The 55,231-nt window shown below is 67.4% G+C and carries 51 protein-coding genes and 1 tRNA gene (1 of these 52 cut by a window edge); 26 read left to right on the plus strand and 26 right to left on the minus strand.

Features of this window, described 5'->3' with window-relative positions; genetic code table 11:
* The first annotated feature begins 67 nt into the window (after positions 1-67).
* The 4 genes from AC1RSI_RS14495 (at position 68) to AC1RSI_RS14510 (ending at position 6,296) form a co-directional block, all read left to right on the plus strand.
* Positions 68-3,286, plus strand: coding sequence for a TonB-dependent receptor (locus tag AC1RSI_RS14495; RefSeq protein WP_291753721.1), 3,219 nt, complete (start codon positions 68-70; stop codon positions 3,284-3,286).
* A 217-nt stretch (positions 3,287-3,503) separates the two neighbouring features.
* The gene (locus tag AC1RSI_RS14500; RefSeq protein ID WP_008262642.1) at positions 3,504-4,028 is read left to right on the plus strand and encodes a PraA/PraB family alkane oxidation protein activator; all 525 of its coding nucleotides are present in this window, start codon (positions 3,504-3,506) and stop codon (positions 4,026-4,028) included.
* Positions 4,029-4,171: 143 nt separating this feature from the next.
* Positions 4,172-6,127, plus strand: a complete 1,956-nt coding sequence (locus AC1RSI_RS14505) for a TonB-dependent receptor (protein WP_492322699.1) — start codon at positions 4,172-4,174, stop codon at positions 6,125-6,127.
* Positions 6,128-6,155: 28 nt separating this feature from the next.
* Entirely contained in the window at positions 6,156-6,296 is a 141-nt protein-coding gene (locus AC1RSI_RS14510; RefSeq protein ID WP_492322698.1) for a hypothetical protein, read from the plus strand.
* An 89-nt stretch (positions 6,297-6,385) separates the two neighbouring features.
* Here the strand turns inward: AC1RSI_RS14510 and AC1RSI_RS14515 are convergent, their stop codons facing one another.
* The 3 genes from AC1RSI_RS14515 to AC1RSI_RS14525 all read right to left on the minus strand — a co-directional run bounded on the left by AC1RSI_RS14515 (position 6,386) and on the right by AC1RSI_RS14525 (position 8,886).
* The gene (locus AC1RSI_RS14515; RefSeq protein WP_035307488.1) at positions 6,386-6,616 is read right to left on the minus strand and encodes a hypothetical protein; all 231 of its coding nucleotides are present in this window, start codon (positions 6,614-6,616) and stop codon (positions 6,386-6,388) included.
* 97 nt (positions 6,617-6,713) lie between these two features.
* The gene (locus AC1RSI_RS14520) at positions 6,714-7,271 is read right to left on the minus strand and encodes an ActR/PrrA/RegA family redox response regulator transcription factor (RefSeq protein WP_035307519.1); all 558 of its coding nucleotides are present in this window, start codon (positions 7,269-7,271) and stop codon (positions 6,714-6,716) included.
* A gap of 109 nt (positions 7,272-7,380) precedes the next feature.
* Positions 7,381-8,886 (minus strand): ActS/PrrB/RegB family redox-sensitive histidine kinase, encoded by a 1,506-nt coding sequence (locus AC1RSI_RS14525; protein ID WP_447941410.1) that lies wholly within the window; start codon positions 8,884-8,886, stop codon positions 7,381-7,383.
* Positions 8,887-8,930: 44 nt separating this feature from the next.
* On the opposite strand from AC1RSI_RS14525, the gene AC1RSI_RS14530 reads away from it, so the two are divergent.
* Positions 8,931-9,548, plus strand: a complete 618-nt coding sequence (locus AC1RSI_RS14530) for an SCO family protein (RefSeq protein ID WP_035311141.1) — start codon at positions 8,931-8,933, stop codon at positions 9,546-9,548.
* Here the strand turns inward: AC1RSI_RS14530 and AC1RSI_RS14535 are convergent.
* Together AC1RSI_RS14535 and AC1RSI_RS14540 are read right to left on the minus strand one after the other, a co-directional pair.
* Positions 9,545-11,218, minus strand: coding sequence for a peptide chain release factor 3 (locus AC1RSI_RS14535; protein WP_008263012.1), 1,674 nt, complete (start codon positions 11,216-11,218; stop codon positions 9,545-9,547). The two genes, AC1RSI_RS14530 and AC1RSI_RS14535, sit on opposite strands and share 4 nt — an antisense overlap.
* A 31-nt stretch (positions 11,219-11,249) precedes the next feature.
* A complete protein-coding gene (locus AC1RSI_RS14540; RefSeq protein ID WP_154725797.1) occupies positions 11,250-12,824 on the minus strand; it encodes a tetratricopeptide repeat protein in 1,575 nt (524 codons plus the stop codon).
* Positions 12,825-13,087: 263 nt separating this feature from the next.
* On the opposite strand from AC1RSI_RS14540, the gene AC1RSI_RS14545 reads away from it, so the two are divergent.
* Positions 13,088-13,249, plus strand: a complete 162-nt coding sequence (locus AC1RSI_RS14545) for a hypothetical protein (protein ID WP_008261793.1) — start codon at positions 13,088-13,090, stop codon at positions 13,247-13,249.
* A gap of 93 nt (positions 13,250-13,342) precedes the next feature.
* Here the strand turns inward: AC1RSI_RS14545 and AC1RSI_RS14550 are convergent, their stop codons facing one another.
* A complete protein-coding gene (locus AC1RSI_RS14550) occupies positions 13,343-13,717 on the minus strand; it encodes a hypothetical protein (RefSeq protein ID WP_008262635.1) in 375 nt (124 codons plus the stop codon).
* Between the two features lie 122 nt (positions 13,718-13,839).
* Entirely contained in the window at positions 13,840-14,490 is a 651-nt protein-coding gene (locus AC1RSI_RS14555; RefSeq protein WP_154725798.1) for a DUF1345 domain-containing protein, read from the minus strand.
* A gap of 151 nt (positions 14,491-14,641) precedes the next feature.
* Between AC1RSI_RS14555 and AC1RSI_RS14560 the strand changes: the two genes are divergently transcribed.
* Positions 14,642-16,780, plus strand: coding sequence for a malate synthase G (locus AC1RSI_RS14560; protein WP_035309996.1), 2,139 nt, complete (start codon positions 14,642-14,644; stop codon positions 16,778-16,780).
* Between the two features lie 43 nt (positions 16,781-16,823).
* On the opposite strand, the gene AC1RSI_RS14565 is transcribed toward AC1RSI_RS14560, so the two are convergent.
* From AC1RSI_RS14565 to AC1RSI_RS14575, 3 genes are all read right to left on the minus strand, one after another.
* Positions 16,824-17,900: a mechanosensitive ion channel family protein gene (locus tag AC1RSI_RS14565; RefSeq protein WP_154725800.1), complete on the minus strand. Its 1,077-nt coding sequence runs from the start codon at positions 17,898-17,900 to the stop codon at positions 16,824-16,826.
* 82 nt (positions 17,901-17,982) lie between these two features.
* A tRNA-Ala gene (locus tag AC1RSI_RS14570) sits at positions 17,983-18,058 on the minus strand.
* A 219-nt stretch (positions 18,059-18,277) separates the two neighbouring features.
* Complete coding sequence (locus tag AC1RSI_RS14575) at positions 18,278-18,736, minus strand: TIGR02300 family protein (protein WP_008261678.1); 459 nt, start codon at positions 18,734-18,736, stop codon at positions 18,278-18,280.
* 124 nt (positions 18,737-18,860) lie between these two features.
* Between AC1RSI_RS14575 and aroA the strand changes: the two genes are divergently transcribed.
* The 7 genes from aroA (at position 18,861) to mscL (ending at position 24,329) form a co-directional block, all read left to right on the plus strand.
* Positions 18,861-20,171 (plus strand): 3-phosphoshikimate 1-carboxyvinyltransferase, encoded by a 1,311-nt coding sequence (gene aroA / locus AC1RSI_RS14580; protein WP_154725801.1) that lies wholly within the window; start codon positions 18,861-18,863, stop codon positions 20,169-20,171.
* A 4-nt stretch (positions 20,172-20,175) separates the two neighbouring features.
* A complete protein-coding gene (locus tag AC1RSI_RS14585) occupies positions 20,176-20,502 on the plus strand; it encodes a type II toxin-antitoxin system RelE/ParE family toxin (RefSeq protein ID WP_154725802.1) in 327 nt (108 codons plus the stop codon).
* Complete coding sequence (locus AC1RSI_RS14590) at positions 20,492-20,800, plus strand: addiction module antidote protein (protein WP_035307008.1); 309 nt, start codon at positions 20,492-20,494, stop codon at positions 20,798-20,800. The genes AC1RSI_RS14585 and AC1RSI_RS14590 overlap by 11 nt, the downstream gene beginning before the upstream one ends.
* Entirely contained in the window at positions 20,800-21,444 is a 645-nt protein-coding gene (gene cmk, locus AC1RSI_RS14595; RefSeq protein WP_035307007.1) for a (d)CMP kinase, read from the plus strand. Before AC1RSI_RS14590 ends, cmk begins: the two co-directional genes overlap by 1 nt.
* Positions 21,445-21,638: 194 nt before the next feature.
* On the plus strand, positions 21,639-23,342 hold the full coding sequence (gene rpsA, locus AC1RSI_RS14600) for a 30S ribosomal protein S1 (protein WP_008262491.1): 1,704 nt from the start codon (positions 21,639-21,641) through the stop codon (positions 23,340-23,342).
* Positions 23,343-23,587: 245 nt separating this feature from the next.
* A complete protein-coding gene (locus AC1RSI_RS14605; RefSeq protein ID WP_035307045.1) occupies positions 23,588-23,878 on the plus strand; it encodes an integration host factor subunit beta in 291 nt (96 codons plus the stop codon).
* Positions 23,879-23,912: 34 nt separating this feature from the next.
* Positions 23,913-24,329, plus strand: a complete 417-nt coding sequence (mscL, locus tag AC1RSI_RS14610; RefSeq protein ID WP_008263083.1) for a large-conductance mechanosensitive channel protein MscL — start codon at positions 23,913-23,915, stop codon at positions 24,327-24,329.
* Between the two features lie 29 nt (positions 24,330-24,358).
* Here the strand turns inward: mscL and AC1RSI_RS14615 are convergent, their stop codons facing one another.
* A complete protein-coding gene (locus AC1RSI_RS14615) occupies positions 24,359-25,507 on the minus strand; it encodes a GNAT family protein (protein ID WP_154725803.1) in 1,149 nt (382 codons plus the stop codon).
* Positions 25,508-25,768: 261 nt separating this feature from the next.
* Between AC1RSI_RS14615 and AC1RSI_RS14620 the strand changes: the two genes are divergently transcribed.
* Positions 25,769-27,700, plus strand: a complete 1,932-nt coding sequence (locus AC1RSI_RS14620; protein ID WP_154725804.1) for a peptide MFS transporter — start codon at positions 25,769-25,771, stop codon at positions 27,698-27,700.
* 73 nt (positions 27,701-27,773) lie between these two features.
* Here AC1RSI_RS14620 and AC1RSI_RS14625 read toward each other — a convergent pair whose 3' ends face one another.
* Positions 27,774-29,846: a TonB-dependent receptor plug domain-containing protein gene (locus AC1RSI_RS14625; protein ID WP_154725805.1), complete on the minus strand. Its 2,073-nt coding sequence runs from the start codon at positions 29,844-29,846 to the stop codon at positions 27,774-27,776.
* Positions 29,847-30,009: 163 nt separating this feature from the next.
* On the opposite strand from AC1RSI_RS14625, the gene AC1RSI_RS14630 reads away from it, so the two are divergent.
* The gene (locus AC1RSI_RS14630) at positions 30,010-30,936 is read left to right on the plus strand and encodes a TraB/GumN family protein (RefSeq protein WP_154725806.1); all 927 of its coding nucleotides are present in this window, start codon (positions 30,010-30,012) and stop codon (positions 30,934-30,936) included.
* 4 nt (positions 30,937-30,940) lie between these two features.
* Here AC1RSI_RS14630 and AC1RSI_RS14635 read toward each other — a convergent pair whose 3' ends face one another.
* From AC1RSI_RS14635 to ppk2, 3 genes are all read right to left on the minus strand, one after another.
* On the minus strand, positions 30,941-31,246 hold the full coding sequence (locus AC1RSI_RS14635; protein WP_008260749.1) for a hypothetical protein: 306 nt from the start codon (positions 31,244-31,246) through the stop codon (positions 30,941-30,943).
* 60 nt (positions 31,247-31,306) lie between these two features.
* Entirely contained in the window at positions 31,307-32,737 is a 1,431-nt protein-coding gene (gene tldD / locus AC1RSI_RS14640) for a metalloprotease TldD (RefSeq protein WP_008258704.1), read from the minus strand.
* A gap of 350 nt (positions 32,738-33,087) precedes the next feature.
* Complete coding sequence (gene ppk2, locus AC1RSI_RS14645) at positions 33,088-33,837, minus strand: polyphosphate kinase 2 (protein ID WP_008260949.1); 750 nt, start codon at positions 33,835-33,837, stop codon at positions 33,088-33,090.
* A gap of 125 nt (positions 33,838-33,962) precedes the next feature.
* Here ppk2 and AC1RSI_RS14650 point away from each other — a divergent pair, with 125 nt between their 5' ends.
* From AC1RSI_RS14650 to AC1RSI_RS14665, 4 genes are all read left to right on the plus strand, one after another.
* Entirely contained in the window at positions 33,963-35,093 is a 1,131-nt protein-coding gene (locus AC1RSI_RS14650) for a serine hydrolase domain-containing protein (protein WP_154725807.1), read from the plus strand.
* 65 nt (positions 35,094-35,158) lie between these two features.
* Positions 35,159-35,743 (plus strand): chemotaxis protein CheD, encoded by a 585-nt coding sequence (locus tag AC1RSI_RS14655; protein WP_197019726.1) that lies wholly within the window; start codon positions 35,159-35,161, stop codon positions 35,741-35,743.
* A gap of 82 nt (positions 35,744-35,825) precedes the next feature.
* Positions 35,826-36,587 (plus strand): extensin-like domain-containing protein, encoded by a 762-nt coding sequence (locus AC1RSI_RS14660; RefSeq protein ID WP_008264227.1) that lies wholly within the window; start codon positions 35,826-35,828, stop codon positions 36,585-36,587.
* Positions 36,588-36,784: 197 nt separating this feature from the next.
* Positions 36,785-36,988 carry a cold-shock protein gene (locus tag AC1RSI_RS14665; RefSeq protein ID WP_008264090.1) on the plus strand — a complete coding sequence of 68 codons (204 nt, stop codon included), beginning with the start codon at positions 36,785-36,787 and terminating at the stop codon, positions 36,986-36,988.
* A 183-nt stretch (positions 36,989-37,171) separates the two neighbouring features.
* Here the strand turns inward: AC1RSI_RS14665 and AC1RSI_RS14670 are convergent, their stop codons facing one another.
* Together AC1RSI_RS14670 and AC1RSI_RS14675 are read right to left on the minus strand one after the other, a co-directional pair.
* Entirely contained in the window at positions 37,172-38,083 is a 912-nt protein-coding gene (locus AC1RSI_RS14670) for a DMT family transporter (RefSeq protein ID WP_008261394.1), read from the minus strand.
* A gap of 40 nt (positions 38,084-38,123) precedes the next feature.
* Positions 38,124-40,295 carry a histidine kinase dimerization/phosphoacceptor domain -containing protein gene (locus AC1RSI_RS14675; protein WP_154725808.1) on the minus strand — a complete coding sequence of 724 codons (2,172 nt, stop codon included), beginning with the start codon at positions 40,293-40,295 and terminating at the stop codon, positions 38,124-38,126.
* Between the two features lie 245 nt (positions 40,296-40,540).
* Here AC1RSI_RS14675 and AC1RSI_RS14680 point away from each other — a divergent pair, with 245 nt between their 5' ends.
* Positions 40,541-41,317: a transglutaminase-like domain-containing protein gene (locus tag AC1RSI_RS14680; protein WP_447941411.1), complete on the plus strand. Its 777-nt coding sequence runs from the start codon at positions 40,541-40,543 to the stop codon at positions 41,315-41,317.
* A 30-nt stretch (positions 41,318-41,347) separates the two neighbouring features.
* Here the strand turns inward: AC1RSI_RS14680 and AC1RSI_RS14685 are convergent, their stop codons facing one another.
* Together AC1RSI_RS14685 and rpmB are read right to left on the minus strand one after the other, a co-directional pair.
* Positions 41,348-43,069 (minus strand): M1 family metallopeptidase, encoded by a 1,722-nt coding sequence (locus tag AC1RSI_RS14685; protein ID WP_154725810.1) that lies wholly within the window; start codon positions 43,067-43,069, stop codon positions 41,348-41,350.
* A 111-nt stretch (positions 43,070-43,180) separates the two neighbouring features.
* A complete protein-coding gene (rpmB, locus tag AC1RSI_RS14690; RefSeq protein ID WP_035306987.1) occupies positions 43,181-43,480 on the minus strand; it encodes a 50S ribosomal protein L28 in 300 nt (99 codons plus the stop codon).
* Between the two features lie 216 nt (positions 43,481-43,696).
* On the opposite strand from rpmB, the gene AC1RSI_RS14695 reads away from it, so the two are divergent.
* Complete coding sequence (locus AC1RSI_RS14695; RefSeq protein WP_230307586.1) at positions 43,697-44,221, plus strand: DUF3617 domain-containing protein; 525 nt, start codon at positions 43,697-43,699, stop codon at positions 44,219-44,221.
* A 3-nt stretch (positions 44,222-44,224) separates the two neighbouring features.
* Here AC1RSI_RS14695 and AC1RSI_RS14700 read toward each other — a convergent pair whose 3' ends face one another.
* The 3 genes from AC1RSI_RS14700 to fdxA form a co-directional block, all read right to left on the minus strand.
* Positions 44,225-44,614, minus strand: coding sequence for a hypothetical protein (locus AC1RSI_RS14700; protein ID WP_040350188.1), 390 nt, complete (start codon positions 44,612-44,614; stop codon positions 44,225-44,227).
* 130 nt (positions 44,615-44,744) lie between these two features.
* Positions 44,745-45,275, minus strand: a complete 531-nt coding sequence (locus tag AC1RSI_RS14705; RefSeq protein WP_008260268.1) for a CarD family transcriptional regulator — start codon at positions 45,273-45,275, stop codon at positions 44,745-44,747.
* Between the two features lie 325 nt (positions 45,276-45,600).
* Complete coding sequence (gene fdxA, locus AC1RSI_RS14710; protein WP_017505910.1) at positions 45,601-45,942, minus strand: ferredoxin FdxA; 342 nt, start codon at positions 45,940-45,942, stop codon at positions 45,601-45,603.
* Positions 45,943-46,130: 188 nt separating this feature from the next.
* Here fdxA and AC1RSI_RS14715 point away from each other — a divergent pair, with 188 nt between their 5' ends.
* Complete coding sequence (locus AC1RSI_RS14715; RefSeq protein ID WP_008259782.1) at positions 46,131-46,757, plus strand: YceI family protein; 627 nt, start codon at positions 46,131-46,133, stop codon at positions 46,755-46,757.
* Between the two features lie 27 nt (positions 46,758-46,784).
* Here AC1RSI_RS14715 and AC1RSI_RS14720 read toward each other — a convergent pair whose 3' ends face one another.
* The gene (locus AC1RSI_RS14720) at positions 46,785-47,072 is read right to left on the minus strand and encodes an RNA-binding S4 domain-containing protein (protein ID WP_008260578.1); all 288 of its coding nucleotides are present in this window, start codon (positions 47,070-47,072) and stop codon (positions 46,785-46,787) included.
* A gap of 210 nt (positions 47,073-47,282) precedes the next feature.
* Between AC1RSI_RS14720 and AC1RSI_RS14725 the strand changes: the two genes are divergently transcribed.
* Together AC1RSI_RS14725 and AC1RSI_RS14730 are read left to right on the plus strand one after the other, a co-directional pair.
* On the plus strand, positions 47,283-47,585 hold the full coding sequence (locus AC1RSI_RS14725; protein ID WP_154725811.1) for a PadR family transcriptional regulator: 303 nt from the start codon (positions 47,283-47,285) through the stop codon (positions 47,583-47,585).
* Positions 47,582-48,193: a hypothetical protein gene (locus AC1RSI_RS14730; protein ID WP_040349778.1), complete on the plus strand. Its 612-nt coding sequence runs from the start codon at positions 47,582-47,584 to the stop codon at positions 48,191-48,193. The genes AC1RSI_RS14725 and AC1RSI_RS14730 overlap by 4 nt, the downstream gene beginning before the upstream one ends.
* 42 nt (positions 48,194-48,235) lie before the next feature.
* Here the strand turns inward: AC1RSI_RS14730 and AC1RSI_RS14735 are convergent, their stop codons facing one another.
* Genes AC1RSI_RS14735 through AC1RSI_RS14745 form a run of 3 tightly spaced genes read right to left on the minus strand, consistent with a single transcriptional unit; the run spans position 48,236 to position 52,741 of the window.
* Positions 48,236-50,752: a helicase-related protein gene (locus AC1RSI_RS14735; protein ID WP_008260677.1), complete on the minus strand. Its 2,517-nt coding sequence runs from the start codon at positions 50,750-50,752 to the stop codon at positions 48,236-48,238.
* A gap of 46 nt (positions 50,753-50,798) precedes the next feature.
* Positions 50,799-51,410, minus strand: coding sequence for a response regulator FixJ (fixJ, locus tag AC1RSI_RS14740; RefSeq protein WP_040349777.1), 612 nt, complete (start codon positions 51,408-51,410; stop codon positions 50,799-50,801).
* Positions 51,407-52,741, minus strand: coding sequence for a two-component system sensor histidine kinase NtrB (locus tag AC1RSI_RS14745; protein WP_008259907.1), 1,335 nt, complete (start codon positions 52,739-52,741; stop codon positions 51,407-51,409). The genes fixJ and AC1RSI_RS14745 overlap by 4 nt, the downstream gene beginning before the upstream one ends.
* Positions 52,742-53,321: 580 nt before the next feature.
* Here AC1RSI_RS14745 and AC1RSI_RS14750 point away from each other — a divergent pair.
* Positions 53,322-55,231, plus strand: partial view of a methyl-accepting chemotaxis protein gene (locus AC1RSI_RS14750; protein WP_154725817.1) — the 5' portion only. 31 nt of this gene lie beyond the right edge of the window; only the first 1,910 of its 1,941 coding nucleotides appear in the window; the start codon lies at positions 53,322-53,324; the stop codon falls past the right edge of the window.

Raw genomic sequence — 55,231 nt, forward strand, 5'->3', positions numbered from 1 at the left:
CGTCCATCCCGAACCTCAAAAGGGGGTCCCTATTGCACGCCGATAGGGGGTCCCTTTTAGACGCCGATTGACAGCCGACGAGCCGGTGCGGCGCCGTCAGACGACCGCGCCCGCCGCCCTGTCGGCGCCGCAACAGGCGCGCCCCGACGTCGCGGCGCTGGAGGACATCGTCGTCACCGCGCGGCGGATGGAAGAGCGGATCATCGACGTGCCGGTGGCGGTCTCGGCCTTCTCGGCCGAACAGCTGGACGAGCGCAAGATCGAGGGCGGGGCCGAACTGCTGCGCGTGGTGCCCAACGTCAACTTCTCCAAGGACAATTTCACCGGCTATAATTTCTCCATCCGCGGCATCGGGGCCAAGGTGCTGGCCACCACCGCCGATCCGGGCGTGGCCGTGTCGTTCAACAACACCGCCCTGCTCAGAAACCGCCTGTTCGAGCAGGAGTATTTCGACGTCCAGCGGCTCGAGGTGCTGCGCGGGCCGCAGGGCACCCTGTACGGCCGCAACGCCACCGCCGGGGTCGTGAATCTGCCCCCCAACCTGCCCGAACTGGAGCAGTTCTCGATGGACGCCCAGTGGGAGGTCGGCAACCACGACAGCCGTCGCGCCAGGGGCATGATCAACATTCCGGTGGGCGACACCCTGGCGGTCCGCGGCGCCTTCGCCGTGACCCAGCGAGACGGCTTCGACTACAACACCGTCACCGACCAAAACGTCAACGGCCGCGACCTGTGGTCGACGCGCGTGGGCGTGCTGTGGGAACCGACCGAGAACTTCCGCGCCAACTTCCTGTGGGAGCGGTTCCGCGAGGATGATGACCGCGCCCGCACCGGCAAGATGCTGTGCACGCGTGGGGAAACGCCGGAGAGCCTGGCCTGGACGGCTCCGGACGGCACGGCCCAAACCACGCCGATCTTCTCCTACTGGAGCAGCACGACTCTGACTGCCGGCTGCACGCCGTCATCGCTTTATGATGACAAGGCTTTTGGCGTGCCGGACGGTCGCGGCTTCCCGCTGACCGCCGCCATCATCAACTTCACCGGCGTGTTCGTGAACCCGGTCTGGACCGGCGGCGGCCGCCCGCCGAGGGGATATACCAGCTCTGCATCCAACGGTTGGGACGGGACCTATCTGTTGCCGCTGTATGTCGACCCGTTCGGCGTCGAGGGCAATCGTCAGTCACCTGACCTGCGCACCATCTCGACGGGATACGATCCGAAGTTCCAGGCCGAGAACGACATCTTCCAGCTCAATCTGGAATGGGACCTGACGCCGGGCCTGACCCTGCATTCCCAGACGCTGTACATGGAGGATTCCTACTCTGGCTTCCAGGACTTTTTCCGCACCTACGCCACGGGCCAGATGTACCGGTATGAGACCCCGGGCCTGGTTCATGGCCTGCCCCGGACGGTCGCCCCGACCTGGGCGCCGTGGATCGGCGAATCCTCGGCCGAGGTGGGGACGGTCTACTCCATGGCCTGGACCGGTCAGGGTATCTGCGGGCCGCTGCCCGACTGCGGGATCCCCTCCGGCGGCGTCTTCCTGGATCCGCAACTGGGCGCCACCGACCGTTTCATGGCCCTGGACCTGAGCCAGGCCGAAAGCACCCAATGGTCGCAGGAATTCCGCTTGCAGTCCGACTGGGATGGGCCGTTCAACTTCAACCTCGGCGCCAACTGGTTGAGGTACAAGACGGAAGAGAACTACTGGGTCTTCTCGAACGTCTTTTCCATGATGGCGGTCCAGCAGAACGGCGGCAGCCCCGTCACATCGGGCAATTTCGACCGGTACTGCAATCTTACGCCCCAGGGCCAGGCGGGCGTCGACGCAGGGACGCTGGATCCTCATACCTGCGCCTATATCGACAACACGCCCCTGAACGACATCATCAACGGTCAGGGCGGAGACGGCCACAACTACATCCGCAGCACCAGCATCAGCCAGACCGAGTCCTGGGCCGTGTTCGGCGAGGGCTACTGGAGCGTGCGTGACGACCTGCGGCTGACCCTGGGCCTGCGCTTCACCGACGACACCAAGACCATCACCCCCGTGCCGACGCAGTTGCTGGCGTCGACGCCCCACGTCTACAAACCCGATGCCACCGGCCTAGTTGGGCGTGGCTATCCCCGCTATCCGGATGAGGAGATGCACTGGGGCGAATGGACCGGTCGGGCGGCCATCGACTGGAAGCCGGACCTGTCGTTCACCAACGATACCCTGATCTATGCCTCCTTCTCGCGGGGCTACAAGGGCGGCGGCGGCAATCCGCGCGACAGGGACTACAATCCCAATCTGGTCAATGTGCCCAGCCTGCCGTCCCGATACGATCCCGAGTTCGTCAATGCCTATGAGATCGGCACGAAGAACAGCCTCGCGGGCGGCAGGCTGGTGTTCAACGCCACCGGCTTCTTCTACGACTACCGGGACTATCAGGTCGCCCAGCTGATCGAGCGGGCGATCCACAACGAGAATTTCGACGCCCACATCTGGGGCGCGGAGTTCGAGACCGCCTGGGCGCCGACCCGGAACTTTCGCCTCGACGCCACCGTGGGACTGCTGAGAACGCGCATCGGCGACGGCGAGGAATCCGTCGATGTCATGAACCGCACCCAGGGCAATCCCGACTGGGTGGTCATCAAACCCTGGCCGGGCAGCCCTTCGACCTGCATCGTCCCGGCGGACGTCGTCGGTCGCCTCATCAACCGGAATGATGAGGTCGGTACGACGTTCCCGAACCTGCTGGGGAGTCTTTCTCTCCGGACGCTCTGCCCGGACCGCCAGTTGATCAATAGCTGGGTGCCCGGGTCGGGATCGCAGTTCAACTACGCCGACGGCTGGACCGATGCATGGCAGGCTCTGGAGCCGCTGTCCTACAATCCGTTCGACGCCCCTAACGGCGGGCGGGGCTTCTCGGCCGACCTGTCGGGCAATGAACTGCCCAACGCCCCACGCTGGACCTTCAACATCGGCGCCCAGTACCGGATCGAGCTGCCGGCCGGCTGGGACCTGATGCTGCGAGGCGACTACTACCGCCAGGCGGACAGCTGGATGAGGGTCTATAATCTGCGGCCGTACGACCGGCTGGAGGGTTGGGGAAACGCCAACCTGTCGATGACCCTGACCAACCGGACCTCCGACCTGGTGGTCCAGGCCTATGTGAAGAACGTCCTTGACGACACCCCCATCACCGACGGCTTCACCGGGCCCGACGACCTGGGCAACGCCACCAACGTCTTCACCCTCGACCCGCGGATCATAGGAGTATCGGTCAAGAAATCGTTCTGAGGAAAAGTTTCACTGTGAATTGATTTTGGCGCCGGACTTCTCAGCAGTCCGGCGCCTCGTCGTGTCCAATTTTATGTATTGAATGTAGTCTATTCGATTTCATCAAGATGAAGCCTGATTGTCGCAATCTAAATCTAAGGTTGATTTGTCGCCAAACGGCGATGGAGCTCCAAATGGAAAGTGCGTTTTCTATCAACCCTAGAAAAGGACTTCGACCATGACTCATCTGTACAAGGCGGCTGCGGCCGCCGTCGCCTCGCTGGCCCTGATGGCCGGCGCCTCGGCCGCTTCGGCCCAGACCCTGGGTTTCAACCAGGCCGGTCAGGCCGTCACCGCCAGCGGCCAACTGATCCAGAACGTCTCTTATCCGGGCGTCATCCAAACGACCTGCAACGTCAGCATCTACGGTACGGTGGCCGCAGACGGCAAAAGCATCGTCTTTGACGACTACGATGGCGTTCAGGCCCCCGGCGACGGCGGCAATCTCGCCTGCGGCGATTCGCTGGAATTCCCGATCAAGGTGACGGCCTCGGCCGCCAACCAGATCAACCTGGATCAGTTCAAAGTTGGTACCCGTGGCGGTCCGTGCAACGCCACGAACTATAAGATGGCCTATGCCGGCAACACCGCCACCTTCGACGGTGCGTATTTCGGCAGCCCCGCCATCTGCCGCGCCTCCGGCAGCCTGACCCTGACCCGTGACTCCAACGGCGCCGCGGTCAACATCGTCACCCTGCCCTAAAAGGCTGACGTCCGACTTGAAGCAAGGCGCGCGTCCCTCGTCGCGCCTTGCTTCTCCCTCTCCAACTGATGAGGCTTGGCCCTGACGGCGTCCGATTCGGACAACGCACGGGAAACCCGGGCGGCGCAGAAGAGGACCTCGACGTGGCTGGTCTGGCGTTCGTTCTCCTGACCTTTTCGACCGCCGGGCTTGCGCCGCAGTCGGCGGCCCCGGACGCGATCCCGCCCGTCGTGCTGGACGATGTCGAGGTTCTGGCCCAGCGAGGACGCGCCCTGGTCGCCCCCGAGCGGGAGCTGGACGGGGCCCAGATCGACGCCCTGGGCGCCTATGACATCGGCGAGGCGATCCGGCGTCTCAGCGAAGACTACGCCTTGGGCGAGGCGCCGATGATCGTCGTCAACGGCCGGCGCATGGCCGACCCCGGCGTCTTCTCCGGCTTTCCGCCCGACGCCCTGGTGCGGATCGAGGTGCTGCCGCCCGAGGCGGCGGGCCTGTACGGCGCGGGCGATCCCGCGCGTCGGGTGGTCAACATCGTGCTGCAGCGCCGTTTCGCCAGCCGCGACGGCCGGGCCGAACTGAGCCGCCCCACCGCCGGCGGGACGTCGCGCGCCGCGCTGGACCTGCGGCGGTCCTCCATCATCGAAACCCGCACGAGCCAGTTTGGCCTGAAGGCGGACCGGACGACGGCCCTGCGCGCGGGCGAGCGCGACCTGACGCGGGATCCGGCGCCGGGGGGCGATGCGGCCACCCTGCGGCCGGCCTCCGAAAACTACGCCGCCGACCTGGTCCAGACCGGGGCGTTCGGCGACTGGTCCGCCAGTCTGAGAGCCAACGCGCGGGCTCAGGAGAGCCGGACCGTCTCGGTGCGCGACGGGGAGCCGGCCGAGAGCCGGCGAAGCCATCAGGGCCTCAGCCTGACGGGCGGGCTGAACGGCGCACTGGCGGGCTGGTCGACCCAGGTCATGCTGAGCAGCCTGTGGTCGCGGGGCGAGCAGTCCGGCCTTTCGCCGTCCCAGTCCGAACAGCAGTCGATCTCGGCCAACCTGGAGTTGGGCCGTCCCCTGCTCGACCTGCCTGCCGGCCCGGTGAGCGTCAACCTGTCGGGGCAGGCGTCGCGCGCCCGCTCGGTCGTCGAACGTCCGCAGGGGGACCAAACCTCGACCGGGCGAACGCTCGGCCTGAACGGCGGGGTGTCGATGCCCCTGGCGCGGCGATCGGCCGACGGGGACGACGGCCTGTGGGGCGATCTGCTGATGACCCTGGGCGCCGACCTGAGCGAGAGCGATTCCGGCCGGGGCGAGGGGCTGAACGCCGCCCTGTCGTGGACGCCGCTGTCTGCCTTGAGGTTCAACGCCAGCCTTTCCAGCGCCCGGCGCACCGTCCCCGACCTCCAGCGCTTCGAGCCCGAGTATTATGGCGAACCCGTCGTGGTGTTCGATTTCGTCAGAGGGGAGTCGGTCGAGGTGCTGCCGATCCTGGGCGGCGATCCCGGCCTTCGCCCGCCCCGCTCCGACCACCTGATGCTGTCGGCGGCGGCGGGCCCCTTCACCGCCCTGGCGCTGCAGGGCGGCGTGAATTTCGAACGGGCGGAGGCGGTGGACGACATCGGCGCCCTGCCGGCGCCGACGCCCCAGCTGGAGGCGGCCTTTCCGGAGCGGTTCCAGCGGGACGCCTCGGGCCGGCTGGTCAGCATCGACCAGCGGCCCCTCAACATCCGCTCGGCGCTGAGCGAAAGCCTGAGCAGCAGTCTGACGGCCAACGTGCCGCTGGGGGGCGAGGGCGCAAGGCGGGGCGTGCTGCGCGTGACGCTGAACCACAGCTGGCGATTGACGAACCGGACGACGATCCATGAGGCCTTGCCGGAGCTGGATCGGCTGGCCGGCGACGGGGGGGGGCGTGTCGCGTCAGTCTCTGGGCCTGTCGATCGATGCGCGGCGAGAGCGATGGGGCGTCAACATCGGCGCCCGCTGGCGGGACGGATATCGCTTCAGGCGGGATTTCGGACGCGACGGCCCGGACGATCTGCGCATTGCGCCGTTCAGCGCCGTCAATCTCAAGCTGACACGCAAGTTCGAGCGCGCCATCGCCGGTCGGGATGAGGAGACGCGGCGCGGCGTCGGTCTTCAAGTGGAGCTGGAAATCGCCAACCTGTTCGACGCCCGCCCCAAGGCGCGCCTGGGCGACGGACGCCCTGCGCCAGGCTATGGACGGGATGATCAGGATCCGCTGGGACGCACGGTTCAACTGAGCCTGAAGCGCCGATTTTGAGGCGGGTGGTCGATGTCGCCCGATATCAGGCTGAATGTCGGGGTTCGATCCCCCCAACCCGCTTCAGGCGCCCGCCCGCGTCTTGAGGATCAGCGCCGAGGCGCCGAACGCAGCCTGGCCGAACGGCCAGCGCCGCCGCGTTCCGCACTGAAACGGCACAGGTAGCGGCGGAACAGTTCGCCCTGTTGGTAGGCGGTCTCTTTCGTGGTCGTGTCGCCGGTCACGGCCGCTTCGCCGTCATCGCCCAGCAAGCGCCAGTTCCACAGGCCGGGGCGGACCTCGGCCAGATGCAGGGCGAAATCGGTGTGTTGCGCGGCCATGCCTGATCCGTCCCAAAGCGAGAAGCTGGTCCGGCGTGACGCAATTTGGCGGCCACCCGTGGATCAGCTCAGGTCGGGGGCGGGGCGGCCGCCCGGTTCAGCGCGGGGCGCGCTTGGCCAGGATGCGTTGCAGGGTGCGGCGGTGCATGCCCAGGCGACGCGCGGTCTCCGAGACATTGTGGTCGCACAGTTCATAGACGCGCTGGATATGTTCCCAGCGCACCCGGTCGGCGCTCATCGGATTGTCCGGCGGCTCGGGCGCCTCGTCGGCCGTGGCCAGCAGGGCCTTGACTACGTCGTCGGCGTCGGCGGGCTTGGACAGATAGTCGACGGCCCCGGCCTTGACCGCCGCCACGGCCGTGGCGATGGCGCCGTAGCCGGTCAGCATGACGATGCGGGCGTCCGCGCGCCGGTCGCGCACCGCCTCGACGACCTTCAGGCCGTTGCCGTCCTCCAGCCGCATGTCCAGCACGGCGAAGGCCGGGGCCTTGTCGCGCAGCAACCGGGTGGCCTCGGCGACGGACTCGGCGGTCGTCACCTCGAAGCCGCGCGCCTCCAGCGCCCGCCCCATTCGGGTGCGCAGGGCCTGGTCGTCGTCCAGCAGCAGCAGGGACTTGTCGGGCAGGGCGGCGATACGGGCGTCTATCTCGGGCATGGGTCTCTCCTGCCGGTTCAAGTCGGGGCGGGGCGGGTCGGGGTCAAGGCCAAGGTTCAACCCTGCGACTCTTCGACCCAATACGCAGGTTGGGCGGGACTGGACCCTTTCAGGCCGCCACCTCCAGGGCCGGGCGCGCCCACCGCACCGCCACGCGGGCGCCGCGCGCAGGGCTGCGGGCGTCGGAGGGGACTTCGGGCCGCGGCAGACCCTGGCCGACGCTGACCACGCCCCCGGTCCGCTCCAGCAGGGTGCGGGCGATGAAGAAGCCCAGACCCATGCCGCCCTGGCTGGGGGCGATGGGCGTCTCGGCCCCGGTGTTGCGCCGCCGGGACGTGGCGGCGGCGATCTGGGCGGCCAGGGCCAGGCGCGCCTTGCCCTGGGGGCGGCTGGTCACATAGGGCTCGCCCAGCCGGGGCAGGATGTCGCTGGCGAAGCCGGGGCCGTCGTCCAGGATGGCGATCTCGATCCAGCCGGCGTCGACCAGGGCCTGGACCCGCACGGTGGAGGCGGCGAAATCGGCGGCGTTCTCGACCAGGGTCGACAGGCCGTGGACCACCTCGGGCATCCGGCGCACGCGCGGGGCGGGCTGGCCGGGCGGGGTCTTGACCAGAACCTCGAAGTTCAGATCAAACCCCCGATGCGGCTCAACCACCTCCTCCAGCAGGGCCTTCAGCGCCACATCGGCATACAGGGCGTCGTCGCCCTCGGGCTGTTGCGACAACTGGGTCAGTATGCCCCGGCACCGCTCGGCCTGTTGCAGGATCAGGGCGGCGTCCTCGGCCGCGTCGCTGTCGGGGGCCGAGGCGCGCTGAAGCTCCTTGGCCACCACCTGGATGGTCGCCAGCGGCGTGCCCAGCTCGTGCGCCGCCGCCGCCGCCAGCCCGCCCAGGGCCGCCAGCCTCTGCTCACGCTGCAGCACGTCCTGGGTCGTGGCCAGGGCCAGTTCCAGCTTCTCGGCGTCGGCCGCCACCCGCCAGGCGTAGCCGGCGGTGAACACCACTCCCGTCACCAGGGCCATGGCCATGCCGAGCCGATAGAGCAGGGGCAGGTGGAAATTCTCGTGGGCGCGCCAGGGCAGGGGCTCGGACCAGAAGAACAGCACCCCGACCGCGATCAGGGCCAGCAGGCCCAGCAACAGGGCCTGGCGCGCGGGCAGGGCCGCCGCGGCGATCGTCACCGGCGCCACCAGCAGCAGGCAGAAGGGGTTCTCCAGCCCGCCGGTCAGGCCCAGCAGCAGGCCCAGCTGGAAGATGTCGAACCCCAGATGGACGGCCGTGGTTCGCCCGTCCGGCAGGCTGGCCTCCAGTCGTCTCACCCGCGCCATGGCCCCGACATTGACCGCCGCGCTGACGGCGATGACGATCAGGCAGGGCCACAAGGGCAGTGGGAAGTGCAGGCCCTGCGACGCCGTCAATATGGCCACGCTCTGGCCCAGGATCGTCAGCCAGCGCAGGACGATCAGGGTCCGCAGCGAAAAGCCGCGCCCCCGCCGCGGCGCCTCGCGCCAACCCGCTTCGGACAGGCCGGCGTCGGCCAAGGAAGCGCCGGACAGACTCCCCTCTGAAGGGGCCGGGGGCGCATGCGGCGCGATGCGGTCTTCTGTCGAGGTCACGGGCCTTCTATAGACCGGGTCTGAGGTTTTCGTCAGAGGTCGTCATGCCGCGTCGTTCCATCCTGCTGTTCGCAGGCGCCTGTATCGCCATCGCCGCCGCCCTGGCCATCGTCACCGTGGTGGTGGTGTCAGGCCGTGGCCCGGCGGCTGGCGAGGTCTCCTCCACTGGCCAGCCCCTGGTCGGCGGCGACTTCCAGCTGGTGAACCAGGACGGGGCGCCCGTCGATCAGACGATGCTGAACGGCAAATGGAGCCTGGTCTTCTTCGGCTTCACCTACTGCCCCGAATTTTGCCCCACCACCCTGGCCGAACTGGGCGCGGTGCAGCAGCGGCTGGGCGACAAGGCCGACAACCTCCAGATCGTCTTCGTCAGCATCGACCCCGAACGCGACACGCCCCGGCAGCTGAAGGACTATCTGTCCTCCGACGGCTTCCCCAAGGGGACCATCGGCCTGACAGGCACGCCGGAACAGGTCGCCCAGGCGGCCAAGGCCTATCGCGCCTATTACGAGAAGGTCGGCGAGGGCGAGGGTTACACGATGAACCACTCGCTGACCGTCTATCTGATGGGCCCTGACGGCAAGTTCCGCACCGCCGTCGCCTATGGCCTGGGTCCGGACAAGGCGACCAAGATCATCGAAGACGCGATGGCGCGGGGTTAACCCCGCTCCTTGGTCTTGGTGAAGGCCACCTTGGGAAAGCGTTCGCCGACATAGCCGGTCTCCCAGCTGGACTTGGCCAGGAAGACCGGGGCCTGGTCGATGTCGCGGGCCATCTGGGGGCGGTATTTGCCGCTGAAGTCCTCGATGTCCGCGTCGGTTCCCCCCGAAGCTGGAGTGACCCAGCGCGCCTCGGCGTAGGGGGACGGCTCGAAGATGACGTCCAGGCCGTATTCCTCGCCCAGGCGGTCGGCCATGACCTCGAACTGCAGCTGGCCCACGGCGCCGACGATGAAGTCGGACCCGATCTCGGGCCGGAACAACTGGGTCACGCCTTCTTCGGCGAGGCCTTCCAGCGCCTTCTTCAGGTGTTTGGCCTTCAGCGGATCCTTGACCCGCACCCGTTGCAGGATTTCCGGCGCGAAGTTCGGCAGGCCGGCGAACCGCACCACCCCGCTCTCCGACAGGCTGTCGCCGACGCGCAGCACGCCATGGTTCGGGATGCCGATCACGTCGCCGGCGAAGGCGTCGTCGGCCAGTTCGCGGTCGCTGGCGAAGAACATGATCGGCGCATTGACCGACAGGGACTTGCCGGTGTTCTGCACCTTCAGCTTCATGCCGCGCTTGAAGGCGCCCGAGGCCATGCGGAACATGGCGATCCGGTCGCGGTGGTTGGGGTCCATATTGGCCTGGACCTTGAAGACGAAGCCGGTGACCTCGTCGGCGCCGGGCTCGACGACGGTATCGACGGGGGCGGGGGCGTTGCGGGTCTCGGGCGGGGATTCCTTCCTGGCCTTCATCACCTTGGGCGCCGGGGCCCAGTCGCCGATGGCCTTCAGCAGTTCGTCGATGCCGAAATGGCGCAGGGCCGACCCCCACAGCACCGGCGTCATATGGCCCTCCAGGAAGGCCTGACGGTCAAAGGCCGGATAGCCGCCCTCGACCAGTTCGACGGCCTCGGCCAGGGCGTCCTGCTCGCCCGCCTCGAAATACTGGGCCGCCTGGTCCAGGGGCAGGGCTGCGGGGTGTTCGGGATCCTCGGCCGAACCGGCGATCTTGCGGGTATAGGGCTGGAAGCGGCCGGTCCCGACCTCGACCATGCCGCGCAGACGATTGCCGCTCTCGGCCGGCCACCAGATGGGGGCCGGGTCGAGTTGCAGCCGCGATGCGATGTCGTCCAGCAGCGTCATCGGGTCCTGGGCCTCGCGGTCCAGCTTGTTGATGAAGGTGATGATCGGGATGTCGCGCAGGCGGCAGACCTCGAACAGTTTCAGCGTCTGCGGCTCGATCCCCTTGGCGGCGTCCAGCACCATGATGGCGCAGTCGGCGGCGGTCAGTGTGCGATAGGTGTCTTCGGAGAAGTCCTCGTGGCCCGGCGTGTCGAGCAGGTTGAACATCTTGCCGTCGTGCTCGAACGTCATGACCGAGGCGCTGACTGAGATGCCGCGCTCCTTCTCGATCTTCATCCAGTCGGACCGGGTCCGCCGGTTCTCGCCCCGCGCCCGCACGGCCCCGGCCGCGCGAATGGCGCCGCCGGCCAGCAGGATGTGCTCGGTCAGGGTCGTCTTGCCCGCATCCGGGTGGGCGATGATGGCGAAGGTCCGGCGCCTCGCCGCTTCGGCGGCGAGAGTCCTTGAAGACTTGGCCGCTTCCTCGGGCAGTGTCAGTGTCATGGCGCGCGACTAGCGCGCCCGGGCGTGAAAGTCACTCGCTGGCGGGCGCCGGAGGCGATTCAGGGCTGTCTTCCGATGGAGACTCGGGCTGGGAGACTGTCGCGCCGTCAAGCGGCTCCTCCAGCGTGGGCGATGGCTCCCCGCCCTCGAGCGCGGCGATCATCCGCGCCGCCATGTCCGACGCACCGCCGCCGTGCGGATTATTCGCCAGGGGTTTAAGCAGCCTGACCGCGTCTTCCTTTTCGTCGGTTTCGATCAAGGCGGCGGCGTAGCTCAGGCGGACCTCGGCCAGTTGCGGCGCCCGTTCAAAGGCGAGGCCCAGCGTCAGCATGTCGTTCTCATTGGGATAGCCGGGCGCGCCGCTACGCATTTCGCTGATCAGCATCAGCGTCCGATAGTCGTTGTCGGCGGCGGCGTAGGCGCGGCTCAGATAGGTTCTTGCCTCGCGCTTCAGCGCCATGCTCTCGGCGGCGTCCTCGACGTCGCGTGCGCGACGCAGGCGTTCCTGGGCCAGGAACTGCAAGGCCTCGACGTTGTCGGGTTCGAGCTCGATCAGCCGTTGCAGGGCGCGTTCTCCAGCCGGGCGGTCGCCGAAATGCATGCCGGCGTGACCGGCGGCCAGCAAGGCCAGCGGGTCGTCGCCGTGGCGGGCGGCGATGCTCGCCACCTCCTGCCCCAGGGCGGCCCGATCCTCGTCCTCCACGCCGATTTTCAGTCTCTGGTTGATCAGCAGCAGGTCGTTCGCCGAACGGGGCAGGCGGGTTACGGTTATGTCCGCAGGCGGGAAGTCGCCCGTGATGACCCGCACGACCAGCGATCTTTGGTTCAGATATCGACGCAGGGCGGTGCGCAACTCACCCATGGTCATGCCGGTTGCGGTCTCCATGGCCTCCACAGGATCGCCGCCGTTGCCGACTGAGGTCAGATAGGCGCTCAACTGCTGAAGACGCGCGGGATCGCTGAAGAACCAATGGGTCAGCAACCAGGCGACCGGATAATAGGTTTCGCGATAGCTGCTGCGCGTAATCTCCGCCGGCCGCGACCGCAACAGCATCTCCAGTGGGATCCAACTGCCGTTGAACAGCCAATAGGCCCGGTTTTCGCTATAGCCGCCCACCTGAATCTTGCCGCCGTCGATGTCGGCGGTCATGTAGTATTCGGCGAAACCTTCGACGAACCAGCCGGGATAGGCGGCCGACATGCTGCCCAACATGAAATGGTGGACGTATTCATGGAGCAGGATTTCGTCGTTCTCGCCGCGGATGGCCACCGCGAATATGTCTTCGGATGTCGGGAAATAGGTGCCCACGACATTCTGTGGGGTGGAGGGGTGCACTCGCAGCAGACCGGACCTGGAGTTCACCAGATAGATGGGCAGTTTGCGGGCCGGCGCCTCGTTCATCGGAAAGCCTGACCGATAGCGCATGACCCGGTCGAAGGTTTCCAGCTTCTGGACGTACTCCCTGAGCGAACGCTCGCTGCCCTCGCTATAGACGATGAAGCGTTCGCTTTCCGCCTTCTGCCAATCCGCACGCGCCGTTGTCGCCGTCAGAGTGAGCGCCGCTAAGGCGACCGCCAGTACGGCGCCCAGTCCGGATATCCTCATGGCCTGCTCCTCGTCCCCGCCGAACGGGACTGATTAGTCCCGTCTCCCCCGACCTTCGATTTGTCGCAAAGGTTGTGCGGAATCGTAAAGAGCCGTGTGCATGTCGCGCGAAGAATCCTGCTCTCTGCGCGCGATTTGCGCCACATCAAATAACCCCTCGCCATAAGGGGCTATTGGAGTCATTGTCGGGTCTGAGGAGACGATCAGGCCGTCAGAGCCCGGCGCTTCTCTCCCGGATCGATCCGGGACCATAGGGAAAGGAAATGACGATGGCTGTTATCCATCCTGAGGACCGCGCCGTCGGTCTCGACCGTTCGAAATTCGAGCGCCCGCACAGGCTGCACCCCGCTTTCGGACTGGTGATCGGCTTCGGCTTCATCTTCGCCGCAGCGGCCGTCGTCCACGCCTTGTTCACGGCGTTCTGAAGGCGCGACGACATTTGGCGCGGCCGTTTGACCGGTCGCTTCACGGAATAAACAGGCGTCTGGGGACCCGCCTCAGACGATGAGCAGAGACGGTCAGGCGGCCAGACGGTTCCACACGGCGCGATCCGCCGCGATCGCGTCCAGTCGGCGGCCCTTCTCCTGCAACTGCCTCATCACCACGTCGGGCAGGGTGCAGAAGCGCGGCTCGACCAGGTCGGGATTGCAGGCGGCTGTCGGCGCGGCGAACAGGGCGGCGTTGACCTCGGGGCTGCGCTCGGCGATCAGCCAGGCCAGACGGCGCGCCCGACCGGGATCGTTGCGGTGCAGCAGCGGATCCTCGGCGAACAGTTCGCAGCCCAGTTCCAGCACATAGTCGAAGCCCAGCTTCTCGAACCGGCGCGCGTCGGCGGGCGTGACCGGACAGGCCTCGTCCAGGTCGAACACGACGTCGTTCAGAAGAAACAGCATGGGCGAGACGCTTCTTGCGATCCGGACGGGAGGTCGTCCGTACACACAGCCTTACGCCCCAGTCGCTTGCGGTCCCGTTCACGGACGCGGTTAAGCCTTTCTGACCGGGCGATCCGGGAATTCTACGAAACGCCCACCAATCCGACCGCCAGATTCACCGCCAGGGCCAGGATCACCGTGTTGAAAACAAAGGCGGTCAGGCTGTGCACGGTCGACAGTCGACGGATGCCCCGATCGGCGATCTGGACGTCGGCCGTCTGGGACGCCACCCCGATGATCAGGGCGAAATGCAGAAAGTCCCAATAGTCGGGCTCGGTTTCGCCGGGGAAGATCAGGCCGCCCCGGTCCTTGCCGTGGTCGCCGTGCTGATAGAAGGCGTGGGCGTAGTGCAGGGTGAAGATCAGGTGGATGAAGGTCCACGACAGGGTCACGGTCCCCAGGGCCAGCAGACCAAGGATCGGCGAGCCGCCAGCCTGCACCGCCTCGCCGACGACCACCACGATACTGGCCACCGCCGCCAGCAGGCTGAGAGGCAGCACGGCGCCGCCGGTCTGGTCCAGGGCCGCCGCGCGCCTGCGAATGGCGTTGGCGTCCTGGACCAGGGCCATACGGGTCAGGGTGGCGGCGATAAAGACTGCGACCCCCGCGATCCAGCCATAGGCCATCCGGGTCAAAGCGCTTTCACCGGCCGGGATCAGCAGGGCGACCAGGATCACCACACCCAGGCTGGAAAACAGAACGCCGTACAGGCGCAGCGTGCGAAACAGACTCATGGTCGGATCATGACGCCCCATGCGCGTGCCGCAAGCGCTAGACGAAAAGCGAAGCGCCTGACGCAACGTGACCCTTGCGAAGCCCCGCACGGTCGGCTTAGCGTGATCACGCATTGTTACAGGCCCGGCGTCGCGCCGGAGAAAGGCCGCCATGACGTCCTATGAAGATCGCGCCGGATTGAAGGTCGCGGCCGAGCTCGCGGCCCTGATCGAACAGGACGTATTGCCGGGTCTGGGACTGGACCCGGCGGACTTCTGGTCCGGCGCGGCGGATGTCTTCGCCCGGTTCGCACCGGAGAACCGCGCCCTGCTGGCCCGGCGCGACGATCTTCAGGCCCGGATCGACGCCTGGCACGCCGCCCGCAGGGGCCAGCCCTATGACGTCGCCGCGTCCCAGACCTTCCTGCGCGAGATCGGTTATCTGGTCGAGGATCCGGCGCCCTTTTCCATCGGCACGAGCGGCGTGGACGCCGAGATCGCCCGCATGGCCGGGCCGCAGCTGGTCGTGCCGGTGCTGAACGCCCGCTTCCTGCTGAACGCCGCCAACGCCCGGTGGGGCAGCCTGTACGACGCCCTCTACGGCACGGATGCTCTGGGCGATCTGCCGACCGGTGGCGGCTATGACGCGGCGCGCGGCGCGCGTGTCGTCGTCCGCGCCAAGGCGTTTCTGGATGAGGCGGCGCCCCTGGCCGAGGGCTCGCACGCCGATGTCGCCGGCTGGTCGGTGGTCGACGGCGCCCTGGTTCCCGCCCTGCAGGATCCGGCCCAGTTCGTCGGTTTTTCCGGAAATCCGGCCGCCCCTGCCTCCATCCTGCTGGCGCACCACGGCCTGCACATCGAACTGGTGATCGACCCCTCGCACCCGGTCGGGCGCACCGATCCGGCGGGTCTGGCCGACGTGGTGCTGGAATCGGCCCTGACCACCATTGTCGATCTGGAAGACTCGGTTGCGGCTGTGGACGCCGCCGACAAGGTCGAGGCCTATCGCAACTGGCTTGGCCTGATGCGCGGCGACCTGGCCGCCACCTTCAGGAAGGGCGGCGAGACCCTGACCCGCGCGTTGGAGCCCGACCGGCGCTGGACCGCGCCCCACGGCGGCGACGTGACCCTGAAGGGCCGCAGCCTGCTGTTCGTGCGCAACGTCGGCCATCTGATGACCACGCCCGCCATCCGTCTGACCGACGGCTCGGACGCGCCTGAAGGGATCATGGACGCCGTCGTCACCAGCCTGATCGCCCTCTACGATATCAAGGGGCTCGGGGCTTTCGGCAACAGCGCGACGGGATCGGTCTATATCGTCAAGCCGAAGATGCACGGGCCGGATGAGGCGGGCTTCACCGACCGGCTGTTCGACGCGGTCGAGGATTTGCTGGCCCTGCCGCGTCACACGATCAAGGTCGGGGTGATGGACGAGGAACGCCGCACCTCGGCCAATCTCGCCGCCTGCATCCATGCGGTGAAGGACCGGATCGTCTTCATCAACACCGGCTTCCTGGACCGCACGGGCGACGAGATCCACACCGCCATGCAGGCCGGGCCGGTGGTGCGAAAGGCCGATATCAAGTCCAGCGCCTGGATCACCGCCTATGAGGCCCGCAACGTCGCCATCGGTCTGAAATGCGGCCTGTCCGGCAAGGCCCAGATCGGCAAGGGCATGTGGGCCGCGCCCGATCGGATGGCGGACATGCTGGAGCAGAAGATCGCCCACCCCCGGACCGGCGCCAACACCGCCTGGACCCCGTCGCCGACCGCCGCGACCCTGCACGCCCTGCATTATCACGCCGTGGACGTCTTCGCCGTCCAGGCCGAGGTGGCGACCCGCCCGACGCCGGGTCTGGACGATCTGCTGACCCCGCCGTTGGCGAACGGCGCCAACTGGTCGGAAGATGAGGTGGCGGCCGAACTGGACAACAACGCCCAGGGCATCCTCGGCTATGTGGTGCGCTGGATCGATCAGGGCGTCGGCTGTTCCAAGGTGCCCGACATCCACGACATCGGTCTGATGGAGGATCGCGCCACCCTGCGGATCAGTTCGCAGCATATCGCCAACTGGCTGCTGCACGGCGTCTGCACCCCCGATCAGGTGGATGCGGCCTTCCTGCGGATGGCGGCCAAGGTCGACGCCCAGAACGCCGGGGACCCGCTCTATCGCCCCATGGCCCCCGATCCCGCCGCCAGCCTGGCCTACCAGGCCGCCCGCGCCCTGGTGTTCGAGGGCGCGGCCCAGCCGAACGGCTATACCGAGCCGTTGCTTCATGCCTACCGGCTGAGGGCCAAGGCCCAGCATTAAAATCCGTCACCCTCGGACGAGCCGAGGGTGACGGGGCTGTGGTTCAACCCCCCGTCCGTCCCGGCGGCAGGCCGGGCGCCGGTTCCAGGGGGCCGTCCTCGTCTTCGGCCATCATCAGGTCCTCGGCGGCGTCGTTGCTGGCGCCCGAAGCGGAGACAGAGGGCTGGGCCTGGGGCGTGACGGTCGCCGCCGTCGCCGGGCGGGCGCCCCGGCCATAGCCGAGCCGGCCCAGGGCGTCGTCGCCCTCCAGGCCGAAGGCGCTGCGGATCCGCAGGTCGGTCTGGGGGAAGGGCACCTCGATCCCGGCGCCGTCCAGGGCGTCGGCGATCAGCCAGGTGTAGGCGGCGTGCATGGCCGCCGGCCGTTTGACCGCCTCGCGTGTCGGCCAGACCAGCAGTTCGAAATCCAGCCCCTTGTCGCCGAACCCCACCAGCCAGACCTGGCTCTTGCGCGCCTCGGTCTCGGGCAGGGTGAAGGGGCTGGCCCGGGCGCAGGCCAGAACCGCCTCGCGCACCCTGCCCCGGTCCGACCCATAGGCGACGGCGAAGGGTACATGGATGCGGCGGGTGTCGCCCTTCAGCGTCCAGTTGGTCACCGGCTGTTCGATGAAGCGCGAGTTCGGCACCAGGACATTGACGTTGTCATTGGTCCGCACCCGCGTCGCGCGCGGCCCGATCTCCATGATGGCGCCACGGATGCCGATGTCCTCGATCTCGATATAGTCGCCGACCGACACCATTCGGTCGAAGATCAGGAACAGGCCGGACACGAACTCCTTGACCACCCCCTGCAGGCCCAGGCCGACGCCGATGCCCACCGCGCCGGCGAAGACCGCAAGCGACGACAGGTTCAGCCCCGCCGCCGACAGGGCCGACATGACGCCGACGATGATGACGGCGTAACCCGACAGCCGCTCCAGCAGGTAGAGGGCCTGGCGGCTGCGTTCCGACCGCTCGCGCACCCGCCGCAGGGCGCGCGTCACCAGCCGCGCGACGATCAGGGCGACCAGCAGGATCACCAGGGCGCTGACCAGGCCGCCGACAGTGATGCTCGCGCCCGCCACCCGAACGATCTGGGTGTCGTCGAGGGATTCGAGGCCGGCCTGGATGGGGGATGTCATAAGGGCGCAAGCGCGCGGCCAACGGCTCAGGTTCCAGAAAGCAACGAAGCCCGGCTGTTTTCACAGCCGGGCTTCTGGAAACTGGTGGAGCTTAGCGGAGTCGAACCGCTGACCTCTTGCATGCCATGCAAGCGCTCTACCAACTGAGCTAAAGCCCCGGACCTTGCGGTCTGGTCCGCCCGGTTCATCTTGCGATGGCCCCCGGCGAGGCGGCGGAACCTATGTCAGAGCTTTTTTGCGATCAAGCCCGTTTCGACATTTATTTTCGCATCGGTTCCGGAGGCGAAAAAACACAGCGATTTCAAACCAAAAGAGGGCTGAAATCGACCGTCCGCCGCAGTTCCTAGCGGGAAATGCGGCGGACGCAACAAGAAAGATCAGTCGTCGTCGCGCGACGGCTTGGCGATCTCGTCCTCGATGGAGTCATCGTCGTCGTCTTCGATGAACGGCACGGAGTCGTCATCGTCGTCGGCCAGGTCGTCGTCGCCGTCGGTGGCGCCCATGCCGGCTTCTTCCGAAGCGTCAGCGGGGGCGTCGTCGTCATCGTCGTCGGGCGTCAGGATCGGCTCATGGCCTTCCTCGTCGATCTCCGGAGCCCGGATCTCTTCTTCCTCGTCCTCGTCGGACTCGGCCTTCTTGTCCTTGACCTGATCTTCGGTCTCTTCGTCGTCGGCGGGATAGCCGGGACGCACGCGACGGCTGCGCAGCTTCAGCGCCTCTTCGGGATCGAAGTCGGTCGCGCATTTGGGGCAGTGTGCGGGGCGGCGGTTCAGGTCGTAGAACTTAGCCTGGCAGTTCGGGCAAACCTGTTTGGCGCCCAGTTCGGGATTGGCCACGTTTGGAACCTTCAACGGGTTGAATTCGGGGCGGTCCCTTGCCACCCCTAGGAGCCGCTGTCAAAAGCCATCTTTCGCGCCGCCCGCGCGGCCCTTTCGCGAACGCAGCCTGAAGCGGGTGATTATGCCGTCCCAACTGACTTCCAGACGCTCTGACGCCCTTGCCGGAACGGTTCGCGCGCCCGGCGACAAGTCGATGTCACACCGCTCGATGATTCTGGGCGGCATGGCCTCCGGCGTCACCGAGGTCGAGGGTTTGCTGGAAGGCGACGACGTCCTGGCCACCGCCCGCGCGGTCGAAGCCTTCGGCGCCAAGGTCCAGCGGACCGGTGACGGCAAATGGCGTATCGAGGGGGCGGGCGGCTTCAGAACGCCTTTGACGGTGATCGATTGCGGCAACGCCGGCACCGGCGTGCGGCTGCTGATGGGGGCGGCCGCCGGCTTTCCGCTGACGGCCACCTTCGACGGCGACGCCTCGCTGCGGAAGCGGCCGATGAAGCGCGTCACCGGCCCGCTGGCCGACATGGGCGCCCGGTTCGACTGGCAGGCGGCCGAGGACCGGCTCCCGGTCGCCCTGACCGGCGGGACGCTGACGGCGATCGACTATGTGCAGACGGTGGCCTCGGCCCAGGTGAAGTCGGCCATACTTCTGGCCGGCCTGAACGCCCAGGGCGTCACCTCGGTGACGGAGCCGGAGAAGAGCCGCGACCACACCGAACGCATGCTGCGCGCCTTCGGCGCCGAAGTCGGTGTGGAAGAAATGGGCGAGGGCTGGACGGTCACGCTGAAGGGCGGTCAGCCGCTGACCGGAACCTTCGTCGCCGTGCCGGGCGATCCGTCCTCGGCCGCCTTCCCCCTGGCGGCGGGTCTGATCGTGCCGGGCTCGGTGGTGACGGTCGAGGGGGTGATGCTGAACCCCCTGCGCACCGGCCTGTTCGACACCTGGCTCGAAATGGGCGCCGACCTGACCATATCGAACCGGCGTCAGGCCGGCGGCGAGGACGTCGGCGACATCACCGCCCGTCATTCGGCCCTGAAGGGCGTGGTCGTGCCGGAAGCCCGCGCCGCCTCGATGATCGACGAGTATCCGATTTTGGCCGCGACGGCGGCCTTCGCCGACGGCGTCACCGTCATGCGCGGCGTGGGCGAGATGCGGGTCAAGGAAAGCGACCGGATCTCGCTGATGGTCGAGGGCCTGCGCGCCTGCGGCGTCCAGGTCGAGGAGGAGCCCGAGGGCTTCATCGTCACGGGCGCCGCCACGGTGACGGGCGGCGGGACCGTCCACACCGCCCACGATCACCGCATCGCCATGAGCCACCTGGTCCTGGGCCTGGCCGCCGATCAGCCGGTCTCGGTCGACGAACCCGGCATGATCGCCACCAGCTTCCCTGGCTTCGTCGAAATGATGAACGGCCTGGGCGGGCGGATCGCTTGACGAAATGTCGCCTATAGACGACAGTGAGCGGGTTGCGTTAGAACTGACGCCGCAGTTCGTGAGCTGGCGTTCAAGACTGCGAGATGCTCGGGCGCTGGCCAGGATCGCCGACCGGCTGACCCGGCTTCAGTTTGGACACTGGGGCGACGTCAAGCCCGTAGGCGAGGGCGTCAGCGAACTGCGGATCGACGTCGGCCCTGGCTATCGGGTGTATGTGTTTCAGCGGAACCGCACCTGGGTCGTCGTGCTCGGAGGCGGCGACAAGTCGTCTCAAAAGCGGGACATCGAGGCGGCGTTGCTTCTGGCGAGAGAGTTGAGACATGCCGATTGAAACTGTTCCCTTCGACGCGGCCGACTTCCTCGATACGCCTGAGGCGGTCGAGGAGTTTCTGGTGGCTTCGTTCGAGTCCGCCGCCGAGCTCGGCGATCCGCGCATCATCACCAACGCCCTGGGCGTCGTCGCCCGGGCCAAGGGCATGACCCAGATGGCGCGGGACGCGGACCTGTCGCGCACGGCCCTCTATCGGGCGCTCAGCGAGGAGGGGCGGCCCGAGCTTTCGACCATTTTCAAGGTTATGCAGGCCCTGGGCCTTCGCCTCGCCCCCGTTCGCGTGGACTCCGCCGCCTGATGTCGCTGATCATCGCTGTCGACGGCCCGGCCGCCTCGGGCAAGGGCACCATCGCCGCGCGGCTGGCGCAAACCTATGGCCTGCCGCACCTGGACACCGGCCTGCTGTACCGCGCCGTGGGCGTCAAACTGCTTGAGGCCGGCGGTTCGCTGGACGACGAGGCGGCCGCGACCCAGGTCGCTCGATCCTTGGACGCCGCCGACGTGTCTGAAGATCCCCGCTTGACCACCGGCGAGGCGGGCGAGGCGGCCAGCCGTGTCGCCGGCCATCCCGGCGTGCGCGCCGCCCTGCTGGACCTGCAGCAGGCCTTTGCGGCCCAGGCGGGGGGCGCCGTGCTGGACGGCCGCGACATCGGCACGGTGATCGCCCCGGACGCCCCGGCCAAACTGTTCGTCACCGCCACGCCCCGGGTCCGCGCCGACCGCCGCTGGAAACAGTTGACGGCGCGGGGTTTCGACATCGGCTTCGACGACATGCTGGCCGACATTCAGCGCCGGGACGAGCGCGACGCCGGTCGCGGCGCGGCGCCGATGGTCCAGGCCGAAGACGCGGTCTTGCTGGATACCACCGACATGGGTATAGAGGCGGCCTTCGATGCGGCCCGCCGTATCGTCGAGGCGGCGCGCGTGAAACACGGTCTCTGACCGGTTTCGCAAATCCAACGCGTCCATCCTCGGCTTCCGCGGGCGTTTTGATCGTTCTGAACGGCCTCGCATCCTGACGACCTGCCTATCTTTTCCTCTCGCCTCGGCGCAGCGCTTTGCTGTGTGAGGGGCGTCCACCTCGCGCGGGGCCGTTCGGTCGCGCGCCACAGCCCTACCGGAAACACCAGAGCTTCATGTCTGATACTCTCAATCCCACGCGCGACGACTTCTCGGCGCTGCTCGACGAACAGCTTCAGGGTCGCGACTTCGGCGAAGGCCAGGTCGTTCACGGCCGCGTCGTCGGCATCGAAAAAGACATCGTCATCATCGACGTCGGCCTGAAGACCGAAGGCCGCATCTCGATGCGCGAATTCGGCCAGGGCGAAGACGCCAAGCTGCCGAAGGTCGGCGACAACGTCGAGGTTTACCTGGAGCGCGTCGAGAACGCCCTGGGCGAAGCCGTCATCAGCCGTGACAAGGCCCGCCGCGAGGAAGCCTGGACCCGTCTGGAAGTCGTGTTCGCCGAAGGCCAGCCGGTCAACGGCGCTATCGTCGGTCGCGTCAAGGGCGGCTTCACCGTCGACCTGGGCGGCGCCTCGGCCTTCCTGCCCGGCTCGCAGGTGGACATCCGTCCGGTGCGCGACGTCGGCCCGCTGATGGGCAAGGAACAACCGTTCCAGATCCTGAAGATGGACCGTCCGCGCGGCAACATCGTCGTCTCGCGTCGCGCCATCCTGGAAGAAGCCCGCGCCGAACAGCGCACCGAGCTGGTCGGCCAGCTGCAAGAGGGCGAAGTCCGCGAAGGCGTGGTCAAGAACATCACCGACTACGGCGCGTTCGTGGACCTGGGCGGCATCGACGGCCTGCTGCACGTCACCGACATGTCGTGGAAGCGCGTCTCGCACCCGTCGCAGGTTCTCGCCGTCGGCGACACCGTCAAGGTCCAGATCGTCAAGATCAACCCGGACACCCAACGTATCTCGCTGGGCATGAAGCAACTGCAGTCGGACCCCTGGGACGGCGTGGAAGCCAAGTATCCGGTCGGCGCCAAGTACACGGGCCGCATCACCAACATCACCGACTACGGCGCCTTCGTGGAGCTGGAAGCCGGGGTCGAGGGCCTGGTGCACGTCTCGGAAATGTCCTGGACCAAGAAGAACGTCCATCCGGGCAAGATCGTCTCCACCTCTCAGGAAGTGGACGTGGTCGTCCTGGACGTCGACGCCTCCAAGCGCCGCATCTCGCTGGGCCTGAAACAGGCTCAGGACAATCCGTGGGACGCCTTCGTCGCCAACAACCCGATCGGCTCGACCGTCGAGGGCGAAGTCAAGAACGCCACCGAGTTCGGCCTGTTCATCGGCCTGGACAACGACATCGACGGCATGGTCCACCTGTCCGACCTCGACTGGTCGGTCTCGGGTGAAGAAGCCATCCAGCGCTACCGCAAGGGCGAGATGGTCAAGGCCAAGGTCCTGGACGTCGACGTCGAGAAGGAACGCGTCTCGCTGGGCATCAAGCAGCTGGGCGGCGATCCGATCGGCGAGGGCGACACCTATCGCCGCGGCCAGCAGATCACCGTCACCGTCTCGTCGATCGAGTCGGGCGGCATCGAGGTCAAGTTCGGTGAAGACGACGCGCCGGTCACGGCCTTCGTCCGCAAGTCGGACCTGTCGCGCGACCGTAACGAGCAACGTCCGGAACGCTTCGCCGTCGGCGACCGCGTCGACGCCATGATCACCGCCGTGGACAAGGCCTCGCGCCGCGTCTCGGTGTCGATCAAGGCGCTGGAAATGAAGGACGAACAGGAAGCCATCGAACAGTTCGGCTCGTCCGACTCGGGCGCTTCTCTGGGCGACATCCTGGGCGCCGCGCTGAAGAACGCCGGCACCAAGGAGTAGGCGCTCAAGCTGCGGAGCGCCGCGCGCTCCGCGGTAGCGTAAAAAAGATGAGGGCGGCGGGAGCGATCCCGCCGCCCTTTTCTCTTTTTGGCGCACCGGCATGAGCGGAACCGGACATAAATCATGCGAATGCCGCCCCTCCTTGGCGGATAAGGGCTTTTTCACGCGGCGAGCGAGGGTTAGTGTGCGGCTTCTGGATCGTCGGCGAGCGCTGGCCTGTCGATCGCGAGCTGGCAGGGGCCCTGATGATCAAGTCTGAACTGATCGAAAAGCTGGCGGCCGAGAACACCCACCTGACCCATGCGGAGGTGGAGCGGCTGGTGAATGTCATCCTCGGCAAGATGACCGGGGCCTTGTCCGAGGGCGGCCGGGTCGAGTTGCGCGGCTTCGGCGCCTTTTCGGTGCGGTCCCGTCCGGCGCGCTTGGGTCGCAATCCGCGCACCGGCGAGACGGTCGAGGTGCCGGCCAAGGCCGTGCCCTTCTTCAAGAGCGGCAAGGAACTGCGCGAGCGTCTGAACGCGTCCGGCGACGCCTGAATTTCCACGTCCTGACTGCCAAGAGAGTTTGCGAATGAGCCTGCTGTCCGAGTTCCGCGAGTTCGCGGTCAAGGGGAACGTCGTCGATCTGGCGGTCGGGGTGATCATCGGCGCGGCTTTCAACGGCATCGTCAAGAGCCTGGTCGATCAGGTCGTCATGCCCCCCATCGGCCTGTTGACCGGCGGCATCGACTTTTCCGAACTGGAATGGGTGCTGCGGCGCGAGAATCCGGCGACCGAGGCGGTCGAGAAGGTGGCGATTCAGTACGGCGCCTTCGCCAACACCGTGATCCAATTCCTGATCGTCGCCTTCGTGGTCTTCCTGGTGGTCAAGGGCGTCAACAGCATGCGGCGCCAGGAGGCGGCCAAGCCCGATCCGGCGCCCTCGGCCCCCACGCCGATCGAATCCCTGCTGGTCGAGATTCGCGACGCGCTGAAGGCGCGTCCCTGAAGCCGGAATTTCCCGCCGGCCGGTCGGGGTCAGGCCTTCCAGAACCGACCCTGGACCGCTGAGGCGCGGACCGGCGCGCGCCGGGCGCGGGGTTGAGGCACGGGGCGGGCGCAGACGGCGTAGTCGCCGTCGAACGGCGTCGGCGCCCAGGTTTCAGCCAGGACCGGGTCATCGACGCGCGCGTGACAATGCCCCCAGCCGCCTTCGCGCCGCGCCTTGGGCGTCAGGGCGCCCAGATGGTCCAGGATGTCCGGATTGGTCACCGGCAACCGCACCTTGGCCGCGCCCAGCGCCCGCGCATTGTCGATCAGGACGCCCGCCAGGACTTCGATCGCTTCGGGGGCCGTCTTCAGCGCCGTCAGATCGATGATGTCCAGGCACGGCGGTTCGATCGGGCTGGTCTTGGTCATCATCGCCGTCGCCGTCCCCACCAGTCGTCCGTCGCGCATCCGCCCCAGCAGTATGGGGGGCAAGGTCTGGTCCGGGTCGGCCAGGCGCCACGCCATGATCTCGGGCCCCCGGTCCGCCAGCAGCCGCCCCTCGGCCGTCAGCGCACGCCAGAAGTCGGCATAGGGCGAGTTTTCCCTGACATCGCGCAGCACGACGACGTCGTCCGGCAATTGCAGGCGTGGAGGCTGGAACAGGCGTGCGTTCATCAGGGGCTCGCCCAGACGTCGGGCCTGCTCCGCCGAAATCCCGCCCAGCAGACGCCGCAGCAGTCGACCCTTCAGACAGGTCAGCGGATCCACCATCCAGGACAGTTTCAGGGCGTGGGTCTCCGTCGGCCCCGGCTTGAGGCCGAACAGCCGATAAAGCGGCGCCGCGCGGGGATTGGCGTTCAGCGTATAGCAGGCGAACAGGTCGGGCTGAGCCAGGATCGCCTTGATCAGACAGCGGCTGGCGCCGGTGCGTTCCGGCGGCACGATGATGGAAAAACCCGTCGCCGCGTACAGGCTGTCATCGTCCTTGCAGAATCTCTGGATCAGATTGCCCAGCATGGCGACCGGTTCGTCCTGCCGATCGGCGACGACCCAGCCGAAGGGCGCGTCGATGTCGCGCCGCGCCGGATTGTCCTCCAGCCAGCGCCACCCCGCCTGCGATCGCTCCGGCCACCCGACCTGACGATGCAGCCTGTTCAGGGCCTCGTAGTCGGATCTGCGGATGGGTCGCACGGACATCGGCGCTCCTTCCCATAATGAAACCGGGACTGCTGCTCGAGGGCGCACAGTGCAGAGGCCGGGCCAAAGTGGCCTTTGTCCGACAGTGAAGGGAGGGGGCGCGACAGCCTTAACACTTGTTCGCATTTGCCTGCTGTGCTGGGTATGCGCCTTTCGCGCGCCCAGTTGCGGCGCGGCGGTTGGGAGTGAGCCGTTGACAGCGACGGACTTGGGGACAGCGCGACTTACGCGACGCCTGCATGCACATTGGGGGAGGTCGGTATGAACATCGTCGTCGCCCTTGGACTGATCATCACCTTCGCCACCGGCGTGCCGGTGCTGATGCAGATCCTCAAACACCATCCGCGGGGGCTAATCATCCTGTTCTTCGCCGAGATGTGGGAGCGTTTCTCCTACTACGGCATGCGCGGCATCCTGATCTTCTTCCTGACGCAGCACTTCCTGTTCGACGACTCGATGGCGGGCTCGACCTACGGCTCCTACACGTCTCTGGTGTATCTGCTGCCCCTGCTGGGCGGCATCATGGCCGACCGCTTCATCGGCACGCGCAAGGCCGTAGCTTTCGGCGCTCTGCTGCTGGTCGCTGGTCACGGCATGATGGCCTTCGAGGGACGCCCGGCGACAGAAACCCTGACCTATGCCGGCCAGACCTACCAGATCGACGCCGAAGGCCGTGGTGCGGCCCGTGACGTCGCGATCGTCATCGACGGTCAGAAGTACAAGTTCGAACCTGCCGAAAACGGCATCGCCATTCAGAACCTGCCCGCGACCTCGACTCTGCCGGCCGTCATTCCGACCGCCGAGTACAAGATCGAGGCTACCCGCGACATGGCGGGCGTAAACGTCTTCTACTTGGCGATTTCCCTGATCATCATGGGCGTCGGTTTCCTGAAGCCGAACATTTCGACGATCGTGGGACAACTTTATCCGCAGGGCGACCCACGCCGGGATTCCGGCTTTACCCTCTACTATTACGGCATCAACCTGGGGGCCTTCTGGGCCGCCGTGCTCTGCGGGCTTCTCGGGCAGACTGTCGGCTGGTGGGCGGGCTTCGGCTTGGCCGGCATCGGCATGGCGCTGGGTTGGGTTGTCTTCATGCTCGGCAAGCCGCTGCTGCAAGGCAAGGGCGAGCCGCCGGCCGACGCTGATCTGAAGAAGCCGTTGCTGGGACCGATCAACCGCGAATGGTCGATCTATCTGCTCAGCACCCTGAGTGTCGGCGTCGTCTGGTTCATGGTCCAGCGAAACGCTCTGGTCGGCTGGGTCCTGGGCGCTGCGACGGTCGCCTCGCTGCTGTTCATCCTCTACGTCATCGTCAAGGTCTGCGAAAGCAAGGCTCAGCGCGAGCGGATGATGCTGGCGATGGTGCTGATCTTCGGATCGGTGGTCTTCTTCACTCTCTTCGAGCAGGCCGGCACGTCGCTGAATCTGTTCGCTGATCGTAACGTGGACCTGAGCATCACGCCGCAGGCCTTCCAGTTCTTCGGGGTCACAGTCGGAACGCCCGCCCAATTGGCCGCCGCCGGCATCACGCCGAGCGGTTTCTGGATCGACGCGACGATCACCGCCGCCCAGACTCAGTCTTTCAATGCGGGCTTCATCCTGATCTTCGCCCCCATCATGGCCGCGCTGTGGGCCTTCCTGGCCAAGCGCAAGCTGGACCCCAATCCGACGATGAAGTTCGGCCTGGGCCTGCTTCAGGTCGGTCTGGGCTTCATGATCGTGGTGTGGGGCGCTGGCATGGCCGACTCGGCCTTCCAGATGCCTCTGCTGCTGCTGGGCCTGCTCTATCTGTTCCACACGACGGGCGAACTTTTCCTGTCGCCGGTCGGCCTGTCGGAGATCACCAAACTGTCGATGGCCAAGGTGGTCAGCTTCATGATGGCGGTCTGGTTCCTGGCCAGTTCAATCGCTCAGTATGTCGGCGGTTGGATCGCTGGCCTGGCGGGTACGGAGACCGTCGGCGGACAGGTGCTGGACCCCGGTCTGGCCCTGCGCACCTCGCTGGAGGTGTTCAGCATGCTGGGGCTGTGGGGCATGGGCATCGGCGTCGCCTTCATCGTTGTCAGCTTCTTCATCAAGGGCTGGTCGCATGGAGCTAACGACGGCGACGGTCATCCCGGCCCCACGTTGAGCGATAGAGGCCAGGAAGACGGCAATATCGCTGCGCCGCGAACCTCCACCACCGGCTGATCCTCAAGGCCCGACATGAGAAAGGCGGCGTCCTCACGGACGCCGCCTTTTTTGTTTGGAAATGGCCTTCGCCTCAGAAGGTCTTGCGGACCCGGATCGAGACGAAGGTGCGGGGATCGACCGTGCTGTCCTCGATGAAGGCCACGGCGCGGGTCTCGCGGTCGGCGAAAACCGTCCGGCTGTTCGTGAAGTCGTCCCACAGGTTCAGCTGGGCGCGGATCGCCAGGGTCGGGCTCGGCTTGTACTCGGCGAACATCTCGAAATAGTCCGTGCCGCGCCATTTGGAGACCTGGTCGGGCGAATAGTTGGGCTGGCCCAGATAGGGCAGCCAGTTCACGCCCCACTGCAGTTTCCAGCGCGTGATGTCCTGCTCGATGCCGATATTGGCCTGGGTGGCTCGAACCCCCGAGATGGGCCGTTCTTCGCCCGTCGTCGGGTCGGTGACGGCGGTCTTGTTCCAGTCGTTCTTGAAGGTGAAGCGGGCGCCCGGCGCGCCCAGCTTGTCCAGCGGCAGGGTCACGTTCAGCGACAGCCGGTCCAGCGTGCCCTCGCCGATATTGCCCACCGCCGACAGGCCGCCGGCCAGGGGGATCCGGTCGATGGCGTCGATGATCTCGTCGTGGCGATAGCCGATGGAGACGACGCCCTCGCCCCAGAAGCGGCGTTCGTAGGTCAGTTCCGAGATCCAGCGCTGCTCCGGCTCCAGATCGACGTTGCCGCCATAGACGTTCTCCTCTTCCAGGTCGGCCGAGGCGGCGAAGTCGGAGAAGTCCAGCTGGCCCAGCTCGCGCTCGAAGCGGAGGCGCAGCTGGTTGTTCGGCATCGGCGTCCAGGTGGCCATGAAGCGGGGCTTGGCGAAGAAGAAGCTCTTCTCCTGGTCGGCGTCGCCGGACTGGCTGATGGTCGAGGCTTCCAGGCGCAGGCCGGCCTCCAGCGTCAGGTCCGGGTGCAGCCGCCAGGTTCCCTTAGAGAAGGCCTCGCCGCGCGTCTCCTCGACCTTGACCGAGGCGCTGGGCAGGGGAATGGGCGCGCCGCCCTCGGTATAGGCCTGATCGGCCTGGCGCATGTTGTAGGCGATCTCACCGCCGGTCTCGATCGTCAGCTTCGGCGAGCGCTCGTGGCGGACCAGGGCGCGCAGGATGGTCTCTGACCTTTCGCCGGAATAGGCGAAGATCTGTTCGGGGGCGTCCACGCCGTTGTTCAGCACGTTGTAGGTCGAGACCCCGTCCCAGCTGCCGAACTCGTGCATCAGCCGGGTTTCCAGCTTGAAACGGTCGTTCAGGGGACGCTCCCAGGTCACGCCGAACTCGCCGCTGTCGCTGTCCTCGCTGTCCAGGCTTTCGCGGAAGGCGGTGGCGGATCGGCTGGTGTTGTAGCCCTGCCAGTCGTTGATCCCGTAGCGGGCGGTCAGATCGACCTTGCCGCCCGCGAGCGGGCCGGCGTAGGTCCCGCGGATCGAGTTCCCGCCGCCGTAGCCGTCGGTGTCGGTGAGCTCGTCGCGCAGCACATTGCCCGAGGCGTCGCGGCGGATCAGGCGGCCGGGGCCATTGGAATCGCTCATGCTGACGCCGTCGGACAGGGTGACGCCCCAGCTGCGGTCGCCGCTGCGGGCCGTGAACTGGTAGCTGCCGCCGTACAGGTCCTGGCCCGATCCCTCGAACTGGGTGGTGTTCCAGGTCAGGATCGACTGGCGGCTGGTCTCCTTCTTCAGGATGACGTTCACCACCACCGAGAACCCCTGCATGTCGATGCCGGGCGCGCCGCCCCGGATCAGCTCGATCCGCTCGACCTGCCGGGCCGGGGTGCGGCTGAGCACGTTGGAGCCGGTGTCGTTCTTGGAGGCCGGTCGGGCGTTGCCGATCAGGACATTGCCCACCGCCCCCTCAAAGCCGCGCGCGCCCGTGCCGTCGTCGAGGTCGAAGCCGGGCACGCGGTTGACCATGTCGAGCGCGGTGTTGGGCTGTTGAGCGAGAAAGAAGGCGGGCGTGAAGACCAGCACCCCCCGCTGGGCGGCGTCGGCCAGGGGCGCCTGGCTTACCGGTCCGGTCGGCACGGGCGCCTGGGCCACCTGCGGTTCGTCGCCGGCTTGGGCGCTCACGGCGGAAAGCAGCAGGGCGGTGCTTGCCAGCAGCAGTGTCTTTGTCATCGGTCTTTCCCTCGGTCCATTGGCGAGAGGTGTGCCGATCTGTCGCGTTCATCTCCAGTTACAAGGCCGAAAGGTGGATTAAATCGACGACAGCATTACAGAGTGTTCACGTGTCTATACTTTCGATTGTGAGACTATACGGTCGTGCGTACGGGAGATGGACATGAAAGCACTGATTTTGGCTTTGGGGCTGATCGCTGCGCCGACGCCGACGCTGGCCCAGACGGCCGAGGAGCCCGCCACGGTCGATGAGATCGTCGTGGTTGCGCGCCGGATCGAGGGCCCGATGTGGGAGGTCCAACGCGGCGACAGCACGCTGATCCTGGTGGGGTCTATCGACGGCCTGCCGCGAGACATGGAATGGCGCACAGACGCTCTGGTCTCTGCGGTGGAAGGGGCGGATCGCGTGCTGTTCCCGATACAGGGCCAGGCGTCGTTGGCGGATGTCGGACGGCTGCTTTGGCGGATGCGAACTCTGACGCGCCTGCCCAACGACCGCACGAGCGCGGATTATCTCTCGCCCGAGCTTGAGGCGCGGGTGGAACGGATTACAACCGAGGGGCCAAGCCGCAAAAGTATGCTGATGCTGTCGGCCGACCTGATGGAACACGGTGGCTATGCCCGACGCGCGCGGCCCGTGTCGGAGGTAGTGCGCGGGGCGGCGCGCAAATCCCGTAAGCCGGCCGAACCTGTCGGCGTCTTTCGCGGCGACGAGATGGTCGAGAAGATCCTGACCACGCCGCCCGAAGCCTATCTGGACTGTATCGAAAGAGCGGCGACAGCCGCCGAAGCCGGGGAGGTCGAGGGCGAACGACGGGCGGAGGCCTGGCGACGCAGGCAGGTGCCGGCGGTGCTGGCCTCGCCACTGGAGCAGGCGACGAACGCCTGCTCCTACTGGGCGGTAATGGGCGAGGGCGAGAGATTGCGGGGCATCTGGAATGAGGCCGTCGACGAGGCTCTGTCGCAGCCCGGGGTAACGGTGGCCATCGCACCGCTTCGGCTGCTGGCGGAGCCGAACGGCGTCCTGGCCCGGTTGGAAGCCCAGGGCCTGGAGCCGATCGGACCCGAGTGGCGGCCCGCGGCCCCCTGACGCCTTAGCTGGCCGGGGGCTGGCGGTCCGGGACCGCGTCGCGGGCTGCGTCGCCGATGTTCTCGGCCGCGCCGCCGACGCTGTCTGCGGCGCCGGCGATGGCGTTCGACTCGACGGCGTCGTTGCGGTTCATGTTGATCAGGAACCAGCCGATCAGCCCGACCAGGGCCAGGCCGATGATCAGGGCGACGACGCCGCCCAGGCCGCCGCCGCGACGGCTCTCGACGACGACGGGGGCTGCGGCGGGATCGTTCTCGGTGATCCGTTCGACCCGGCCGTCAGGGTGTTCGACAGTGCGTTCGGTGGGCATGGTGTGTCCTCTCCAGTGTGGCGAGGAAACACGCGCTCGGCGATTAGGGTTCCGGCCTGTTCAGACCGCCGTGCCGCCGACGGTCAGGCCGCCCATCTTCAGCGAAGGCTGGCCGATGCCGACGGGCACGCCCTGACCGGCCTTGCCGCAGACGCCGACGCCGGGGTCGAAGGCGAAGTCGTCGCCGATCATCTGGATTTTCGTCAGGGCCGTGGCGCCGTCGCCGATCAGGGTGGCGCCGCGCACCGGCGCGGTGATGACCCCGTCCTCGATCAGATAAGCCTCGTTGCACTGGAAGACGAACTTGCCGTTGGTGATGTCCACCTGGCCGCCCGAGAAGTTGGCGGCGTAGAGGCCGCGCTTGGTATTGGCGATCATGTCGGCCTTGGAGTCCTTGCCGCCCTCCATGAAGGTATTGGTCATGCGCGGCATGGGCATGTGGGCGAAGGACTGGCGCCGGCCGTTGCCGGTGGCGGCCACGCCCAGCTGACGCGCCGACAGTCGGTCGTGCATCAGGCCGACCATGATCCCGTCCTCGATCAGGACGGTGCGCGAGGTGGGGGTGCCCTCGTCATCGACCGACAGGGAGCCGCGGCGGCCGGCGATGGAGCCGTCGTCCACCACAGTGACGCCGGGGGCGGCGACCCGCTGGCCCATCATGCCGTTGAAGACGGACGAGCCCTTCCTGTGGAAGTCGCCCTCGAAGCCGTGGCCGATGGCCTCGTGCAGCAGGACGCCGGGCCAGCCGGCCCCCAGGACCACGTCCATCTCGCCCGCCGGGCAGTCGATGGCGTCGAGGTTGACCAGGGCCTGGCGCAGGGCCTCGTCCACCTGGGCCTGCCAGCGTTCGGGCGCGACCCAGGCCTCGAAGCCGGCTCGGCCGCCGGCGCCGGCGCCGGCGCTCTCGCGCTTGCCGTTCTGCTCGACGGTGACGGAGACGTTCAGCCGGACCAGGGGACGGACGTCGCGCACCACCCGTTCGTCGGCGCGCAGGATCTCGATGGCCCGGCGCTCGCCGACCAGGGAGGCCGAGACCTGGACCACCCGGGGATCGCGGGCGCGGGCCCAGGCGTCGATCTCGGCCAGCAGGGCGATCTTGTCGGAGAAGGCGGGCGAGGCCAGGGGATCAACCGCGTCATAGAGCTGCTGATTGGTGGCGCGCGGCCCTTCGGCGACCCGGGCGGCGTGGCCCTGCTTGGCCAGAGCCGCGCTGTCGGCGGCGCGGCGCAGGGCGGCGGCGGAAATTTCGTTGGCGTGGGCGTAGCCGGCGGTCTCGCCCGCCACCACCCGCAGGCCGAAGCCCTCGGTGGCGTCATAGGCGGCGGACTTCAGCCGGCCGTCGTCGAACACCAGGCTCTCGCTCTCGGACCGTTCCAGGAACAGCTCGCCGTCGTCGGCGCCGGCCAGGGCCGTCTTCAGGATCGACAGGGCTTCGTCGGTCTCGACGCCGGCGGCGTCGAGGATGGGGGGCGGGGCGGCGTGAACGGTCATGGGCTGTAGGTAGGGGCTGGAGGGCGGTTCGTCACCTGCCGGGGCGGATTCAGACGCCGGGACGAAAAAAGAGAGTCTGAATCGTCTGAATAGTCTGAAATCGGCGACGGCGGCGTTCAGGAAAAAACACAGTCTAATTTGTCTGAATCGTCTGAAATCTCCGGCGACGGCGGCAAGGGCGACAGACTACCACGCGCGGGAGGGGCGTCAGGTCGATGAGTCCTCCGGTTCGGCAAGGCGTTGAAATCCTTGCTGAAGGACCAGCGTCATTATGAGGGCAAAGATCCCTTTCGTCATTCCGGGTCTCCGCTGCGCTGCGCCCGGAATGACGAAAGAGAAGGGGGAGCGGCTCAGCGCGCCAGCCTGCCCTTGGCCTTGTCGGAGTCGAGAACGATGTCGGGGTCCGGCGCCGCGATCTCCTCGCCGCAGTGGTCGAGCACCTTCAGGATGTGGCGGATCAGGTTCAGCCGGGCGGTCTTCTTGTCGTCGGTGGCGATGATGGTCCAGGGGGCGAAGGCGCGGTCGGTCTCGTCCAGCATCCGGTCGCGGGCGTCGGAATAGGCGTCGAACCGCGCCTCGGCCTCGGCGTCCAGCGACGACAGCTTGAACCGTTTCAGCGGATCGACGCGGCGTTCCTTCAGCCGTTTCGCCTGTTCCTTGCGCGAGATGTCGAGCCAGAGCTTGATCAGGATGATTCCGTCGTCGGTCAGCATCCGCTCGAAGCGCGGCGCATCGGTCAGGAACTGGGCGTACTGCTCGGGCGTGCAATAGCCCATCACCGGCTCGACCCCGGCGCGGTTGTACCAGGAGCGGTTGAAGATGACGGTCTCGCCCGCCGCCGGCAGATGCGGGACGTAGCGCTGGAAATACCACTGGCTGGTTTCCCGGTCGCTGGGCTTGGGCAGGGCGACGACGCGGGTCTGGCGCGGGGACATGTATTCCGTCAGCCGCTTGATGGCCCCGTCCTTGCCGGCGGTGTCGCGCCCCTCCAGCACGATGACCACCCGCAGCCCATGCTCGATGGTCCAGGCCTGGGTCTTCACGACAGCGAGCTGAAGCTGTTCTAGTTCGGCGTCGTAGGCGTCTGTTTTCTTTCCCATTCGATCAGAGTGGGACGGGACGGGGGCGAGGGCAAGCGGGGCGTTGACGGGCGATGCAAGATGACGCGCTTCTCACGTGCCGCCAGCGGCGACCGGGGCTAGGATATTCCAAAGTGGAGGCTTCGATGACGCTGAATCGCCGCAGGCTTTTGGCCGCCGGACTGGTCGCTGCGGCGACCGGAGGCGTGTCGTCCGCTTCGGCGGGCGACGCCGCAGACTATGAGGCGGGGCTGGACGCCGCGTTTGCGGAGACCGGGCCGGTCGCCCTGGCCGGGGGCGTGGTCACGCGCGAAGGCCTGGTCTGGTCCGGGGTGCGGGGCGTGCGAAGGATCGGCGGGACCGATCCCGCGACCCTGAACGACCGCTGGCACCTGGGGTCGAACACCAAGGCGATGACGGCGGCCCTTTACGGGCGGCTGGTCGACCAGGGACGGGCGGACTGGGACGCGCCGCTGGGGAATCTGTTCCCCGGCGTCCGGATCGACCCGGCCTGGGACGGGACGACGATCCGCGACTTCATGCATCACCGGGCGGGGGTGAAGGACGCCGACGCCCTGGGCATGGTCTTTTTCCTGACCGCGAGGGGCGACCCGCGGTCCCTGCCGCAACAGCGGCTGGCCGTGGTCGAGCGGATGTTGGGCGTCGCGCCGACCGGGACGAAGGGGGCGTTCGAATACGCCAACGCCAACTATATGCTGGTCGGGGCGGCCATCGAACGGATCACGGGCCAGTCGTGGGAACAGGTCGTTCAGGCCGAATTGTTCGCGCCCCTGGGCCTGACGTCGGGCGGTTTTGGCGCGCCGAAGACCGATACGGCGGGCGGCCCCAATGTCTGGGGGCATCGCGGCGAAGGGGCGGCGCGGGTCGCTGTGGATCCCGCCGATCCGGGCGCGGACAATCCCCCGGCCCTGGGGCCGGCGGGGACGGCGCACATGAGCCTGGACGACTATGCGAAATGGCTGAGGCTGTTCCTGACGGACGGCGGCGGCTGGCTGAAGCCGGAGACGGCGGCGCAACTGGCCACGCCGGGCGCGGGCGAGGGCATGCCCTACGCCCTGGGGTGGATCGCGCCGCCGCAGATTCCCTGGGCGGGCGGGCCGGTGCTGACGCACGACGGGTCGAACACCCTGTGGTACGCGACGGCCGTGGTCGCCCCGGCGCGGGGCGTGGCCTTCATCGCCCTGAGCAATCAGGGCGCGGGTCAGGCGGCGACGACCGCCCTGATGCGAAAACTGGTTGGACGGCTGAACGCCTGAGCAGATGCCAGACCCGTTCTAAATGCTCTGTACACCACTTGCGGTTATTCCGGAGCGGTGAGTGAGTGAAGGCGTACGCAGTGCTGAGTTACAATGTCTTACGAGGCGGCTGGGAGCGCGACGGGCGTCAGGTCGACCACGTCTCGCTCGGCCAGGGCGAATTCTGCGTCAGCGACGATCCCGACACCGTGATCACCACGGTCCTGGGATCCTGCGTTGCGGCCTGTGTGCGCGATCCCAAGGCCGGAATCGGCGGGATGAATCACTTCGTCCTGCCTCGGCTTCCCTCCGGCTCGCGGAGCGACCCCTCCCGCTACGGCTCCCGGCTGATGCCGCTGCTGATCGACCGCCTGCTTGAACGGGGCGCCAGCCTGAAGCGCCTGGAGGCCCAGGTGTTCGGCGGCGCAAGTCCCGGCCCGTTCCAGAATCCCATCGGCCAGAACAACGTCGATTTCGCCATGGCCTATCTGGCCGAGCGCGGCATAGCGACCGCCGCTCCCGTTCGCAGCGGGGCGGCGGGCTGCAGGCTCGAGTTCTGGCCGGAGTCAGGCCGGCTGATCCACACGCCGCTGACCGGGGTGAAGAAGGTCGCCGGCGCCAGGATCATGCTGCGCCCGGTCAAACCTCTGGTGCTGTCGTCCGCCGCCTAGGGGCGCGGGCGGCTGTATTTGAACGCTTCGCCCCCTCGCGGCGTTTGCCAGCGGGGCCGTGGGCGGTCCATGCTGGGGCTGCATGAAGCGCGACTTCGCCGATTTCTGGAATCTGCTGTGGGAGGTCGGGCTGCTGGCCTGCGCCGCCTTCGCGCTGTTGAACGCCTATGCGCCGCCGCAGGACCTGCCGTGGAAGCCGCTGGACCTGAGCCAGCCGCTGGGCCGGGCGACGGCGGCCAAGGTGGCCGACTTCGACATCGCCCCGACGGCGGCCCCGGAAGAGGTCCAGGGGGCGACCGAGGCCTGTATGCAGGTGCTGCGCGAGGCGGGGATCGAGGTCGAGCGGGCGGCGGATCGCGACGACGGCGGCTTCTGCGTCGTGCGCGGGGCGGTGCGGATCACCGGCGGGGCGGTGACGCCCCTGGCCCCGGCCGATGTGGTGATGCAGTGCCCGCTGGCCGTCCGCTATGTCATCTGGGACCGGCAGGTGTTGCAGCCGGCGGCGCGCAGCATCCTGGGCTCGGCCCCGGCGCGGGTCGAGAACTACGGGACCTATTCGTGCCGGCGCATCTATGGCTCGCAGGACGAACAGGAGCGGCCCAGCGAACATGCGCGGGCCAACGCCCTGGACGTGGCGGCGGTGCGGCTGGAGGACGGGCGGACCGTCAGCGTGCTGAACGACTGGCGCGGCCAGGGTCCGGCGGGCGAGCCGGGCGGGCGGTTCCTGCACGCGGTGCGCGACGGGGCGTGCCGACTGTTCTCGACCGTGCTGACGCCCGACTACAACGCCGCCCACGAGAACCATCTGCATGTCGATGGGGCCGAGCGGGGCCTGTGCCGTTAAGGTTGAATCGCCCCTGACGCGAATCGCTTTGCTGTTGACCGACCGGAAAAGCCGGGTGACAACAACAGCACAGTCCGGATTTTGCGTGGGGTCCACACCCGCGTCTCGCTCCTTCGCCTGAACGAGCTGTCCAGATGGACTGTCGGGTCACCCTGAGGGGGATCCGCCTGGAAAAGCGCGTTTACGGAGACGCAGACATGGCGACCGGTACGGTCAAGTGGTTCAACCCCACCAAGGGCTATGGATTCATCCAGCCCGACAGCGGCGGCTCTGACGTGTTCGTTCACGTCACCGCCGTTCAGAAGGCCGGCCTTCAGGGCCTCGATGAGAACGCCAAGGTCGAATACGAGCTGGAAAACCAGCGCGGCAAGACTTCGGCGATCGACCTCAAGCTCCTCTGAGTCGAGCGGCCGATTAAGGCATGAGAACAGGCGCGGGGGCCAAGGCTTCCGCGCCTGTTTTTGTTTGGGCTACCGCGCTTCGCGCGGTTTGAGCCGCATGATGTGGGGCTACCGCGCTTCGCGCTACTTGAGCCGCATGATGTGGGGCTACCGCGCTTCGCGCTACTTGAGCCCGAGGTTGGCCTACGCGGCTTCGCGCGGCTTGAGCCCTTCGGTCGGCTTCGTTCGCTGGGATCTCTGCGCCATCACGATGGCGCCCAGGACCAGGGCGCCGCCCAGGGCCTGTATGGGCGTCAGGGTCTCGCCGAAGATCCACCAGCCCAAGAGGCCGGCGACGACCGGCTGGATCAGGATGGTGACGGCGGTGATTGAGGCCGGCAGCTTGCCCAGGGCCCAGGCGACGCCGCCCTGGCCGAAGACGTGCATGACGCCCATGGTCAGACAGGCGGCCCAGCCGGACAGGCTGGCGGGGATGATGTCCTCGCCCAGGACCAGGGCCACGATCAGCAGCAGGGGCGCGCCCAGCAGGGTGGCCCAGAAGGTGACGCGCATGGCGCCGGCCGTGGCGCGCGCCGCCTTCACCGCCAGGAAATAGCCCGAGTACCAGACCGCCACCGACAGCGAGAAGAGGTCGCCCAGCGGCGGATTGGTCCCCTGTCCGCCGTCGGCGCCCGCCGCCATGGCGAAGGCCCCGCCCATGGCCAGGGCCAGGGCCAGCAGGAACAGCCGGTGCGGCGTCTCCTTCAGCACGATCCAGCCGAACAGGGTGACGACGACCGGCGTCAGGTTGCACAGGACCGTGGCGTTGGCGACCGAGGTCATGACGATGCCGTAGTGCCAGAAGCTGAGGTCCAGGGCGAAGAACAGGCCGGCCAGCAGCGCCCATTTCGACGGGGCGGCGATCCCGCCCGGCTCGCGCGACGCCAGCAGGGTCAGCAGGGGCAGGGCGAAGACGAACCGCCAGAAGCCCGCCGCCGCCGGACCGGTCTCGGTCAGGCGCACCAGGATCGGCGCCAGGCCCAGGACGCAGGCGGCGATCAGCAGGACGATCAGGGCGAAGGCGCGGGGGGAGACGCGGGCGGCGAGAGCGGACATGGCGGGCCTCTTACGCCGCCCCGCGACCTTCCGCCACAGGTCAGGCCAGATCGGAGGCGGGATCGATCCGGGCGCGCAGCGCGACTTCCAGACCGGGGGCCAGGTCGCGATAGTCGATACGGCCGTCCAACTGGGTGACCAGGCTGCCGATCATCAGGGAGCCGAAGCCCTTGCCCGCCTTGTGGCCGCCCTTGCCGTCGTCGGCCACGACCAGGCGGAACCGGTCGTCGCTCTCGCTCAGGGTGATGCGCAGCGGGCCGGGCCGGCCGTCATAGGCGTATTTCTGGGCGTTGATGATCAGTTCGGTCAGGATCAGGCCCAGGGTCACGGCGCGGCCGGCGTCGATACAGATCGGGGCCAGGTCGGTCTCGATGGCGGCGGCCCAGTCGGCGCCCATGCTGGCGCCCAGGTCGTCGACCAGTTCGCTGATGTAGCGGGACAGGTCGATCGTCGTGTCGTGGTCGCCGCGATAGAGGCGGCTGTGGACGGTCGAGACGGCGCGGACGCGGCGACGCGCCTCCTGCAGGGCCGAGCCGGCGGGACTGTCGCCCAGGTCGCGGGCCTGGAGGCCCAGGAAGCTGGAGACCAGGGTCAGGCTGTTCTGGACCCGGTGATTGACCTCGCGCATCAGGAACTGCTGCTGCTCCAGTCGCAGGTCACGCTCGGTCAGCCGGGCCTGGAGCGACTGGTTCTGGCTGCGCAACTGATTGACGGCGGCGAAGTCGAACAGGGCGTCGCGCAGGCGGGCGGCGGATTCCACGGCCGCCGCGCTCCAGCGTCGGGCGCGGCCGGTGACGGTCTGGGACCAGCCCTCGAACGAGGCGCGGGGCGTCAGGGGGCCGCCGTCGGCCGCCGACTTGACGGCGGTGGACGGATCCCCGGCCCAGCGGACCGTCTCCAGGATCTCGGACCGGAACCACAGCAGCGACAGGGGCTGGTCGCCCGCCAGGCGCACGGCCAGCAGGCCGCTGGCGTGGACGCGCCAGGCCTGGGCCTCGGGCAGAAGGGCGGACAGGGCGTTGGAGGCGACGGGGCGCAGGCCCGGCTGCTGGCCCAGCCAGTCCGACAGGCGGCGTGCGGCCTCCTGCGGTGGGGTGTGGCCGAAACAGGCGATGCGGTCGCCGCGCACGATGGCCAGGCCGTCGGCCCCGACCAGCTCGGTCAGCTGCCCCGAATGTTCGGCCAGGGCGGCGTCCAGATCGCGGTCGGTGGACAGGCGCAGGATCAGTTCGTCCTCCAGCCGGCGCAGGCGGACCCGGTCGCGATACAGTTCGGCGTCGGCCTTGGTCTTCAACTGACGGGCCAGGGTGCGGGCCAGGGTGGTGCAGGCGACCCGCAGTTCATAGGGCAGCAGCAGCGGCGTGGCGCTGTGGCAGGCGACCAGGCCCCACAGGACGTCGTCGACGATGATCGACACCGAGGCCGAGGCCCGCACGCCCATGTTCTTCAGATACTGGATATGGACCGGCGAGACCGAGCGCAGGCCGCTGTCGCTCATGTCCAGCGGGGGCTCGCCCGGCGCGACCGGACGCAGGGGCTGGGGCGTATAGCGGCAGTCGGGGATGACCCGCACCGGATTGCGCAGATACAGGGCGCGGGCCTGGCGGGGAATGTCGGTCGCCGGGAAATGGTGGTTCAGGAAGGACGACGCGCCGGCCGCGCGCGATTCCGCGACCACCTGGCCCGCCTCGTCGTCGAGGAAACGGTAGATCATGACCCGTTCGAAGCCGGTCAGGCTGCGGAAGGCGTCGGCGGCGCGTTCGCACACGGTCTGGACCGATGCGGCCCGTTCCAAGGCGGCGGCGGCGGCGTCGAGCCTTGCGATCAGTTCGACCCCGAGACGGGCCTGCTGTGAGCTCTGCTCGACCTCGACCACCATCCGCTCCAGCGGGTCCCGGCCCGGCGCGTAATGGACGACGATGTCGTATTCCAGTCGATTGGTCGCGCGCCAGCGGCCGGCGAAGCCCGCCTCATGGCCGCGGGCCATGTCGCGCAGACGACGCCCGACGACCTCGCCCAGAAGGTCGGTCGCCGACTGATCGATCCAGGTCGTGCGGCCGGTCAGTTCCTCCACAGCGCCGGCGACCTGTTCGACGGTCTGGGCCTCGAGATTGAGCACCAGCAGGAAGCCGTGCGGCTGGATGGCCTGGGGGACATGGATCGGCTCGCGATCACAGTCGGTCAGGTCGATGAGGGCGGCGGGCGCGCTCATGCGGCGGACGTCCGGTCGCCCGCGCCGGAGAAGCGTGGCGGTTCCGGGACGTTTCGCCGGGTTTCGCTTGTGGGGAGGTTCATGCGACCGACAAGGTAACACACGGGCGGCGCTTGTCTATTTCGCGTTAGAAGTGTCCGGTGGCGGACAGTGTCGCGCCGCTGGCCGAGGCGGGCCATGGACACGGAACGGCCGTAGTCCCATGGCGTTGGGATACGGTTCCCCTTTCCAGTTGGCAGCCCTTCATGAAACTGCGCGTCCGCGCCGAGCTCGTCTATCGTTTCGATCCGCCGACGGACGCCATCTACAAGATCCAGGTCGCCCACTGGCCCGGCCAGGACATCCTGCAGGAGACCCTGACCTTCGATCCGCCGGTGGAGTTCCACGAGGACGAGGACGTCGATTTCGGGGCCCGGACCCTGCGCTGCCACGTCGAGGGCGAAGTGACCCTGACCTATGAGGCGGTGGTCGAGAACGGGGTGCTGAAGGGCCTGCCGCCCGGCGTGTCCCAGCATGACTGGGGCGAACTGCCGGCCGAGGTCCTGCCCTATCTGCAGCCGAGCCGGTACTGCCCTTCGGACCAGTTCGGCCGGTTCGTCACGCGGGAGTTCGGCGACACCTCGGGCGGGGCGCGGGTGCTGGCGATCCTGAACTGGATCACCGAGAACCTGGACTATGAGCACGGCGTGTCGGACACCGAGACCACGGCGGCGCGCACCTTCATCGACCGGGCCGGGGTGTGCCGCGACTTCACCCACCTGGGCATGACGCTGTGCCGGGCGTCGGGCATTCCGGCGCGGGCGGTCAGCGCCTTTGCGCACCAGCTGAATCCGCCCGACTTCCACGCCATCTTCGAGGTCTGGCTGGATAACGGCTGGTGGCTGGTCGATGCGACGCGGCTGGCGCCGGTCGAGGGTCTGGTGCGGATCGCCTGCGGACGCGACGCGGCGGACATCGCGTTTCTGACGACTCAGGAGCGGTGCCAGATGGTGCGGCAGTCGGTGACGGTGGCGCCGGCCTGAGTGTTTCACCCTCTCCCATTGGGAGAAGGATCAGCGTTTTTGCTCCGCCTTATAGGCCTGCAGCGCGTCGATCACGTCCATCTGGCGCAGCACCTTGTTCTGCGGGTCGATCAGGACGTGGGCGCCGGCCGGGGCCGCGATCTGCCCGCGACCGTCGGTCATGGCGACGGTCCGGACGCGGCCGTCGATCTCGACGTCCAACGGCATGGGGAAGGTCTCGCCGTTGCCGGTCGCCCATTCCAGCCGCAGCACGTCGCCCTCTCGCGTCTGGGTCAACACCGGCAGGGCGGCGTTGTAGAGATAGCCGCGGAAGAACCAGCCGTAATCCTGGCCCGTCACCTGGTTGACGATCTGGAGGAAATCCCGCGTCGAGCGGTACAGGGGCCTGAAGGCGCCGGGCCGGGGATCATCGGTTCCATAGACCAGGCGGGTCAGGGCCTGGTGGAAGGCGGCGTCCCCGATCAGCATCCGCAGCGAATGGCTGATCAGCGAGCCCTTGGAATAGATGTCGTTCCCCGGGCCGACGTCGCCCTTGTAGACCTCGTCCTCGGTCTTGGGCGTGCCCGAAACGACAGGGAATTTGTTGATCAATCCCTCGCGCTGGTTGGCCAGTTCGCGCTGCATATAGCGGTCGCCCAGCAGCCAGCGGGCGTAGAGGGGCTGCATATAGCTGCCCAGACCTTCGTGCAGCCACATGTCGTCGGCGTTCTGATTGGTCAGCTGGTTGCCGAACCATTCGTGGGCGAACTCGTGCTGAAGCAGCCAGTCATAGCCGCGTCCGTCGATCTTGTAGCCGTTGCCATAGGCGTTGATGGTCTGGTGCTCCATGCCCAGGTGCGGGGTCTCGACCACGCCCATCTTCTCGTCGCCGAAGGGGAAGGGGCCGACATTGGCCTCGAAGAAGTCCAGCATCTTTGGAAACTGGGCGAACAGGGCCTGGACCTTGTCGGGCGCGTCCGACTTCAGATGCCAGTAGTTCATCGGGATCGTATTGCCGAACCGGCTTTCGTACTGGCCGCTGACCTCCTCGTAGGGGCCGACATTCAGGGCGATGGCGTAGGTGTTGGGGCTCTTCGCCGACCAGTTCCAGGTGGTCCAGCCGTCGCCGTGGTCGACCGTGCCCAGGAACCGGCCGTTGGACGGCGCCGACAGGGTCGAGGGGATGGTGATGTGCAGGTCGACCCGGCCCGGCTCTCCGTGCGGGCTGTCGATACAGGGCCAGAAGATGTCGCAGCCCTCGCCCTGGACGGCGGTGGCGATCCAGGGCTCGCCCGACGGGGCCGTGGACCAGACAAAGCCGCCGTCCCAGGGCGCGCGGGGCGCGACGCGGGGCCGGCCGGCGTAGGCGACGCGCAGGGCGACGCTCTGACCGGCGGCCAGGGGGCGGGGCAGTTGGACCGTCAGACGGCCTTCGGGATTGGACCAGCGGTCGGCGGCGACCTCGACCCCGTCGATCTGGACGGAGGAGATGGCCAGCAGGGTGTCCAGTTCGACCTCCAGCCGGTGCAGCGGGGCCGTGGCGGTGAAGTCCAGAACCGCGACGGCGTCGATGGCCCGGTCCTCGGGCAGGACCCGGATCGACAGGTCGGCCTGGTCGAACCGCATCGCCTGCTGTTCAGGCGTCAGGGGCTGGTCGGTGGCGAGGGTGAAGGCGGTCGACTCGCGCGGCGTCGCGGGCGGCGGCGGGGTCGTGGCGCAGGCGGCCAGAGCGAGGACGGCGGCCGTGCAGGCCAGGGTGCGCGCGATCGTCATGGAATCCCCTCCGAATACGGCCGAAGCCTAGCCGTCGGCCGGGGCGGGGGGCAAAGAAAAAGGCCGGCGTCGCCGCCGGCCTTTTCCAGAAACAGATGCAGCGGTCGCCGATCAGGCGGCGGCGGCTTGCTCGGCCAGCTTGGCGCGGACCTGACGCTTGATGCGCTGGGCGGCGATCGACAGCTGCTCGTCGCGGGCCTTGACGATGAAGGCGTCCAGGCCGCCCTTGTAGTCGAGGGTGCGCAGCGCGGCGTTCGAGATACGCAGCGAGAAGGTCTGACCCAGGGAATCCGAGGTGACCTTGACCGTCTTCAGCGACGGCAGAAAGCGGCGCTTGGTCTTGATGTTCGAGTGGCTCACGCTATGGCCGACCATCGGGCCGATACCGGTGAGTTCGCAACGACGCGACATCGTCAGATCCTTAAGGTGCGGCGTCCAGCCCGAAACAAGGGAGAAGACGCATGAAACAAGTACGCGCGGGAAGCAGCCCGCGCGAGAGGGGGCCGTATAAGGGAAGAGGAGGTTCGGCGTCAAGCCGAGTCTTGGGCTTTCGAGGCCCGTCGCGCGTCGGCCGGGACTCGACTTCGTTCAGGCGTCATTCAAATGACGCGCGCTATGGGTCATATCATGAAGATCCACGCTGAACAGAAGGCCGCCATGTCTCGCCCGTCCCTGATTGATCGCCTGTCCAAACGCGCCCTGTCCCTGAAGGTCTGGGCCGTGCTGGCTCCGGTCATGGCCGGCGGCGTCCTGCTGGCCGCCCCCGCCCTGGCCCCGGCCCAGACGGCCGCCCAGAGCGAAGTCCTGCCCGGCTACTGGGAATATACGACCAGCGCGCTCGGCCAACGCGACACCGAACAGAAATGCGTGCGGCCCAGCGAGATCAACCGCTTCTTCGGCGGTCTGTCGACCAACCGCTGGCGCTGCACCTATCCGACCCGCGTGGTCGGGGACGGCCGGGCGCGGTTCGAGGGGACGTGTCAGGACAAGAAGGGCCGCCGGGTCAATGTGCGGCTGACCGGCGCCTATGAGGACACCAGCTTCAGCTTCCGCGGCGGGGCCCAGCTGCTGCGCGGCACCCCCTATATTCCCGCCACCATCACGGCGCGCCGCATCAGCGCCCAGTGCCCGGCCGATGCGGAGTATTTCTGAGCCTCAGACGGGTTCGGAGCGGGCGACCACATAGGTGTGCATCTGGTCGTCCGTCGAGAGACTGACGTATTCGCCGGTCTCCAGGCGTTCGTCGGCCAGACGGAAACCGTGGACGTCGTCCGCGTCGCCGGGTTCGAAATCCAGGAACCAGCGGTCGGGGGCGGCGTGACGCAGCCGACCGAAGGCCAGGGTGGCGCCGTGCGAAAAGCGGCGGACCCGGCATTTTTCCGGCGCTTCTCGCCAGACGGCGGCGTCCAGGCGGCGCTCGGCCGTCAGCGGCGCGAGAATATCATAGCCCGCCTCGGGATCGCCCGCCGGGGCCTGCGGCTCGCGCGCCAGTTCCAGACGGATGTGATGAAAGCCCAGCGGGGCGGCGGGGTCGGCGTCGGTCATGGTCGGCTCCTGATCAAGGGCCATGTGGACGTCGAAGCCGCAGGCGCGCCTTGATGTCGGTCAAACCAAAAAGGCCCCGGATCGTTCCGGGGCCTTTCCGTTGGTTCGAGGCGGAAGCCCCAACCTGTATTCAGGCGGCTTCGGCGGTCGGGATCGGCTTCTTGGCGCTGAGCGACTTGGCCAGCAGTTCGACGGCGGCGTCCTTGTCGATCTTGTTGGCGGCGGCGACTTCGCGCGCCATCCGGTCCAGGGCCGATTCATAGAGCTGGCGCTCCGAATAGGACTGTTCCGGCTGGGTGTCGGCGCGGTGCAGGTCGCGGACCACTTCGGCGATGGAGATCAGGTCGCCCGAGTTGATCTTGGCCTCGTATTCCTGGGCGCGACGCGACCACATGGTGCGCTTGATGCGGGCGCGCCCCTTCAGGGTGGTCAGGGCCTTGGTCACGACGTCGTCGGCGGCCAGCGAACGCAGGCCGGCCGTCGCAGCCTTCTTGGTCGGGACGCGCAGGGTCATCTTCTCGTGGTCGAAGGTCACGACATAGACTTCCAGCGACATGCCCGCGACTTCCTGAGTCTCGACCGCCGCGACTTTGCCGACGCCGTGCGCCGGATAGACGACCGCGTCGCCAACCTTGAACTCCAGACCAGTCTTGCTCGTCATATTCGTCCTTTCCCGGTCAGGGCCGGGCGACGCGAAGGCGCAGGAAACGCAAACAGGATCTCGGCCGCCGGATCTCTCCGTCGGTCGGGATGATGCTGGGCGTCAAATGCGGAAACGGATCACCAAACCTCTGGCCGATCCCGTCTGTGGGCGGGATTCTGTCGCAAACACGGGCGGCGCGAAGATTTCGCGGACCGCCCGATCCAATGAAACAGAACCTATCACAAATTTGCGGAATTTCAAAACGTCCACAGGGCGGACGTGGATTTGCGACAGTTCAACCTTGGCCGTTCGGCGGGGCGAGGCGCCGAAAGTCGTCGAGAAATCAGGAGCCCTTGCCGGGCTTGGGGCTGAAGTATTTCTCGTACTTGCCCGTCTCGCGCTCATATTGTTCGCGGTCGGCGGGGGGCGTCCCCTTGACGGTGATATTGGGCCAGACCTTGGCGTATTCGGCGTTGACCTGCAGCCACTTGCCGTCCGGCTCGTCCTCGGTGTCGGGCACGATGGCGTCGACGGGGCATTCCGGCTCGCACACGCCGCAGTCGATGCACTCGTCCGGGGCGATGACCAGGAAGTTCTCGCCCTCGTAGAAACAGTCGACGGGGCACACCTCGACGCAGTCCATGAACTTACATTTCACGCAGGCGTCGGTGACGATGTAGGTCATGGGGCGGCGAACGGGGGCGAAACTGTGGGTGGGAGGCCTGCGACATGGCGGCCACGCAACCAACTGTCAACAGCGCGGCTTAAGGTGGGAGACGTTCGCAGGCGGTCTGACACGACTTGACAACAGTCAGGCTTAATCGCAACTGTGTTGATTGCATATAACGATCCTCTTCAACCGGAACATTCCCCATGCGCACCCCCTTCATGAAACACGCCCTCGCCGGCGCCCTGGCCGTCAGCCTCGCCGCCGGCGGCGCGGTGGTGGCCCAGGCCGCCCTGACCAAGACCCCGTCGGAAGTGACCGCCGGCGCCTATGACCTCGATTCCGGCCACGGCAAGATCACCTGGTCGGTGAACCACCTCGGCTTCTCGACCTACACGGGCCAGTTCGTGAACGTGAAGGCCGAGCTGAAGCTGGACGTCGCCAATCCCTCGGCCTCCACCCTGACCGCCACCATTCCGCTGACCGACGTGGCCCCGAACGACGACAAGCTGAAGGCCCACCTGCAGACCGCCGACTTCTTCGACACCGCCAATCATCCGACGGCGACCTTCGTCTCGCGTTCCGTGACGGTCGACGCCGATGACGCCAACGAGGCGACCGTGGTCGGCGATCTGACCCTGCGCGGCGTGACCAAGCCCGTGACCATCGAGGTCGAGTTCAACCAGGCCGGAACCGCCATGGGCGCCTACAAGGCCGGCTTCGACGGGGAAGCTGTCATCAAGCGCTCGGACTTCGGCATCAACTACGCCCTGCCGGCCGTGTCCGACGAGGTGAAGCTGCACATCGAGGGCGAGTTCGTCCTGAAGCAGTAAGCGATTTTCGCGCCGGGCCCCTGGCCCTCAGGGCGCGATGATCAGGGAATAGAGGGCGCGGGCTTCTTCAGGCGGCCCGCGCCTTTCGCCCATCGCCTCCACCCGCAGGGTCGTGACCCGGCCGTTCTGGGCGAAGGTCAGCAGATCGCCGGGGCGGACGCAGCGGCTGGGCTTGTCCAGCCGGATCTCCCGCCCCTGATGCGTCAAACGCATCGCGCCGCGTTCGACGAGGGCGGCGGCCAGGCTTCGCGTCTTCAAGAAACGCGCCCGCCACAGCCAGATGTCGATGCGGCAGGACGAATCCGTCTCGCTCATTCCACGGTTGTTCCTCGCATTGTTCCGCTCATTTCGATCGCGGACCTGAAACTTCCAAATCGGCAAAGGCGACGGCGCGCCAGAACTTTTAATCGCAGCCGAAACGAATTCGGCTGCGTGAGCGGCGCCTGCAAGTCTGCCCTCTGAGCCTGAAGCCTTCAGCATGCAAGAAGTCTTGCCATCAAGTTCTATATATGTAGACTTATTGACATGACCCGATCTCGTCGCCCTTCCGCTCAGACCATAGCCGTGCTCGAGGTATTGGCGCGTCAAGCCGACGCCTGGTTCTATGGGCTTGAGGTCGCGGATGCGACCGGACTGAAATCCGGCAGTCTTTACCCCATCCTTATTCGATTGGCCGAGCGCAACTGGTTGGAGAGCCAGTGGCTGGAGCCAGAAAAGCCGGGGCGGCCCGCGCGTCACGCCTATCGGATCACTGCAGCCGGCCGGGCCGCCTTGCGGGCGGCCATGGCGCCTTCGCCGTCGTCGATCCTGGGGAGATCACTGTCATGAACCTGATGTTGTTCTTATCGCGCGGCATGATGCAGCTTGCCGGGAAGCTCGCCCCGCCTTCCCGGACTGGCTGGAAGGCGGCGATGCAGGGCGAGTTCGCGGCGATCCAGGAGGAGGGGCGGGCCCTGTCATGGTCGGCCGGATGTCTAGGGGCGGCGCTGGGATGGCGGATCGCGCGGGAAACACCGTTCATGGCGGCGGTGATCCTCGCATCGGCTGTCGCCTATCTCGCCTACATGGCGCTGTTCTGGATGACAGATTATGCGGTCGGCGACTCGCTGAGTCTGATGATGTGGCGGCAACAGGCCTGTATCGCTGCAGTCTGTTTGATCTGTAGCCTGGCCTGGCCCCGACGGGTGGCGTTCATCGCCTTGGCCATTCCGCTGAGCTTTGGCGGCGGGGCGTTCCTGCAGTTTGTGTGGAACGACGTTCTGACGCCCAGGGACGCCTATCCCGGCTATCATGCTTGGTCCGCTTGGTATTCGGCGTTTTCCGCCGTCGTCGGGGAGGTTTGGCCCGGTGCGGCGGGCGCTTTGGCCGGTGTCTTTATTGCAAAGGCTTGGCGACGAGCGGCGATGTCGCGCCGGTCAGGCGCGGGTTTGCCATAAGGCCGCCATCACGGTTTCGAACCGCGCCACGAAGTCCATACGTCAGACCGCCGCCGTCTTCTTGCGAGGGCGACGACGTTTGGCGCGCGCCGGGGGCGCCGGGGGCGTCGGGGGCGCTGTCAGGACGGCCAGGGCGGCGAAGGGCGAATCCTTGGGCGGCTTCGGCGCGACGCCGGGCTTGTCGGGCTGGCGGGCGCGTTCGGTCTTCAGGGCGGCGATGACCTGTTTGGCCTGATCGGCGGTCCAGCCCAGGTCGATCAGGGCGGCGTCGGACAGGCGGCCGCGGTCTGCGGTATTGGCGGCGCGCAGATCGGCCATCTTCTCCAGGGTCTCGACGGGCGCCAGCCAGCGGCCGGCCGCGCGCAGGCCGTGGGCCGAGAGCAGGCGGGGCGAGGGCGGTTCGGGCGGCGCGGGGATCAGATCGGGCGTCGCGGGGATCAGGGGGGCGTCCAGGAAGGCCTGGGCGAAATGGCGGGCGCGGGGCTTCTGCAGGCCGGGCAGCCAGACGGAATGGGCGCCGACGCGGATGGCGAAGCTTTTCAGCGTGCGCCGCTCGACCTGGCTGAGGGCGGCCAGGTCGCGTTCGACGTCGCGACGGTCGATCAGGCCCCCGGCCTCGATCAGGCGGAAGGCGATCCCGCGGGGCAGACCCTTGAGCGCGCCGGACTCGACCGCCTGACGCAGGCGGCGCAGGTCGCGCAGGGCGCGGCCGGCCTCGAACGCCAGCCAGGCCTCGATCCGACGCTTGGCGCGCTCGCGGGCGGGCGTCGGACCCAGTTCGCCCAGCAGGCGGACGGAGGGCGAGAAGGGATCGGCGCCGGTCGGCGTGGACTGGATCTGGGCGGTCAGGACGCCGCGCCACAGGACGGCCCCGTCCGGCGTGACGGCGAAGGCCTCGTCGGTCTCGGCGGCCAGACGACCCAGGCGGCGGTTGATCTCGGGCGTGACGGCGCGGACCGCCGCCTGGCGCAGGGTGCGGTCCTCCAGGGCGGAGGCGCCCTTCTCCATCTGGAATCGAACGCCTTCAAGCTGGCCCACCACCTGGCCCTCGACCGTCACCTCGCCGTCGTCGGCGACGCCCGCGAACGTATCCTCGCGGACGTTCAGGGCCCGCATCAGGGCGGTTGTGCGGCGATCGACGAACCGGGCGGTCAGCCGCTCGTGCAGGACGTCGGACAGGCGGTCCTCCAGCGCCCGTGTCTTGTCGCGCCAGCCCTGGGCGTCGTGAACCCAGTCGGGGCGGTTGGCGATGTAGGACAGGGTGCGGACGGCCGAGAGCCGGGCCGACAGCTGGTCGATCTGGCCGTCGTCGCGATCCACGAAGGCGAAGCGCGGCGCCATCCAGTCGTCGGTCAGCCGGCCCCGCTTGCCGGTCAGGGCGTGGAAGACGTCCCTGGCCAGGCGGGCGTGCTCGTCCAGCGTCGTCTTCTGGAAGTCGGGCAGCTGGCAGGCTTCCCACAGCCGCATGACGGCGCCGCGCGAACGGCCGATGCGGGCCACTTCCTCGTCCTTGATCAGGCGGCGCAGCAGGGTCTCGTCCAGGGCTTCGGCCGTCAGGCTGAGGCCGCTGCGCTGGGGCGTGACCGTCAGGGAGCGCAGCAGGTCGGGCAGGGTGTCGAAGTCCAGTCTGGCGTTACGCCATTCCGCCGCCTCGACCGGATCGAACCGGTGCTCGACCACCTGTTCCACCAGATCGGCGTCCAGATCCTCGGCCTCGGCCGTGACGCCGAACGTCCCGTCGCGCAGATGGCGGCCGGCGCGGCCGGCGATCTGGCCGATCTCGTGGGCGTGCAGCCAGCGGGTCCGCCGTCCGTCGAACTTGCGCAAGCCAGCGAAGGCGACATGGTCCACATCCATGTTCAGCCCCATGCCGATGGCGTCGGTGGCGACCAGGAAGTCCACCTCGCCCGACTGGTAAAGGGCGACCTGGGCGTTGCGGGTGCGGGGCGAGAGGCTGCCCATGACCACGGCCGCCCCGCCCCTCTGGCGCCGGATCAGTTCGGCGATGGCGTAGACCCGCTCGGTCGAGAAGGCGACGATGGCGCTGCGGCGGGGCAGGCGGGTCAGCTTCTTGGAGCCGGCGTAGGACAGGGTGGACAGCCGGTCGCGGGTCACGATCTCGACGTCCGGGACCAGACGGCGGATCAGGGGCTCCATGGTCCCGGCGCCCAGGAACATGGTCTCGAACCGGCCGCGCGCGTGCAGCAGCCGCTGGGTGAAGACGTGGCCGCGCTCGGGGTCGGCGACCAGCTGGATCTCGTCGATAGCCAGGAATTCCACCGACCGCTCCAGCGGCATGGCCTCGACGGTGCAGACGAAATAGTGCGGGCGCGGCGGGACGATCTTTTCCTCGCCCGTGATCAGGGCGACGGCGGCGGCGCCGCGCTGCCTGACGATCCGCTCGTAGATTTCGCGGGCCAGCAGCCGCAGCGGCAGGCCGATCATGCCCGAGGCGTGACCCAGCATCCGCTCGACCGCCAGATGGGTCTTGCCGGTGTTGGTGGGCCCCAGCACCGCCGTGACGCGGGAAGGGGCGAGGCCTGCGGACCGGTCGCTCATGACCCCTGCAAGGTGGCGATGATCGCCGTGCGGCTCAAGGGCCTTTTCAGACTTCGGCGCAGCGCAGCCCCATCCGCACCAGCATGGACAGGCTGGTGGCCTGCATCTTCTGCATCACCTTGGCGCGGAAGATCTCGACCGTTCGGGGGCTGATGCTGAGGCTGATGGCGATTTCCTTGTTCGACTTGCCGTCGATCAGGGCCTCGAACACCTGACGTTCGCGCGGCGTCAGACTGGCCAGGCGGGACGTCGCCTCCTCGCGCGCCTCGCTCTCGACCTCCTGGCGCTCCAAGGCGGACAGACAGCCGCGCACGGCCTCGAGAATACGGTTCGGGTCGAAGGGTTTTTCGATGAAGTCGACGACGTCCGCCTTCATCAGCTGAACCGCCAGAGGCACCTCGGCGTGACCGGTGATGACGATCACGGGCCAGGTCTCGCCGCGCAATCGAGACAGATGACGGATCAACTCGGCGCCTTCCATCTGCGGCATGCGCAGATCGGTGATGACGCAGGCCGTCTTTTCTTCGGGCAGGGCGTCCAGGAAGGCGGTGGCGCTGGGGAAGCCGCGGGCGCGAATGCCCTCGCCCCTCAGGAGCATCAATAGCGAATCCCGCAAGGCCTGATCGTCGTCGATCACGAAGACGGAGTGTTGAGTCATGCGGCTTCGAGCTCCAAGACGGGAGAAAGACAGAAGGAGAAGGCCGCGCCGCCCAGCGGACTGCGGCCGACGGTCAGGACGGAGTCATGGCTCTCGATGATTGAGCGGGTGACGGACAGGCCCAGGCCCATTCCGCTCGCCTTGGTCGTGGTCATCGGCTGGAAGATCCGGTCCATCTGGTCCTCCGGAATTCCAGGACCATCGTCTTCTACGATGATCTCGTAACCTTGGTTTCCAAGACTGCGGCCGGTGATGCGCACCAGGCCGAGTTCGCGCCCCGCGACGGCGTCGACGGCGTTGCGGACCAGATTGTTGATCGCTTGCTGGAACTGGATGCGATCCGCCAGCACATGATCGCCAACGTCGCGCACATCGACGCGAATCACCACCCCTGTGTCCATGCGGATCAGGTCGAAGAGGGGGCGCAGGTCTTCGATCATCGAGGAGACGCGCTGGTCCGTGAGTTCGCGGGCGCCGGTCGAGACGAATTCGCGCATGCGGCGAATGATGTCGCCGGCCCGAATGAGCTGGGTCTTGGCCAGATCCAGGGCGCGGCCGGCGCTGTCGCCCAGCGGCCCCGCCCGGGCGATGTCGGTCTGGCCTGCATGCAGATAGACCGTGGCGGCCGTCAGGGGCTGGTTCAGTTCGTGCGCCAGAGTCGCCGCCATTTCGCCCATGGAGTTCAGCCGCCAGCTCTTGCTGAGCTGGTTCATCAGGTCGCGCATGCGCTCATTGGCGGCCGTGGTTTGCCGCTGGTCGCCGAGGGACAGCACCATCCGCTCGGGATCCACGCTCGGGGAAAGAAGGCTGGCGTGGATCGTCATGGGGACGATCTCTCCGTCCGGCCGCCGCGCCAACCAGGATCCGGTCGCCGGAAGGGACAGCGGGGCGCCCTCGATCACGGCGGCGAGCGCGGTCGTGTCAAAATCGGTGGCGAAGGTGCTGAAGGGGCGAGATAGGGCCTCTTCAGGCGTGACGCCGAGCAGATCGGCGGCGGCCGGGGTGATTCGCAGAATGCGGCCCTCGCCGTTCAAGGTCACGACCGGAACGGAGGCCAGTATGCTGTCCAACAGGGCGCTGCGGCTGGCCAGACGGTGACAGACCTCCGCCATCACAAGGGCTACGGCGACGAACAGGGCGGCGTGGACGACGGCGTTCGCAATCCCCTGTCGAGGCAGGATCAGCATGTCGGCGATGACGGACAGGACGATCGCCGTGAAGGTCGCCGGGCGCTGGGCCACCAGGGCGGTCGCCATCACCGCCGCCAGCATGGGCAGATAGTGGACGTGGCCGACAGTCTGGATAGTCAGGCGGAAAGCCGATCCAACCAATACGCACCCGGCGGCAAGCAAAAAGCCGCCCCAATACGTCCGGGCAAATCGAACCATAAGCCGGGGCAGAGCAGGTCTAGTAGAAGCCGCCGGTCGTGCTTGCATCATGCGATATTTCGCATCTGCGAAACCATTGTCGTCACGTCCCTGCCGCTTTTTTGACCCAATCTCTATATCATTCCTGAAGTTAGAGAAAAGCACGCATAATTAATTTTTGCGATCATGTTCGCCTGATGGGCGAAAATTCCCGTCGGCGCGGAGTGGGCCGCCACGCTTACGCATTCCTACCTAGGGTGCGGTTCAGAAATCATATTAATCATCATCTCATGGTTCCCGGGCAGAATGCAGATGCTCCGAGGTTGTTGATGTTCCCCGAAATCCTTCTCCAAAGCCCGTCGACGTCCAGGCGTTTGACCGACCCGCGCCAAGCGCAGGCCGGCGGATGTCCGGCGGTCGCGGCGGCTGCAGGCGGATCGGGATGCGACCTCGGGAGACTCCACTCGGACGGGTTCGCCGTCTCTGCGGATTCGATCTGATTTTTGCGATACCGAGGAGAGTACGCGTGAAGTTGACTGAAAACATGCCGGTTGGGCGCAAGCTGTTCAGCGCGTTTGCGCTGGTGCTGGTCGCCATCGCCGTCATGGGCGCCGTCGTTGTGGCGAATCTATTGGCCCTCCAGAGCGCGGGCGAGGATCGCAGCATTGAGAACGCCATGACCCGCGCCACGGCCCGGGCGGAATTCTATCTGGCCAAGCAGGAGAACGCCTATCGAGGCTACCTGCTCTCGGGCGATCCCTACTACACCGAGCGACTTGACGCCCACCGCGCCAAATTCATCGCCGCCCTGGAAGAAGAGCGCGCCGGCCTGCCTGCGGATCGCACGGCGCCGATAGACCGGGCGATCAAGGCGAACGCCGAATGGTACAAGAACGTCGTCCAGGTCGGACAGGTCCTGGTGCGCGAAGGCCGCGTGGAGGAAGCCGAGAACATGGTCGGGCGCGAAGGCGTCGCGGACACCTATATCGCGCCGGCGGAAGAGGCGGTCGATGAGCTGAAGGCCGCCAACGAAGCGGCGCTGGTGGTTACGCGCGACGCGCAGGCGACGGCGACCAAGAACGCCATGCTGGCGGTGATGATCGGTCTGGTCTCCGTTCTGCTGCTGTCCCTGGCCGTCGGTTTCGGCGTGACCCGCGCCATCGTGCGGCCGACGATGAGCATGATCGGCTATATGCAGAAGCTGATGGCGGGCGACACCTCGATCCAGATCGTCGGCGCCGACCGCAAGGACGAGTTCGGCAAGATGGGCCAGGCGATCGTCGCCTTCCGCGACGCCGCCGTCGAAAAGACCCGCATCGAGGCCGAGGCCGCCTCGACCCGCTCGATGAGCGAGACCGAGCGTCTGGCCAATGAAGCCGAGAAGGCGCGCATCGCCGAAGAGGATCATGTCGCCCTGACGGCCCTGGCCGACGGCCTGGCCGCCATGTCGAACGGCGATCTGACCCACCGGTTCACAGCAGAGGTCGCCCCGCGCGCCGAGAAGCTGAAGACCGACTTCAACACCGCCATCGCCCAGTTGCAGCAGGCCATGGGCGTGGTCCTGGGCAATGTGGCGGGCATTCGCTCGGGCGCCGGCGAGATTTCGCAGGCCGCCGACGACCTGTCGCGCCGCACCGAACAGCAGGCGGCTTCGCTGGAGGAAACGGCGGCCGCCCTGGACGAGATCACCGCCACGGTGAACAAGACCGCCTCCGGCGCCCGCCAGGCCTCGGACGTGGTCCAGGCCGCCAAGGGCGACGCGGAAACCTCGGGCGTCATCGTCCGCGACGCCGTCTCGGCCATGCAGGCGATCGAGGGTTCGTCATCCCAGATCAACCAGATCATCGGCGTGATCGACGAAATCGCCTTCCAGACCAATCTGCTGGCCCTGAACGCCGGCGTGGAAGCGGCGCGGGCTGGCGAGGCCGGTCGCGGCTTTGCGGTGGTGGCCTCCGAAGTGCGGGCCCTGGCCCAGCGTTCGGCCGAGGCGGCGAAGGAGATCAAGACGCTGATTTCCGCCTCGACCACCCAAGTGGGCTCGGGCGTGAAACTGGTCGGTCAGACCGGCGAAGCCCTGCAGCGGATTGTGGATCGGGTCGCCGAGATCGACGGCCTGGTCACGGAGATCGCGGCCTCGGCCCAGGAACAGGCCGTCGGCCTGGCCCAGGTCAATACGGCCGTGAACCAGATGGACCAAGTCACTCAGCAAAATGCTGCGATGGTCGAGCAGTCGACCGCCGCCAGCCATTCGCTGGCCCAGGAGGCGGAAGCCCTGCAGACGTCCGTGGCCCAGTTCAAGGTCGGCCAGGGTTCAGAGGGTCATGCCGCCGCCGCCCGTCGCAGCCCGGCGCCCGCTCGCCCCGCCCCTGCGCCTCAGGCCGCGCCCAAGCCCGTCAATCGCATGATCCAGGCCCTGAAGACCGTCGGCCGCGGCGGCGCCGCGCCCAAGGTCGA

The organism is Brevundimonas sp. GW821-FHT10E09, assembly GCF_058809375.1.

What these genes read in the sequence shown, in the direction of transcription:
- AC1RSI_RS14500 (WP_008262642.1), top strand. Translation starts at nt 3,504, where the DNA reads ATGACTCATCTGTACAAGGCGGCTGCGGCCGCCGTCGCCTCGCTGGCC.
- AC1RSI_RS14515 (WP_035307488.1), bottom strand. Translation starts at nt 6,616, where the DNA reads ATGGCCGCGCAACACACCGATTTCGCCCTGCATCTGGCCGAGGTCCGC.
- AC1RSI_RS14520 (WP_035307519.1), bottom strand. Translation starts at nt 7,271, where the DNA reads ATGCCCGAGATAGACGCCCGTATCGCCGCCCTGCCCGACAAGTCCCTG.
- AC1RSI_RS14530 (WP_035311141.1), top strand. Translation starts at nt 8,931, where the DNA reads ATGCCGCGTCGTTCCATCCTGCTGTTCGCAGGCGCCTGTATCGCCATC.
- AC1RSI_RS14535 (WP_008263012.1), bottom strand. Translation starts at nt 11,218, where the DNA reads ATGACACTGACACTGCCCGAGGAAGCGGCCAAGTCTTCAAGGACTCTC.
- AC1RSI_RS14540 (WP_154725797.1), bottom strand. Translation starts at nt 12,824, where the DNA reads ATGAGGATATCCGGACTGGGCGCCGTACTGGCGGTCGCCTTAGCGGCG.
- AC1RSI_RS14545 (WP_008261793.1), top strand. Translation starts at nt 13,088, where the DNA reads ATGACGATGGCTGTTATCCATCCTGAGGACCGCGCCGTCGGTCTCGAC.
- AC1RSI_RS14550 (WP_008262635.1), bottom strand. Translation starts at nt 13,717, where the DNA reads ATGCTGTTTCTTCTGAACGACGTCGTGTTCGACCTGGACGAGGCCTGT.
- AC1RSI_RS14555 (WP_154725798.1), bottom strand. Translation starts at nt 14,490, where the DNA reads ATGAGTCTGTTTCGCACGCTGCGCCTGTACGGCGTTCTGTTTTCCAGC.
- AC1RSI_RS14560 (WP_035309996.1), top strand. Translation starts at nt 14,642, where the DNA reads ATGACGTCCTATGAAGATCGCGCCGGATTGAAGGTCGCGGCCGAGCTC.
- AC1RSI_RS14565 (WP_154725800.1), bottom strand. Translation starts at nt 17,900, where the DNA reads ATGACATCCCCCATCCAGGCCGGCCTCGAATCCCTCGACGACACCCAG.
- aroA (WP_154725801.1), top strand. Translation starts at nt 18,861, where the DNA reads ATGCCGTCCCAACTGACTTCCAGACGCTCTGACGCCCTTGCCGGAACG.
- AC1RSI_RS14585 (WP_154725802.1), top strand. Translation starts at nt 20,176, where the DNA reads ATGTCGCCTATAGACGACAGTGAGCGGGTTGCGTTAGAACTGACGCCG.
- AC1RSI_RS14590 (WP_035307008.1), top strand. Translation starts at nt 20,492, where the DNA reads ATGCCGATTGAAACTGTTCCCTTCGACGCGGCCGACTTCCTCGATACG.
- cmk (WP_035307007.1), top strand. Translation starts at nt 20,800, where the DNA reads ATGTCGCTGATCATCGCTGTCGACGGCCCGGCCGCCTCGGGCAAGGGC.
- rpsA (WP_008262491.1), top strand. Translation starts at nt 21,639, where the DNA reads ATGTCTGATACTCTCAATCCCACGCGCGACGACTTCTCGGCGCTGCTC.
- AC1RSI_RS14605 (WP_035307045.1), top strand. Translation starts at nt 23,588, where the DNA reads ATGATCAAGTCTGAACTGATCGAAAAGCTGGCGGCCGAGAACACCCAC.
- mscL (WP_008263083.1), top strand. Translation starts at nt 23,913, where the DNA reads ATGAGCCTGCTGTCCGAGTTCCGCGAGTTCGCGGTCAAGGGGAACGTC.
- AC1RSI_RS14615 (WP_154725803.1), bottom strand. Translation starts at nt 25,507, where the DNA reads ATGTCCGTGCGACCCATCCGCAGATCCGACTACGAGGCCCTGAACAGG.
- AC1RSI_RS14620 (WP_154725804.1), top strand. Translation starts at nt 25,769, where the DNA reads ATGAACATCGTCGTCGCCCTTGGACTGATCATCACCTTCGCCACCGGC.
- AC1RSI_RS14625 (WP_154725805.1), bottom strand. Translation starts at nt 29,846, where the DNA reads ATGACAAAGACACTGCTGCTGGCAAGCACCGCCCTGCTGCTTTCCGCC.
- AC1RSI_RS14630 (WP_154725806.1), top strand. Translation starts at nt 30,010, where the DNA reads ATGAAAGCACTGATTTTGGCTTTGGGGCTGATCGCTGCGCCGACGCCG.
- AC1RSI_RS14635 (WP_008260749.1), bottom strand. Translation starts at nt 31,246, where the DNA reads ATGCCCACCGAACGCACTGTCGAACACCCTGACGGCCGGGTCGAACGG.
- tldD (WP_008258704.1), bottom strand. Translation starts at nt 32,737, where the DNA reads ATGACCGTTCACGCCGCCCCGCCCCCCATCCTCGACGCCGCCGGCGTC.
- ppk2 (WP_008260949.1), bottom strand. Translation starts at nt 33,837, where the DNA reads ATGGGAAAGAAAACAGACGCCTACGACGCCGAACTAGAACAGCTTCAG.
- AC1RSI_RS14650 (WP_154725807.1), top strand. Translation starts at nt 33,963, where the DNA reads ATGACGCTGAATCGCCGCAGGCTTTTGGCCGCCGGACTGGTCGCTGCG.
- AC1RSI_RS14660 (WP_008264227.1), top strand. Translation starts at nt 35,826, where the DNA reads ATGAAGCGCGACTTCGCCGATTTCTGGAATCTGCTGTGGGAGGTCGGG.
- AC1RSI_RS14665 (WP_008264090.1), top strand. Translation starts at nt 36,785, where the DNA reads ATGGCGACCGGTACGGTCAAGTGGTTCAACCCCACCAAGGGCTATGGA.
- AC1RSI_RS14670 (WP_008261394.1), bottom strand. Translation starts at nt 38,083, where the DNA reads ATGTCCGCTCTCGCCGCCCGCGTCTCCCCCCGCGCCTTCGCCCTGATC.
- AC1RSI_RS14675 (WP_154725808.1), bottom strand. Translation starts at nt 40,295, where the DNA reads ATGAGCGCGCCCGCCGCCCTCATCGACCTGACCGACTGTGATCGCGAG.
- AC1RSI_RS14680 (WP_447941411.1), top strand. Translation starts at nt 40,541, where the DNA reads ATGAAACTGCGCGTCCGCGCCGAGCTCGTCTATCGTTTCGATCCGCCG.
- AC1RSI_RS14685 (WP_154725810.1), bottom strand. Translation starts at nt 43,069, where the DNA reads ATGACGATCGCGCGCACCCTGGCCTGCACGGCCGCCGTCCTCGCTCTG.
- rpmB (WP_035306987.1), bottom strand. Translation starts at nt 43,480, where the DNA reads ATGTCGCGTCGTTGCGAACTCACCGGTATCGGCCCGATGGTCGGCCAT.
- AC1RSI_RS14695 (WP_230307586.1), top strand. Translation starts at nt 43,697, where the DNA reads ATGAAGATCCACGCTGAACAGAAGGCCGCCATGTCTCGCCCGTCCCTG.
- AC1RSI_RS14700 (WP_040350188.1), bottom strand. Translation starts at nt 44,614, where the DNA reads ATGACCGACGCCGACCCCGCCGCCCCGCTGGGCTTTCATCACATCCGT.
- AC1RSI_RS14705 (WP_008260268.1), bottom strand. Translation starts at nt 45,275, where the DNA reads ATGACGAGCAAGACTGGTCTGGAGTTCAAGGTTGGCGACGCGGTCGTC.
- fdxA (WP_017505910.1), bottom strand. Translation starts at nt 45,942, where the DNA reads ATGACCTACATCGTCACCGACGCCTGCGTGAAATGTAAGTTCATGGAC.
- AC1RSI_RS14715 (WP_008259782.1), top strand. Translation starts at nt 46,131, where the DNA reads ATGCGCACCCCCTTCATGAAACACGCCCTCGCCGGCGCCCTGGCCGTC.
- AC1RSI_RS14720 (WP_008260578.1), bottom strand. Translation starts at nt 47,072, where the DNA reads ATGAGCGAGACGGATTCGTCCTGCCGCATCGACATCTGGCTGTGGCGG.
- AC1RSI_RS14725 (WP_154725811.1), top strand. Translation starts at nt 47,283, where the DNA reads ATGACCCGATCTCGTCGCCCTTCCGCTCAGACCATAGCCGTGCTCGAG.
- AC1RSI_RS14730 (WP_040349778.1), top strand. Translation starts at nt 47,582, where the DNA reads ATGAACCTGATGTTGTTCTTATCGCGCGGCATGATGCAGCTTGCCGGG.
- AC1RSI_RS14735 (WP_008260677.1), bottom strand. Translation starts at nt 50,752, where the DNA reads ATGAGCGACCGGTCCGCAGGCCTCGCCCCTTCCCGCGTCACGGCGGTG.
- fixJ (WP_040349777.1), bottom strand. Translation starts at nt 51,410, where the DNA reads ATGACTCAACACTCCGTCTTCGTGATCGACGACGATCAGGCCTTGCGG.